The organism is Streptomyces blastmyceticus (assembly GCF_039521185.1).
GTDB lineage: Bacteria > Actinomycetota > Actinomycetes > Streptomycetales > Streptomycetaceae > Streptomyces > Streptomyces blastmyceticus.
Genome location: NZ_BAAABW010000023.1, coordinates 57,672 through 113,595, shown reverse-complemented (window position 1 = coordinate 113,595; position 55,924 = coordinate 57,672). Strand labels below are relative to the sequence as shown.

The following is a 55,924-nucleotide window of genomic DNA, read 5'->3' as shown; positions in this document are numbered from 1 at the left end:
ACCCACCGGGATGACCGTGCCGAAGTACTCCTGGAAAATCTCCGGGTGCTCCTTCAGCGCCGTGTCCGTGTCCAGGAACAGCACACCCTGCTCCTCCAGGTCCTCGCGGATCTGGTGGTAGACGACCTCCGACTCATACTGCGCCGCCACACCGGCGACCAGGCGCTGCTTCTCCGCCTCCGGGATGCCCAGCTTGTCGTAGGTGTTCTTGATGTCCGCGGGCAGGTCCTCCCACGAAGCAGCCTGCTTCTCGGTCGAACGCACGAAGTACTTGATGTTGTCGAAGTCGATACCCGAGAGGTCGGAACCCCACGTCGGCATCGGCTTCTTCCCGAACAGCTTCAGGCCCTTCAGCCGCAGCTTGAGCATCCACTCCGGCTCGGACTTCTTCGCCGAGATGTCGCGGACGACCTCCTCCGACAAACCGCGCTTGGCCGTGGCACCGGCCACGTCGGAGTCGGCCCAGCCGTACTCGTACGTGCCCAGGCCTTCAAGCTCAGGGTGGGCAGTCTCCGTGGGGAGAGTCATGCGGGGTTCCTCCCGGCCATCGGATTCCTGGTGAGGAAGGGCATCGTCCCGGCGCCGTGGTCCGTGACGTCGACGACCTTGTGGATCTCGGGCATGGTCTCCACGATGAAGCGCTCGATCCCGTCCTGCAGGGTCAACGCGGCGCCGCTGCAACCCTGGCAGCCGCCGAGGAGACTGACATAGAGGACTCCGTCTTCTATGCGCTCCAGCTTGATGGCGCCGCTGTGCGAGGCCAGTGCGGGGTTGACGGTTTCGGCGAAGAGGCGGTCGATACGGGTGCGGAGTTCCTCCGCTTGAGCGGAATCGGCGGGAGCGTCCGCGAGGCCGTCCGGTTTCCGGGGGGTGTTCGGGTTGGTGATCACCATGCCGAACTGCGGGTCCGCGTCCACCGTCGCCCCGGTGAGCCGGGGCGCGTCCGCTGCCGGCACGACCACGACGAACTCCTCGCAGTCCGCGACGAGATCGCTGTCGGCGACTTCCGCGCTCCCCCGCCATTCGAAACCGTACTGGTACTCCCCGCCGTCCTCGCCCGTCACCGTGACGAACAGTGCGGGGCGCTCCGCGCCCGTATCGGGCTGAGCGAGTCCGAGGAGGGCCTCGCGTGCCGCTTCGGTCACGACGACCGGGCGGCTCATCCGTGTGTCCGCTGTTGTACGGCTCATTGCCGACCTCCGGGCTTCAGGCATGCAGAATTACGGAATGTCGTTCAGTTGAAGCTGTTCCCGCAGCCGCAGGAACTCGACGCGTTCGGGTTGTCGAAGGTGAACCCCGACTCCATCAGCCCGTCCTGGTAGTCGAGGGTCGTTCCCTTCAGGTAGGGAAGGGAGTGCTGGTCGACGGCGATGCGGATGCCGTCGCGCTCGATGGTGGTGTCCGTCTTCGTGACCTCGTCGTCGATGTACATCGCGTACGAGAGGCCGGAGCAGCCACCGGGCTTGACGCCGATGCGCAGGACCTTGTCCTGCCCTTCGGGAACAAGGAATTGGGCTATCTTGCGCAGCGCCGCGTCCGTGACCCGCAGGCCGTCCTCACCGGTCCGTGAGGGTATCCGGACCGGTACCCGACTCACCGTTTCTGTCATGGGATGAACCTCTCCTCACTGGATTTCGGCTGGTTCAGCGCAAATACACGCGCGGGTCCGTGATACGTCCTTCGACAGCCGACGCGGCGACGGTGGCCGGGGAGCCGAGATAGATCTCCGCCTTCGCGCTTCCCATCCGGCCGATGTAGTTGCGGTTGTTGCTGCTGATGACGCGTTCTCCCGCGTCGAGCAGCCCGCCGCTCCGGCCGCAGCACAGGCTGCAGCCAGGTTGGTTGACCACGGCGCCCGCCTCGATCAGTGTCTCCACATAACCGGCGGCCACAGCGGCCTGGAAGATCTCCCGGCTCGCCGGGACCACGTAGAAGCGCAGCCGCGGATGCACCTTGCGTCCGGACAGCACCCGCGCGGCGATCTCGAAGTCCTCGAGCCGTCCGTTGGTGCAGGAGCCGAGGAACGCCTGCTGCACCTCGATCCCCTCGCAGTCGCCGATGGGCTTGACGTTCTCCACGGTGTGCGGGCAGGCGATCACGGGCTCCAGCTCCGCGGCGTCGTAATGCAGCACCCGCTCGTACTCGGCGTCCGGATCCGGTGCGAGAGTGTGCAGTCCGCGGCTGTCGCCGTGGCGCGCCACGTAGGACAGCACCGCGTCGTCCGCGGCGATCAGCCCGGTCTTCGCACCGGCCTCCACGCTCATGTTGGACAGGGTCAGCCGGCTGTCGACGCTCATCGCGTCGATGGTGCCGCCGCCGAACTCGAGCGCCTTGTACGTCGCTCCGTCCCCTCCGATGTCCGCGATGACGCGCAGGATGATGTCCTTGGAGAAGACGCCAGGGCCCAGCCGGCCGTCGACGGAGACCCTGATCGACGGGACGACCTTGAGCCAGGTGCGGCCCGTTCCCAGCACCGCGGCCATCTCGGTGTATCCCACGCCGGTGGCGATGGCTCCCAGGCCGCCGTACATGACGGTGTGCGAATCGGTCCCCACGGAGATGTCGCCGGGGCGGATATAGCCCTGCTCGCACATGATCTGGTGGCTGATGCCATCGGTTCGGTGCACATTGCGCAGGCCGTGTTCCTGGATGAACTCCTCGGTGACGCGGTGGTACTTGGAGTCCTCGGGGAAGCTCGTCGGCACGAGGTGGTCGTAGATGATGACCACGGACTCGGGGTTGCGCGGCCGGGTGAACCCCATTTCCCGGAACTTGCGGATCACGAAGGGGGTGAAGAAGTCGTGGATCATCGCCCGGTCGACATCCACCTCGACGATCTCGCCGACGTCCACGGGCCGGCCCAGTTTCCGGGCCAGTATCTTCTCGTACAGCGTCCCAGGCAATGTGCCTCTCACTTTCTGCCGCGTACGGGCGCCTCAGCGACGCGCGCTCCGTCGTCTTTCTCCATGAGCGCCTTCACGCACTGGCCCAGCCGGCCGATGCCTTCTTCGATTTCACGGGGTTCGAGGCGCGCGAAGGTCAGCCGGAGCTCCGGGAGCTCTGCTCCGCCGCCGCGCCTGAACCGGGAGCCGGAGAGGAAGACGACCCCTTCCCGTACGGCTGATTGCAGGAGCCGTTCCGGGTCCGTCGGTGTGCCGAGGGTGACCCAGGTGAAGAAGCCGCCGCTCGCCTCGGTCCAGTGGGCTCTGCCCTCCAGATGTCTTGTCAGGGCGTCGAGCATCGCGTCCCGGCGTTCCAGATAGGCGGCGCACAGCGGTGGCAGCAGCCGGTGGAACACACCGCTGCCGAGCAGCTCCCCGACCACTGACTGGGTGAGCGTGTTCGGGCAGACGTCGACGTTCTCCCGCAGGCTCGCCGCCTTCTGCAGGACGTCCTTCGGTGCCACCAGCACGCCCGCCCGCATTCCGGGAGAGAGTGCCTTGGAAAAGCTCGTCACATAGGAGACGCGCTCGGGTGCGAAGGGCTGGATGGGTGCGGCCGGGCGCACGAAGCGGATGTCCGCGAAGACGTCGTCCTCGATCAGATGGCAGGCGTGGCGTCGCAGCATTTCCGCGATGAGCGGCCGTTGCCCGGACGGTATGTTCACGCCCATGGGGTTCTGGTGGTCGGTGACGAGATAGAGCAGCTTGGCCCGCGGCTGACGCAGCGCCCTGTCCAGCTCCTCCGGATCGATGCCCCGCTCGTCGAGACGGACCGTGCTCACGCGGGCGCCGGCCGCCTCGAAGAGCTCCAGTGCGGCGAAGTAGGTGGGCGAGGTGGTGACCACGGTGTCGCCGGGGTCCACGTACAGCCGCGTCACGAGGTCGATGGCCTGCTGGCCGCCGCTGGTCAGCAGGATCGACCCGGCGTCCGTGGTGACGCCGCGCCGTAGAAGGTGTTCGGTCACCGCCTCCCTCACCCAGGGCTCCCCGGCGGCGCTGCCGTACTGGAGCACCTTGTTCCCGTGGCGCGTGAGGACGGTGTCCGTCGCGGTGCGGACCGCCTCCACCGGGAAGAGGCGTTCGTCCGGGAATCCGCCGGCGAAGTTGATGGCGTCGCCCGCGCCCCAGCGCAGGACGTCGCCCATGGTGGACCCGGTCAGGCGTCCGGCCACCGCGGACCAGGCGGCGAGGCCGGCCGGGTCGGTCGGCACCGGTGCGGCTGCAGGCTTCAAGGGATCCTCCGCGAAAGGAGTGGGCACCCGGGGGGCAAGGACCGGAGCGAGGGCGTGCGGTGCGGTGTACGGGCACCGGTCGCCCGGTACCCGCGACACGTCAGCTGGTGCAGATCACTTCCTCGGCCTGCGGCTTCTGCTGCATCTTCTGCGTCAGCTGCACATAGAGCCGGTCCTTGATCGGGCAGGGGTTGTCCCAGTCGGTTCCCTTGGCCTTGTCGAGCAGGAGCTGGGACAGGGACTTCTCTCGGACGGTGCCGAACTTCGCGTCCGTCGAGGTGTAGCACTCGACGTAGTAGCCCTCTTCGGTGATGACCGGCCCGAGGTGCCAGGCCAGACAGGTCATGCACTTGTCGCCGTCCAGCACGATGGGGGTGAGCGTCTCGCGCTTGTCGGTGTAGTGGTCGATGAGGCTGCGCACCTGCTCGACCTCGGCAGGCGGGAAGAGCTTGGTCTCCGCCTGGTCCAGCGCGCCGCCGATCGGCGACGGCACCTTGCAGATGAACTGCGCGTTGCGGTCCCGCGCCCACTGCTTCATCGCCGGGACGCTCTCGACGTTCTCCTTGGTCGCGATGCCGGTGAACGACAGCCTGGTGTAGGTGCCGTCCTCCTGCTCCCAGGTCCGGCTGAACCCGGCGTCGATCATCCGCTCCACGCCGGCCTCGAACTTCTGCCACGCGCCGCGGACGTTGACGATGCTCTCGTAGAGTGCGGGGTCCAGGGTCTCCAGTTTGACGAGCAGGGAGGCGCCGACGTCGCTGAGGTACTGCGTCAGGTCGCGTCCGTCCAGGCCGTGGAGGTGCTTCGAGACCCGGTCGTTGCCCATGATCGTGCCGTTGGTGACGATGACCGGCATGAGCTCCCGGGAGACCGCGTGCTTGACGATGTCGAGGAGGGCCGGGTCGTACGTGGGCTCCCCGTCACCGCAGACGATCATTGTGCGGGCACCGAGGTCGACGGCCTGGTCGATCAGGTCGCGGTACTCCTCGACGGTGAGCTGCTGCGGGTTGCGCTTCTTGTTCCCGAGCGCGTAGCAGTACCAGCAACGTATGTTGCACGCCGAGGTGGTGCTGACGCATATCGAGAGGATGGCGTCGGGTTTGCCGTTCTCCCGGACCTCTTTGAGGATGTCCAGGTCTTCCCGGTTGTAGTTGTCGATTCCCTGGAGCAGCAGCACGTCCCTCTTCGAGAACGTGTGGTCGTTGAAAAGCTTTGCGGTCTGCACGGCTTGCTCCTCTCTGGTTCCAGCGGATTTCACGAGGCTGTGCCGGATGCCTCGGCATTCACCCGGCTCCAGTAGGCGACCAGCCCGCCCTCGGCCACCATCTCCATGAGCTGTTCCGGGATCTTGCCGAAGGGGATCTCGCCGGCGTCGGCACCGGCGTCCGTGATCCCGAACACGCATCTGTCGAGGTCGATGCCGATCACCGAGCCGGTCTCGACGCGCGGGGGCAGCTCGGCCGACTCGATCACCAGCAGCCCGTTGTTCAGGGCGTTGCGGTAGAAGAGCCTGGAGAAACTCACGGCGATCACGCACCGGATGCCCAGCTCTTTGATGATCTCCGGTGCCTGTTCGCGGGAGGAACCGCTGCCGAAGTTGCGGCCCGCCACGATCACGTCTCCCGGGCGCACGAATTCGGCGAAGTCGGGCCAGATCGGGGAGAAGGCGTATCGCGACATGTCCCGGACGCTGGGGAGCGTCATGTACTGGGTGGGGATCACGATGTCCGTGTCGATGTTGTCCCCGAGGCGGATGACACGGGAACGTTCCGCCCCCGTGTCCGCTCGTATGCCCGCCGGCATCAGACGAATTCCCTGGGATCGGTGATGTAGCCCCCCACGCAGGTCGCGGCGACGGTCGCCGGCGAAGCGAGGAAGATCTCGCCCTTGGGGCTGCCGGAGCGGCCGGGGAAGTTACGGGTCCCGGTGGAGATCAGTACGTCCCCTTCGCCGATGGCTCCCTGGTTGCCGAAGCAGACGGAGCAGTTCGCGTTGACGACCATGGCGCCGCTCTCGAGGAACACGTCCATCAGACCTTCCTTGAGGGCCTGGACGTAGACGCTCTTCGAGGCCGGAGCGATGATCAGCTTCACCTCGGGCAGCACCTTCCTGCCGCGCAGGACCTCCGCCGCGATGCGCAGGTCCTCGATGCGGCCGCTGTTGCAGGAGCCGACGAAGCCCACGGTGACCGCGGTGCCCTCGTAGGCCGTGACCGGGGCGAAGTTGTCCACGTTGTGCGGGTAGGCCACCGCGGGTTCCATGGTCGACAGGTCGTAGTGCATCCGGCGCTCGTAGACGCAGTCCTCGTCGCCGGCCAGCAGCACCCCGGTGTCGGTGTCCGCACCGCGCTTCTCGCGCAGATACCGCAGGGTCTCCTCGTCCGGCTCGACGACGGAGGATTTGGCGCCCGCCTCGACACCCATGTTGACGAGCGTGGCCCGCTGCTCCGTGTTGAGTGCCCGTACACCGGGGCCGCCCCACTCGATGGCCTTGTAGGTCGCGCCGTCCGCGCCGAGGTCGCCGATCATCCGCAGCACGACGTCCTTGGCGTAGACGCCGTCGGGCAGCGCGCCCTCCACGTCGATGCGGATGGTGGGCGGGACCATGACCCAGGTCTGTCCGGTGACCATCGCGGCGACGAAGTCGGTGGAGCCGACCCCGGCGGCGAAGGCGCCGACGGCCCCCGCGGTCAGGGTGTGCGAGTCCGCGCCGAAGACCACGTCGCCGGGCTTGGCGTAGTCCTCCAGGATCAGCTGGTGGCAGACGCCCTCGCCGTCGTGCAGCGGGATTCCGTGCTCGCGGGCGAAGGCCCGCATCTTGTTCTGGGTCGCGGTCGTGGTCGGGCTCTCCGACGGCACATTGTGGTCGATCACGAACACGGTGCGCTCGGGGGCGTGGATGCCGCGCTCCTTCAGACGCGCGTTGAACATGTCGATGCTGATGTGTGTGGTGGCGTCGTTCGTCATGCACCACGTGACATCGACGGTGAGGATTTCCCCGGGACTCGCGTGTTCGACGCCTGCCGCACGGGCCAGCAGCTTCTCAGTGATGGTCATGCCCAAGGTGATCGGACCTCTCACATTTCTCAGGTGGTGGCGAGCAGATGCTCGATGAGGCCGCCGTGCCGCACGATGTCGAGCACATGGTCCGGATAGCGGGGGAAGGAGAAGCGGGAGGACCCGGTGGTGATCTCCCCGCGCTCGACGTCCACCTGGATCCCGTCGCCCTCGACCGCGGCCTCGGCCGCCTCGGGGCACATCACCACGGGCAGACCGATGTTGATCGAGTTCCGGTAGAAGATCCTGGCGAAGGTCGGAGCGACCACGGCCCCGGCTCCCAGGGCCTTGAAGACCCGCGGCGCCTGTTCGCGGGAGGATCCGCAGCCGAAGTTCTTGCCCGCGACGATCACGTCACCGGGCTCGAACTCCTCCGCGAATCCCGGCCGCAGCGCTTCGAAGGTGTGCCCCTTCATGGCGTCGATTCCGGGCAGGAGCAGATATTGCGTGGCAATGATCTGGTCCGTGTCCACGTCCTCGCCGAACTTCCACACTTTGCCCACGGTGCTGTGTTCCTTTCCCGGCCTGCTGCCGCAGGCCTACTGCTCGGGCTGTTCGCGTACGGGTCCGGTACGGAGTGCGGTGGTCTCGCGGAAGATCCGCGCGACCTCCTCGTCCTTCACACCGAGACCCGCCAGGTGTTCGTAGTAGCTCCGCACCGGCCCGCCGAAGTCGTCGGCCGCCGCGCGGCTCTCCCGCCGCTCCTTCACCTGGGTCAGGACCTCTTCCACCACCTTGCCCAGGTCGTCCTCGGCCAGGTCGCCGGCGACCCCGAGGTCGGTCAGGAGACGGATCACGCCCGCCGCCCCGCTGTGCTTGCCGAAGACGAACCGGTGCTCGCCGCCCACGACTTCGTGGTCGATGGTCTGGTAGATGGCCGGGTGGATCTCTATGCCCGCCGTGTGCATCCCCGACTCGTGCGCGAAGACGTTGTGGCCGATGATCGGCTCGTGCGGCTGGATGGGAATTCCCGAGAACACCTCGATGGCCCGGCGCAGCTCCCAGAGCCGGTCGTAGCGGAAGGCGGGCAGCTGCACTCCGTACAGGTCGCGCAGGACCATGACGACCTGGTGTATCGAGGTGTTCCCGGCTCGTTCCCCGATGCCGCACGCCGATATGCTGGCGTGCGTCGCGCCGTGCCCGAGCGCCCGTACGGTATTGATCGCGCCGAGGCCGAAGTCGTTGTGGAAGTGCGCGGTGACGGGGAATCCGGGCAGGGCCTGCACCAGCGGCGGGATGTACGCGTCCACCGCTTCGGGTGTGAACACCCCGCAGGTGTCGGAGAAGCACAGGCGGGTGCCCCCGGCCTGCCGGCACGCCCGGGCCCATTCGAGCAGGTAGGGCATGGTGGCGCGGCTCGCGTCCTCGCTGGCGAATTCCACGACGCCGAAGCCGAGTTCGGCGGCGTACGCGATGTGGTCGGTGATCAGGTCCAGGTTCGCCTTCCGGTACCACTCGACCGGACGGCTGAGCCACTGGTCCTCCGCGACCCCCTTGTACTTCAGCAGCGTCCTGCCCAGCTTGTATTTGAGATGCAGGTCCGAAGCGGTGGAGAGCACGAGGATGCCGGCCGACCCCGGATCCTCACCGGCCTCCCGCACCGCCTCGGCCGCGGCCCGGATGTCGTGGCGCGTGGCCCGCGCGATCGTCATGATCTCCAGGTCGGCGCGGAGTCTGCCCGACCGGCGCGCGAGGAGGATCCGGCGCAGCGCCTCGCGGTCGGATGCCGAGGATGCCGGGAACGCGGCCATCAGCACGTCGACGCCCATGTCGTTGAGGAGACCGGCGAGTTCGAGCTTCTGTTCCGGGCTGAAGGCCACCCCGGGCATCTGCTCGCCGTCGCGCAGCGTCTCGTCGTAGATGTGGATGCGGTCGGGGAAGTTCTTGCCCGTGGTGAACTCGACCGGCTGCCGTACCAGGTTCTCGAGCGGTTCCCGCAACTCGATCACTGTCGCGCTCCATTCTGCGCCTCGGCGCTGCTGCCGTTCATGCCGATGTGGGGGATTTCCTGAGGAGCCACGCCGTTCTGGGAAAGGAGTCGTTGTTGTCCACGACGCCCGGCGGAAAGTCGGATCTGTGCTGGGTCTCCAGTCCCGCGTGGCGGAACCACCGCTCCCACAGCTCGTGCGGGACGATGCTGCTCTTGTACGGCGTGGAGTCCAGCTCACGGATGGCCGCCAGGCTGCGCCGGTCACCGGTCTCGACGCCCGGCTCCATCACCAGGACACTCCCGCCCGGCCGCACGGTCCGGGCGGACGCCACCAGCATCCACTGCGGTTGGCGCACGTGGTGGAGCACGTCCTTGAGCACCAGCAGGTCGGCATCGGCGTAGTGGGGCCGATAGGCCTCCAGAGGCGTGATCAGGCGCTGGGACAGCCCCTCGGGGCGCCTGCGCGGCACGGTCCCGGTGTCCACGCACACGACACGGGCCCCGGCCTCCCGGACGAGGATTCCCTCGAACTCCCCCAGCCCGGCGCCGATGCTGAAGATCCTCGGGCGCTTGGGCAGGAGCGCCCGCAGGTTGCCCTCCAGCCGCGACCAGCAGGCCAGGGCCGTCTCCCGGGCACGCAGGAGGGCAAGTTCCTCGACGACGCGACGGACCACGTCGGCAGGCGGCCCCACGAAGCGGGCCATGGCGTCGAGCTCCTGGGTGAGCACATCCTCCTGGACCGTGGAGAACCCGCCGTCCACGGCCCGGAGCAGGGACGTACCGGCGCAGGGCGACCGGTTGAGGCGGTCGATCTCTTCCAGGAGTGGCGTGAAATCAGGCGGTGCTGATGAGGCGTCAGGTATCAACTCGGCCAGGCCATGGCGCCTGCTGTGTCCTATCACGTCCCTCAGCAGGCCGGTCATCCGGTCCGCGAAGGCCTTTTCCCCGCGCGTGGCCAGTCCGTATTCCCAGGGCCTCACGCGGTGGGACCTCAGCGACACGCGGATCTGCGCGAGGTCGCAGAGGAGTTGCCATCGCGCGGCGGGCTCCCCCAGCGTCACGGCGAGGCGCGAGGCGAGAAAGGCGTAGTTCACCTTCAGCGTGGCCACCGGTATGTCGTCCACGTCGTCCTGGAGGGATTTCCGGCGGACGCGCCGGCAGTTCCCGGCGCCCGCCTCATCGCTTGCTGTGGTGCCACGCGCTGACAAATCGCCTCCCTGCAGCTGCTTTCGTCCCGCTGCGTTCTTCCCCAAGCCACTGGGTTCCGCATGTGGCCGGATCGAGGGCGCACCGGTCGCACGGCGACAACCGGTGGCGGCGGCTACCGGCCACGGCGAAGAGACTAGGTGCACCGCCCACCGATGCCTATATAGCGATACACGCCATCTCAGCATGCGGGATACGGTCACCCATCCCACGTCCGTGCGTGAGGCCTTGAAATGCGTCAACCAGCCTGTACTCAGGACAATCTGACGGCCTGTGAGCAATGCTCGCCCGCGCGTGGCCCCGCATCCTGCCATCCGCATCGCGAACAACGAAGGTATCCGCCGTCGGCCGTTGGCTTGTTCTCGGCCTTTCCGCCAGGAGGCACCCGCGACCGGCGCGATCTCCATGGCGCGGGCCGACTACCATCACTGCGCGTCGCCCCAAGCCACGACGGTTCCCCTTGCCCATGCGTCCCGGAACGACGGCGCTCCCCACGCCGTCCCGGGACTCCCGCACCCACCCTTGCGAGGCTCCCGTCATGCACAACCCGACCGTCCAATCGCCCGAGGCGACAGGGCACCCACGACGCAAGGCCGTCCTCGCGACCATGTGCGCCGCGGTCATCCTCGTGGTGTCCATGGTCTCGGCGGTCAATCTCGCCGTCCCCAAGCTCGCCAAGAGCGATCTGCAGCCCAGCACCACCCAGTTGCTGTGGTTCGTCGACTCCTACGTCATCGTCTTCGCGTGTCTGCTGATCCCCGCCGGGGCCGTCGGCGACCGGTACGGCCGGCGGCGGTCGCTGACCTGGGGGCTGGGCGTCTTCGCCCTGGGCTGCCTGGTGTGCGCCGTCGCACCCGGCATCACCGTCCTCCTTGCGGGCCGGGTCATCACCGGCGTGGGCGCGGCCTTCGTCATGCCGGCGACCCTGTCCCTGGCGCTGTACGCCTTCCCGCCCGCGGAGCGCCCCCAGGCCATCGCCACCTGGACGGGCGCCTCGGGCATCGGCGGGGTCGTGGGCTATCTCTTCGGCGGGGGCATTCTCCAATTCCTCCCGTGGCAGGGGCTGTTCATCGCGATGGTGCCGGTGACCGGGATCGTGATGTTCGCCACCCGCCTCGCACCCGCCCCTCCGCGCCACGCGTCCCCGATCGACCCCCTCGGCACGGTGCTGCTGGTCCTCGGATTCGTCGCGCTGCTGTACGGCGTGATCGAGGGCCCCTCGCTCGGCTGGTCGTCCACGCGCATCATCTGCGCGTTCGCCGTGGGGGTCGTGCTCCTGTGCGCCTTCGCCCTCCAGCAGAGCCGCAGCGAGCGGCCCATGCTGGAGCCCCGGCTGTTCAGGTCCCACGGCCTGCGGGCGGGCACGCTCGGCGTCACCGCCGCGTTCTTCGCGATGTTCGCGCTGTTCTTCACCAACGCCCAATACCTGCAGTACGTCAAGGGGTTGAGGCCCTTCACCGCCGGGGTCGCCTTCCTCCCGCTGGCCGTCTGCATGATGCTGGTCTCCAGGCGCAGCGCCCGGCTGTCCGCCCGCTTCGGCGCGCGCGGCGTCATGGTCACCGGCGCGGTGCTCATCGCCCTGGCCCTGCTCTGCATCTCGTACGCGGACGCCTCGACGCCGTACGCGCTGTACGCCGTCTATCTGCTGGCCGCGGGCGGCGGCATGGGGCTGTGCCTGCCGCCGCTGTCCACCAGCATCATGACCTCCCTGCCTCCGCAGCGCGCCGGACTCGGCTCGGGGCTCAACAGTGCCGCGCGGGAGGTGGGCAGCGCGCTGGGGGTCGCGGTGATCGGCACGATCACCACCAGCAGGTTCTCGAAGGCCCTGGGCGACCCCTCGGTGCACGCCCACCGCCGTTCGGCGTCGGAGGTTTTCGCCGCGGCCACCCGGATCGGCCCCGCCGAGCACGCACGGGCGGTCGACGCGTTCAGCAGCGCGGCGGGTACCGGATACCGGGTCGTGGCCGCCGTGCTGCTCGTCGCGGCGCTCCTCGCGGTGTTCTGGCACCGGGCCGCCGACCGCCCGGCCACGGCGGTCCCGAAGGAGAGTTGACGCCGCGCCCTTCCCGGACGGTCAGCCTTCCCCGGTGGGCTTCCGCCCCGACGCGTTCCCCTCCAGCGCGCTGTGCAGCTCGGCCTCGATCAGGTCCGCCGCCTTCCTCAACTCGGCGCGCAGGTCTGCGGCCTGCTCCCTGACCCGCCCCGGTCCCGACAGGCTCAGGGCGGCGGCGACCCGCCCCGAGGGGACCCGGATCGGCACCGAGAGCACGGACACCGATTCCGAGTGCGTCAGGGCCCAGCCCTGCCGGCGCACGCGCCGCAGGGTCCCCTCTTCGAGCCCCTCTTGGGGTGGCCGCTCGTCCCAGGCGGTCAGGACGTGGCTCGACGCGTCGTCCCCCAGCGGGAAGGTCGCTCCGCTCGTCACCACGTCGCGGAGCCCGCTGAAGGGATTGGCCGCCGCCAGGCATTCGAAGCACATCCCGCGCCGCCGGTAGAGCTGTGCGCTCAGGCAGGTGGTCCCGCAGAGGAGCTCGGTGATGTCCGGGGCGACCCTGACGAGCACGCCGCCGTCGAACACCGCGCCGAGCTGGTGCACTCGCGGGCCGACGACGAAGCCGTGGTCGCCGTCGACATCGACGAATCCGTGATGGCGTAACGCGGCGAGCAGACGGTGGGCCGTCGACCTGGGCAGACCGGCGGCGGTCGCCGCCTCCTCCAGCCCGGCCGTGCCGCTCGCCACCGCCGACAGCAGCGCGACGGCCCTGTTCAGAACCTTCATGACCCCCTCCAACTGGCCCTGGGGAAACGGCGGATCTTCGTTCCGCCCCGCCCCTTGGCACGAGTGATGATGCACAGTACATTCACCGTCCGACCAGACTGCAAGACACGTCATCTCATGATTCGGTCCCGTGGCGTCGGCACCCGGGGGGTGTGTCGGCGGCCCGGACGGTCCTCACATCGCGAGGGAGCGTTCCATGCGGGAGGAAGCGACCCTCCAGGCGGGCCCCGCCCAGGTGGCGGCCCGCCTGGACCGGCTGCCCATCACACGCAGACACCGGGCTGGCGTCGTCACCGTGGGCCTCGGCCTGTTCTTCGACATGTACGAGATCTTCATGTCGGGCGTCCTGGGCGCCGTGCTGGCGGACGAGTTCCGCCTCGGCCGCACGGCCACCTCGACCGTCCTCGCCTCCGCGTTCATCGGGATGTTCCTCGGAGTCGTCGTCATGGGCCAGCTGGCCGACCGCTTCGGCCGTCGCGTCTGCCTGCTCGCGTCCATCGGCATCTACGCCACGTTCTCCCTCGTGGGAGCGGCGAGCGTCAACGCCCCCATGCTCATCGCCGCCCGCTTCCTGGCCGGAATCGGGATCGGGCCGGAACTCCCCTTGGCCGACGCCTACTTGAGCGACCTCCTGCCGGCCCGTTTCCGCGGCCGGTACACCGCCTGGGCCTACACCGTCTCGTTCCTGGGAGTTCCCACGGTCGGCCTGATGGCCCACTGGCTGGTTCCGGTGAGCCCGCTCGGACTGGCCGGGTGGCGCTGGCTGTTCCTCATCGGTGCCGCGGGCGGATTCTGCGTGCTGTTGCTGCGGCGGCATCTCATCGAGTCCCCTCGCTGGCTGGCCTCGGTGGGCCGTACGGAAGAGGCGGAGCGCGTCCTCCGCGACCTGGAAGACGGTGCGGGGCTGCCCCGCTCCCCCGCCCTCTCCGTTCCCCACGCGCCCGTCACCCGGCACACACCCGGTGCCAGGCCTTCCCTCACCCCCGCGCACCGGCGCCGCGCGGCGATGATGGCGGTCTTCCATCTCCTGCAGGGGATCGGCTTCTACGGCTTCGGGACCATGGCCCCGCTCGTCCTGGCCGCCAAGGGATTCTCCATCGTCCATTCGCTGCTCTTCAGCGCGGTCACGTTCTTCGGCTATCCGCTCGGGTCGCTCGCCTCCATTCCGTTGATCGAGAGAATGGAGCGCAAATACCTGATCGTGGGCACCGCGCTGGCGATGGCGGGCGCCGGACTGGCTTTCGGCCACGCGCAGGACAAGGTCACCATCATGGTCGCAGGCCTGTGCTACACGGCCGTCAGCAACGTGTTCTCCAACGCCTACCACGTCTATCAGGCCGAGATCTTCCCCACGGCGCTGCGCGCCACCGCGATCGGCTGGACCTATTCGCTCTCGCGCGTGACCAGCGCCGTCATGCCGTTCGCCATGGTGCCCTTCCTCAACAGGTTCGGCTCCGGAACGCTCTTCGCGGTGGTGGCCGCCGCCATGACCGTCATCGCGGTCGACATCGGGGTGCTGGGCCCCACGGCGAACGGGCGCTCGCTGGAAGAGGTGAACGAGCCGGCCGGCGCGATCCGTCGCAGCACGCCCGGCCACGAGCACCGGGCGGACGGGTCCCGCCCCCGCATCCGGCCCTGAGGGAGCTGCCCGACGTCACCCGGCTACCGGCCGCGGCAGCGCCCACGTCGCTCATGGGTTCATGGTCTACAGTGCCCTACGCACTGGCCGGGTCGGCCGAAATCGCTTCGTTCGCGCCGGGGCGGCTCAAGCATGCCCGGGCGGCGGGACAACCTGCAGTTGGCGGCGCGCGGCGCCGTCAGGAGCGAGCGGAGCGACGATGGCAGAGCCAGGCGGCAGAGCGGTGACCGAGCGGCCATGGGGAGTGCCGGGCCGAGTCCTCCCGCCCCATGAGCGGTCCGAACCGCTCTGGAGCAAAGTGCCGGAGGTCACCGCTCTCTTCTGGGGCGTGAAGGTACTCACCACCGGCATGGGCGAGACGGCTTCGGACTACCTGGGCCGGACGCTCGGCCCGATACCGGCCGGGAGTCTCGGGCTCCTCGGGCTGGCCGCCCTGCTGACGCTGCAGTTCCGGTCGAGCCGCTACCGGCCCTGGATCTACTGGTCCGCGATCGTCATGGTCAGCGTCTTCGGCACCATGGCCGCCGATGTCGTGCACGTCGTGGCCGGAATCCCCTACGCCGTCTCGACCGTCGCCTTCTCCCTCGCGCTGGCCGCCGTTCTGGTGGCCTGGTACGCGTCCGAGAAGACACTGTCCATCCACAGCGTCCGCACGCGCCGCCGTGAGACCTTCTACTGGGCGACGGTGCTCGCCACCTTCGCGCTCGGCACCGCGATCGGCGATCTCACCGCAGGCACCCTGAAGCTGGGCTACCTGCCGTCCGGCATCCTCTTCGCCGCCCTCATCGCCGTGCCGGCGCTGGCGGGCCGCTTCGCGGGCCTCGACCCGGTCACCGCCTTCTGGGTCGCCTACATCCTCACCCGCCCGCTCGGAGCCTCGTTCGCCGACTGGATGGGCGTCTCCACCGGCCGCGGCGGCCTCGGCTGGGGTACGGGTCCGGTCAGCCTCGCGCTGCTGCTGCCGATCGCCGCCCTCGTCGGCTACCTGGCGGTCAGCCGCAAGGACACACCGCTGGAGCAGCGGATCGCCGGCGCTGTCGCCTGACGACGGACGGCACGGAAGACCGGCAGGAGAGCTCCGCTTCTCCTGCCGGTCTTCCGCTTTTGCCTCTCGCGTTCAGCACTGTGGCCGACGGCCGTGGTTGGCCGCCTTGCGGCTACGCGCCTTCTTCTTACGGCGTCGCTTCGAGGACATGCCGCCTCCTCTCCCCGTAGCACTTTCGCCCAATTTACACCCTTTGCCGATATGCCGCCCGATGATCAAGTACCCGGCCGCCGACGACAGTCGAAGGCCATATCAGCGGGTGCGCCCCTGTTCACCGAGCCAGTCGGTGATGTGGGCGGCGGTGGTGGGGGCGTGCTGGTTGATGAGGGTGAAGTGGTTGCCCGGTGTGGTGAGGGTGGTGGTGATGTGGGGAAGGGCGGTCTGCCAGGCGCGCGGCCCCGGGTCCGTCCCCGGCGCGACCGGGAGGGGCTCCGAGGCCCGGAGGAGCAGCGTCGGGAAGGGGGCGGGTCCGGGGGCCCAGGTGCGCAGGAGCTGTTCGGTCCAGGCGTAGGCGGAAAGGGCGGTGGCGGTGTAGCCGTCGGTGAGGTGCTCGCGCTCGTACAGGCCATGCCACAGGTGGGGAAGGAGCGCGCGGGCGGTGGAGGTTCTCAGGTCGTAGGTGTCGAGGAGGACGACGGCCCGTACGGGGGTGCCGTGATCGGCGAGGTGGCGGGCGGTCGCGTGGGCGAGGATGCCGCCGGACGAGGTGCCCAGGAGGGTCACCGGCCCGGCGGCCTCGCCGTCGGCCTCGGCGGTCACGGCCTGTGCCAGCCCTGCCACGAGCGCTTCGAGGGTGGCGGGCAGGTCCTCGTCCGTGCCGAAGCCGGGGGGCGTCAGGCAGGAGATGTCCCAGTGTTCGGGGAGGGCCCGGGCGAGTGCGAAGTAGGTGTCCGGTCCGGTCAGGGGCACGATCGGGGCCACGCAGATCAGGCGGGGGTCCGAGGTGCCGGCGGTGAGCCGGTCCATGGCGGGCGGGCGGGGCTCGGTGCTCTTGGGCCTCAGGGCGGCGAGTTGGGACAGCAGGGTGCCGGCGTCGTCCGGGCGGCCGGTCCGTACGGCCTCGCGGTGGAGTCGGGCGACCAGGTCCGTCGGGGAGCCGCCGACGGTGCCGTGCCCGGGTGCCGGCGGGGCGGCAAGGTGGTCGAGGAGGTGGTCGGCCAGGTCGGCCGGGGTGGGGTGGGTGAGGACGACGGTGCTGGGCAGGGCGGTGCCGGTCGCCGTGGCGAGCCGGTTGCGCAGGTCGACCGCCGCGAGGGAATCCATGCCGTTGTCGCGGAACACCGCGTGCTCGGCGACCGCTTCGCCGGATGCGTGGCCGAGCGCCGCCGCGGCCTCGCCGCGTATCAGGTCCAGGACCAGTCGCCGCTGCTCGGTGGCCGAAAGGCTCCGCAGCCGCGTCGTGAACTCGCCGTCGCCGGTGGTGGGTACGGGCCGGTCGAGGTCTCGCGCCTCGGGCAGTTCACCGAAGAAGGGGTTGGGGCCTGCTGTGGTGACGACGGGGAGGTAGCGCTTCCAGTCGATGTCGGCGACCGTCAGCGCGCTCTCCTCCTCGTGGAGTGCCTGGGCGAGGCCGGCCAGGGCCAGGTCGCCGTCGAGGAAGGACACCCCGGTGCGCAGCAGTTGCTCGGCGGCGGGCTCGCCGAGTTGCTCGCGGGCCTCTTCCCAGGGGCCGAAGAAGACCGACGTCGCGCGGGCGCCGCGGGCGCGGCGCTGTGCCGCCAGCGCCTCCAGGTACGCGCCGGCCGCCGCCTGTGCGGCGTGGTCGCCCACTCCCCAGGCTCCAGCCATCGAGGAGGGCAGGACGAAGGCGTCCAGTCCGGTGTCGTCGAGGAGTTCGTCGAGGTGCGCGGCACCGGTTACCTTGGCGTGCACCGCGTCGGCGACATGGCCGGGACCGGCCGTGGCGAGCGGGCCGAGGGTGCGGGTGCCTGCCAGGTGGACGACCGAGCGCACCGGGGTGCCGTTCGCCGAGAGCTCGTCGAGCACGGCGGCCAGGGCTTCCTTGTCGGTCAGGTCGCAGGGCACCGCCTCGGCGTTCGCGCCCTGGGCGTTCAGCTCCGCCAACAGCTCGGTGGCGCCGGGTGCGGCGGGGCCGCGGCGGCTGAGCAGCACCAGGTGTTCGGCGCCCTGCCGGGCGAGCCGGCGGGCGGTGCTGCCGCCCAGGGCCCCGGTGCCGCCGGTGATCAACGTCGTGCCGCGGGGTGTCCAGGTGACGGGCGAGTCGGCTCGTGCGGGTGCCTTCACCAGGCGCCGGACAAGGACGCCCGAGGAACGCACCGCCGCCTGCTCCTCCCCCGGGCCCTGCGCGAGCAGCGCGGCGAAACGGCCGGCCGCCTGGGCATCGAGCCGCTCGGGGAGATCGGCCGATCCGCCGCGCAGCGAGGGTGCTTCCAGGGTGGCGGTACGTGCGATGCCGAGGGTCATGGCCTGGCGCGGGTCGCGTACCGGGTCGGCCGGGCCGGTGGAGACCGCGCCGCGGGTCACCGTCCACAGCGGCACCCGGGTGCCGGAGCTCATGAGGGCCTGGGTCAGGGAGACGGTCAGGGCCAGACCGGCGGGCGGTGCGGACCGGTCGGCGTCGGATTCCTCTCCCGTGGCGAGGAGCGAGAGCACTCCGGCCGTGCGGTCGAGGTCGCCGAGTCGTGCCGTGAGCATCCCGGGGTCGGTGCAGGTCCCGTCGAGGACCACGCGGCGGACCCGGGCGCCGTGTGCCGTCAGGGCGTCCGTTACGTCCGCGTCGTCGGTACCGCCGGCGGTGACGACGAGCCAGGTGCCGGTCAGGGACGGGGCGGCGGGGACGCGCAGGGGTCTCCAGGCCGTCCGGTAGCGGCAGTTGTCGACCAGGGCGTGCCGGTCCTGCCGCTTGCGCCAGGCCGACAGCGCGGGGAGCACCGCGTCGAGGGCGCCCTTGTGCTCGGCTTCGAGACCGATGAGTGTGGCGAGGACAGCGGCGTCCTGCTGCTCCACCGCCTCCCACAGCGGCCCGTCGGCGGAGACGGGCGTGCTGGGTGCCGGGGTGGGCGGGGCGGTCCAGTAGGACTCGTGCTGGAAGGCGTAGGTCGGCAGGTCCACCGCGCGGCCGCCGGTCAGCGCCGTGGGCCAGTCGACGGGCACACCGTGGGCATGGGCCTCCCCCAGCGAGCGCAGGACGCGGTCCCATCCGCCGTCGTCCCGGCGCAGGGTGCCCAGGGTGACCGCGGGGCTGCCCTCGTTCTCGATGATCTCGCTGGTGCCGACCGCGAGCACCGGATGCGGGCCGACCTCGATCATGACGCCGTGTCCCTCGCGCACCAGGCCTGTCATCGTCTCGGCGAAGGAGACGGTTTGGCGCAGGTTGCGGCACCAGTAGCGGGCGTCCAACTCCTTCGTGTCCAGGCGGCCTCCGGTCACCGTGGAGTGGAACGGCACCTCCGACGCTCGGGGCCGTATGCCGGCCAGCAGCTCCAGCAGTTCGGGCTCGATCCGGTCGATGTGCGCGGAGTGGGCGGCGAAGTCCACCCCGGGCAGCCGCCAGCGCATGAGCCCGGCGGCGGACAGGGCGCGCTCGACCTCGTTCAGAGCAGCCGGGTCGCCGGAGACCGTCACGATCCTCGGGCCGTTGACCGCCGCGATCGACACGGCGCCGGATACCTGGTCCAGCACCGCCTGGACCTGCTCGCGCGGGGCCATCACCGACATCATCGCGCCGGTCCCGGACAGCCGTTCCCGGATCAGGCGGCTGCGCAGCGCCACCACACGGGCACCGTCCTCCAGGGACAGACCTCCGCTGACGCAGGCGGCGGCGACCTCGCCCTGGGAATGACCGACCACCGCGGCCGGCTCGACCCCCAGCGAACGCCACACGGCGGCGAGGGAGACCATGACCGCCCACAGCAAGGGCTGTTGCACATCGGGCCGCCCATCGAGCGGAGGCGTGCCGGGCTCACCGCGCATCACGCCGGTGAGCGACCAGTCGATGTACGGGGCCAGGGCCGCCCGGCATTCGTCGACGCGGGCGGCGAAGACGGGCGAGGTGTCCAGGAGTTCGGCCGCCATTCCCGGCCAGGCCCCGTCCTGGCCGGGGAAGACGAAGACCACCGGGCCGCGTTCGGGCGCGGTCCCCCGCAGCACACCGGGGTGCGCGGTGCCCTGGGCCAGGGCGGTCAGGCTCTCGTGCAGCGCCGCGCGGCCGTCACCGACCAGCACCGCCCGGTGCTCGAACGCGGCACGGGTCGTCGCCAGCGAGTAGCCGACGTCGAGGGGCCGCAGCTCGGGGCGGTTCTCCACGTGGGTGAGGAGCTTCCGGGCCTGGGCGCGCAGCGCGGCGGCTGACTTGCCCGACAGCGGCCAGGCCACCGAGGCGGCGGTCAGCGCTCGACCGGTGGGCGCCGGGGCCGGTGTGTCGGCCCCGCTCACGGGCTCGACGACGGGCGTGGGGGCCTGTTCCAGGACGGCGTGCGCGTTGGTGCCGCTCATGCCGAACGCCGAGACCGCGCACCGCCGCGGTCGGCCGAGAACGGGCCACGGCGTGGTCTCGGTCAGCAGGCGGAGCGCTCCCGCGTTCCAGTCGATGCGCGAGGACGGCTCGGTGACATGCAGCGTCTTCGGCAGCCGACCGTGCCGCAGCGCCATCACCATCTTGATGACACCCGCGACACCGGCGGCGGTCTGGGTGTGCCCGATGTTGGATTTGACCGAGCCGACCAGCAGCGGCGGGTTGCCGCCCCGGTCCTGGCCGTAGGTGGCCAGCAGCGCGTGTGCCTCGATCGGATCGCCCAGCGCGGTGCCGGTCCCGTGTGCCTCGACGGCGTCGACGTCGGACGCGGCAAGTCCGCTGTTGGCCAGGGCCTGCCGGATGACGCGCTGCTGCGCCGGACCGCTGGGCGCGGTCAGCCCGTTGGAGGCACCGTCGGAGTTCACCGCCGACCCTCGGACGACGGCCAGCACCCGGTGACCGTGCCGCACGGCGTCCGAGAGCCGCTCCAGCACCAGCAGGCCGGCGCCTTCGGCGATGCCCATGCCGTCCGCGGACTCGGCGAACGCCTTGCACCGCCCGTCCGGCGCCATGACCCGGTGCCGGCTCAACGAGACCAGCACGTCCGGGCCTGCCAGCACCGTCGCACCGCCGGCCAGAGCAAGACCGCTCTCCCCCGAGCGCAGCGACTGGCACGCCAAGTGGAGCGCGACCAGGGAGGAGGAACACGCCGTGTCCACCGTCACCGACGGCCCGGCCAGGTCGAACAGATAGGCAAGACGGCCCGACAGCACGCTGGGGAGCGTCCCGGTGAGCTGGTATCCGTCGGCGTCCGCCGATGCTCCCGCGCCGTAGGTCTGAGAGAGCGCGGAGACGAACGTGCCGGTCGCGCTTCCCCGCAGGGAGGCCGGGTCGAGCCCCGCGCGTTCGAACGCCTCCCAGGCGAGCTCCAGCAGCATCCGCTGCTGCGGGTCCATCGCGGCCGCCTCACGCGGGGAGATCCCGAAGAATCCCGCGTCGAACTCGGCGGCCCCGTCGAGGAAGCCCCCCGCCCTCGCGGAGGTCCTGCCCGCCCGCTCCGGGTCGGGGTCGTAGACGTCCGGGTCCCAGCCGCGGTCGGCGGGCAGCGGGGAGACGGCGTCCTCGCCCGCGGCCAGCAGCTCCCACAACTCCTCGGGCGAACGCACCCCGCCGGGGAACCGGCAGCTCATTCCGATGATCGCGATCGGCTCGGCGTTGGGCACCCCGGCCGTCGGGACGACGCCCCGGCCCTGCTCGCCCGTCCCACCGTCCAGCTCGGCCCACAGGTGGGCGGCCAGTGCCTCGGGGGTCGGGTGGTCGTAGACCAGGGTCGAGGGCAACCGCAGACCCGTGCGTTTGCGCAGGGCGTTGCGCAACTGGTTGGCGGTCAGGGAGTCGAAGCCCAGGTCCTTGAACGACCGCCCGGACCCGACCGCCGCCGGACCTGCCAGCCCCAGCACCGCGACCACTTGCTCCCGCAGCAACTCCAGTAGCTGAGAACGAGCTTGATCACCTGTCAGTCCGGCCAATGGGTCGGAGTTCCGAGTAGCGGTGGCGGCGGTCCGGCGGACGGGTACGGCGGGGACCAGGCCCCGGAAGACGGCGGGGACCGTGTCGCGCGCCCGCAGAGCGGCCCGGTCGACCCGGGCCGCCACCACCGACGCCCCGCGCGCCGCGCTCGCGGCGTCGAACCAGGCCAGTCCCTGCTCCACGGAGAAGACCGGCAACCCGGCCCGGGCGATCCTGCCCAGCTCGGCTGCGCTCAGCCCGGCGGACATACCGGCGTCCTGCGGCCACGGCCCCCATCCGATGGACAGGCCCGCGAGACCTTCCGCGGCACGCCACTGCGCCAGCGCGTCGAGGAACGCGTTCGCCGCGGTGTAGGCGGCCTGTCCCGCGTTGCCCAGGACGCCGAAGACCGAGGAGAACACCACGAACGCCGTCAGGTCGCGATCGCGGGTCAGTTCGTGCAGGTGCCAGGCGCCGTCCAGCTTCGGACGGAAGACCGTCTCCAGCCGGTCCGGGGTCAGCGTCTGGACGAGTCCGTCGTCGAGCACACCGGCGGCGTGGACGACGCCGGTCAGCGGGTGTTCGGCCGGGATGTCCGCCAGCAGCGCGGCCAGGGCCGCGCGGTCGGAGACGTCGCAGGCGGCGACGGTCACCCGAGCGCCCCGCGCGATCAGCCCGGCCACCAGCTCGTCGGCGCCCTCGGTATCGGCGCCCCGGCGTCCGGCCAGCAGCAGGTGCCGGACCCCGTGCTCGGCGACCAGGTGCCGGGCGACCAGCGCGCCCAGGCCGCCCAGACCACCGGTGACCAGCACGGTGCCCTCACCGCCCCACACCGGGTCCGACGAGCCCGGAACGTCGGCGGTGACCAGGCGCGGCACCAGCAATTTACGGTCACGCAGCGCCAGTTGGGGCTCGCCGCAGCCCAGCACGGCGCTTCGCACCCCCGCGGCGGCCGATGCGAGATCCCCGTCGTCCGCGGGGTCCACATCGAGCAGTACGAAGCTGTCGGGGCTCTCCTGCTGGGCCGAACGCACCAGCCCCCACACCGAGGCCGCCACGACATCCGGTGTCGCCCCGGGCGCGGTGGCCACCGCGCCGCGGGTCACGAAGACCAGCCGGGAAGGCCGCTCGACACCACTTCCGCCCTCGTCCGCCAGGTGCTGCCGCAGCAGGTCGAGGACGGCGGCGGTGACGGTACGGACCGCCTCCGGCACCGGCACACCGACTGGCGCGGCGACCGGGATCAGCACCGCTTCCCCGGCCGCACCGAGGTCGCGCCCGCCGGATTCCGGCACCGGGGCGGGCAGCCAGTCCAGGCGCAGCAGAGGCTGACCGGCCACGGGCCGCGGGGTGTCGACGGCTGCCGGGCGCAGTGCCAACGAGCGTACGGAGAGCACTGGTTCGCCTGCGGCGTCCGCCGCGGTCAGCGTGACCGTGTCCTCGCCCGTCCTGCGCAGCCGCACCCGCAGCACCGACGCACCCACGGCGTGCAGGCTCACTCCGGACCAGGCCACCGGCGACAGCCGGTCGGGCGAGCCGTCGAGACCGGTCAGCGACGCCAGGGACAGCGCCGCGTCCAGCAGGGCGGGGTGCAGGCCGAAGTCGTCGGCATCGTCGGCGAGTTGCTCAGGGAGCGCGACCTCGGCCAGCACCTCCTCACCAACCCTCCAAGCCGTCCGAACAGCCCCGCGCCCGGCGTCGGGCCGGGGCTCGTGGAGGTCGTTCAGGTCGACCGGTACGGCGCCCTCCGGCGGCCACACCTGCTCGTCTCCCATCCCGGCCGCGGGCGCGCCGGGTGCGAGGACGCCGGTGGCGTGCAGCGTCCAGGGTGCGTCAGGGGTGTCGGCAGGCCGCGCGTGAATGCTCAGCGTGCGACGGCCACCGTCGCCGGGTCCACCGATCGCCACCTGGATCCGTACACCGCTCCCGGCCTCCCCGGCGAGCACCAGCGGGGCGGCCGTGGTGAGTTCCTCGACCGCGCCGCAGCCGACCTCGTCGCCCGCCCGTATCGCGAGCTCCAAGAACCCGGCCCCGGGGAAGGCCGCCTCATCGGCCAGCCACGGCTGCTCCGTGACCGGCAGCCGCCCGGTGCACAACAGACCACCGCTGCCGGGAAGTTCCACGACCCCATCGAGCAGCGGGTGATCCATACGGTCCAGCCCTGCCGCCCGGTCCGTGCCGGTGGTGGCGATCCAGTACCGGTCGCGCTGGAAGGCGTAGGTCGGCAGCGCGATGCGGCGCGCGCCGGTGCCGGCGAACAGCTCGGCCCACCGCACCGGGACACCGCGGACGTACAGCCGAGCGGCCGCCGTCACCGCCGTGGCTTCCTCGCCACTGTTCCGGCCCAGCAGCGGCACCGCCTCGACGCCCACCACGTCGATCAGGGCGTCCTGGGCCAGCGTGGACAGTGTCGCGTCCGGGCCCAGTTCCAGGAAGGTACGGGCTCCGGCGGCGGCCGCCGCGGCGACCGCGTCGGCGAACCGCACGGTCAGCCCGACGTGTTCCACCCAGTAGCCGGGGGTGCGGATCAGCTCCGCGTCGATCTCCTGCCCGGTGACGGTCGAGACGATCGGGATGCGGGGCTCGCCCAGGGCCAGCCCCTCGACGACCGTGCGGAAGCCGTCCAGCATCGGCGTCATCAGCGGGGAGTGGAACGCGTGGCTGACCTGCAACCGCGTCGCCTTGCGCCCGTCGGCCGCGAAGCGTTCCGCGATCGCCTCGACCGAGGCCGTCTCCCCTGAGATCACCACCGCCTGCGGGCCGTTGACCGCGGCCAGCCCCGCCCGGCCCCCGGAAGCGGCGAGCAGCGGCGCCACCTCGTCCTCGGTGGCCCGCAGCGCGACCATGGCGCCGCCTTCCGGCAGCGCCTGCATCAGCCGTCCGCGGGCGGTGACGAGCGCGCACGCATCCGGCAGGGACAGCACCCCGGCCACGTGTGCCGCCGCGATCTCCCCGACGGAGTGCCCGATCAGCACATCGGGCACCGCCCCCCAGGACTCCACGAGCCGGAAGAGGGCCACCTCCAGGGCGAACAGCGCGGGCTGGGCGTACTCGGTACGGTTCAGCAGCTCCGCGTCGTCGCCGTACACCACCTCGCGCAGCGACCGCTCCAACTGCCCGTCCAGCAACGTGCAGACCTCGTCCCACGCGGCCGCGAACACCGGGAACCGGGCGTACAGTTCGCGGCTCATGCCCAGCCGCTGCGCGCCCTGGCCCGCGAACAGCAGCGCCACGGGGCCGGGGTCGCCGACCACGGTGCCCTCGGCCACCCGCACGGCCTGGCCAACACTGTCCTCCGTGCCGTCCGCGCCGCCCGTCGTGGCCACCAGGACCGCTCGGCACTCCAGCTCGGAGCGTGTCGTCGCCAGCGAGTAGCCGACGTCCTGCGCCGTCGCGCCGGTCGCGGCTACGAAAGCGGCCAGCCGGTCCAGCCCGGCCTCCAGCGCCGCCTCGGTACGGGCCGACACCGGCCACGGCACCACCGCGGGCCCGGCCTGCGCCGGGAGCGCGGCCGGTGCGGGCTCGGCGGGACGGCCGGGCGGGTCCTGCGGCGGCTGCTCGACGATCACGTGCGCGTTCGTGCCGCTGATCCCGAACGACGACACGCCCGCACGGCGCGGCCGTTCGACCCTCGGCCACGGAACGGACCCGGTGAGCAGCTCCACCGCGCCGGCAGACCAGTCCACCTGCGACGACGGCGCGTCCACGTGCAGCGTCCTGGGCAGCACACCGTGGCGCATCGCCAGGATCATCTTGATGACGCCCGCGACACCGGAGGCGGCCTGGGTGTGCCCGATGTTGGACTTCAGCGACCCCAGCAGCAGCGGACGGTCCCGGTCCTGCCCATAGGTGGCCAGCAGCGCCTGGGCCTCGATCGGGTCGCCCAGCCGGGTGCCGGTGCCGTGCCCCTCCACCGCGTCCACGTCCGAGGGCACCAGACCCGCACCGCCCAGGGCCTGGCCGATCACCTGCCGCTGCGCGATCCCGCTCGGTGCGGTCAGGCCGTTCGACGCGCCGTCGGAGTTGACCGCGGAACCGCGCAGGACCGCCAGCACGTGGTGACCGTCCCGGATCGCGTCCGAGAGCCGTTGCAGCACCAGGATGCCCACGCCCTCGGACCATCCGGTGCCGTCCGCGGCCTCCGCGTACGCCTTGCAGCGGCCGTCGGGCGACAGGCCGCCCTGCCGGGCGAACTCCACGAAGATGCCCGGCTCGGACATCACGGTGACACCGCCGGCCAGTGCCAGGGAGCACTCGCCGGCCCGCAGCGCCCGCGCCGCGAGATGCAACGCCACCAGCGACGAGGAGCAGGCCGTGTCCACGGTCAGCACCGGGCCCCGCAGCCCCAGGGCGTAGGCGATCCGGCCGGAGAGGACACTCGGCGAGGTGCCGGTCAGCAGATACCCCTCCGTGTCACCCGAGCCGTCCTTCAGCCGCGGGCCGTAGTCCTGGGCCATCGCCCCCACGAACACCCCGGTCCGGCTGCCGTGCAGGGACGACGGAGCGATCTCGGCCCGCTCCACCGCCTCCCAGCTCACCTCCAGCGCCAGCCGCTGCTGCGGGTCCATCGCCCGCGCCTCACGCGGCGATATCCCGAACAGCGCCGCGTCGAAACGGTCCGCGTCGTACAGGAACCCGCCCGGCCTGCCGGTCGCCGTCATCTCCGATGCCCACCCGCGGTCGGTGGGCATCTCCGAGATGGCGTCCGTCCCGTCCGAGAGCAGCTCCCACAGCTCCTCCGGCGAGGTCACCCCGCCCGGGAAGCGGCAGGCCATGCCCACGATCGCGACCGGTTCGTCCGCCTCGACGGCGCCGGGCGCCGGCGACGCGCCGCCGGTCGCCGGGCCGGCGAATTCGGCGACCAGATGGTCCGCGAACCGGTCGGGCGTGGGGTGGTCGAACAGCGCGGTGTTGGCCAGCCGCAGTCCGGTCGCGGCCCTCAGGCGGGTCACCAGCTCCACCGCCATGGCCGAGTCGAAGCCCAGCTCCCGGAAGGAGTGCGCCGGGTTCATCCGGTCCGCGGAGGAGTGGCCGAGCACCACCGCCGTCTCCGTACGCACCAGCCGCGCCAGACCGGCGCGCGTCCACGCGGCCTCGGATCCCACGCGAGCCGACTCCGGACCGGCGGCGGGCCCGTCCGCGACGACGGCCTGTCCGGCCCCGGCCGCCTGAGCGGGCGCGCCGGACGGCTCCGGGAGCCAGTACCGCTCCCGCTGGAACGCGTACGTCGGCAGGGCCACCCGCCGGGCGCCGGTCCCGGCGTACGCCCGCGGCCAGTCGACCGGCAGACCACGGACGTACAACTCCGCCAGGCATGTCAGGAACCGGTCCTTCCCGCCGAGGTCCCGGCGCAGCGTGCCGACGGCCACCGCCCGGGCGTCGGCGGCGTCGGCGGTCTCCTGGATTCCGCCGGTCAGCACGGGGTGGGAACTGACCTCGACGAAGAACCGGTGGTCCTGCTCCAGCAACGTCCGCACCGCCGGTTCGAAACCGACGGTCTGCCGCAGGTTGCGGTACCAGTACCCGGCGTCCATGCCGGTGGTGTCCAGCCACGCGCCGGTCACCGTGGAGAAGAACGGCACCCGCGTACGGCGCGGGGCGATGCCCTCCAGCGCGGCCGTCAGCTCCTCGCGCACCCGCTCGACCTGTGCCGAGTGCGAGGCGTAGTCCACCGCGATGCGGCGTACCCGTACGTCGGCGTCCGTGAGTTCCTCGAACAGTGTGTCCAGCGCTGCCGGTTCACCGGAGACCACGACCGAGCCGGGTCCGTTGACGGCCGCGACCGAGATCCGGCCGTCCCAGCGGTCCAGCCGTGTCTCGACCTCGGCCCGGGGCAACGGCACCGACAGCATGCCGCCCTCCCCCGCCAGCCGGCGGGCGATGATCCGGCTCCGCAGCGCCACGACCCGTGCCGCGTCCTGGAGCGACAGCGCGCCGGACACGCACGCCGCGGCGATCTCCCCCTGTGAATGGCCCACCACCGCGTCCGGGACCACCCCGTGCGCCTGCCACAGTGCCGCGAGGGACACCATCACCGCCCAGGAGACGGGCTGGACCACGTCCACCCGCTCCAGCGACGGCGCCCTCTCGGCCTGTCGCAGCACCTCCGGCAGCGACCAGTCCACGTGGGGTGCCAGTGCGGCGGTGCACTCGGCCAGCCGCTCGGCGAACACCGGGGATTCGGCCATGAGTTGGAAGCCCATGCCCGCCCACTGCGAACCCTGGCCGGGGAAGACGAACACCGTCCCGCCCTCGACGTCGGCGGCTCCCCGTACCACGCCGGGCGCGGACTCACCGTCGGCCAGTGCCGCGAGCGCGTCCGGTCCGTCCTTCCGGTCGGGCGCGAGGACGACGGCACGCTGCTCGAAAGCGGTGCGGGTGGTCGCCAGGGAGAAACCCACGTCCATCGGATCGAGGTGCTGGTTGTCCTCCATGTGGCGGGCCAGGCCGACGGCCTGTGCGCGGAGGGCGTCCCGGGTCCGCCCCGACAGCGGCCATGGCAGGGTGCCGCTGACGGCATCGGCGCGCGCGGGCGCGTTCCCGGACGCAGGCTCGGCGGCGGACACGATCAGGTGACAGTTGGTGCCGCCCATGCCGAACGAGGACACCCCGGCCAGGGCCCGGCCGTCGCGGTAGGGCCAGGGGCGGGTCGTCGTCACCACGTCCAGGCGCCACTCGTCGAAGCGGATCCGGGAGTTGGGCCGTTCGAAGTTCAGGCTCGCCGGCAGCTCGCCGTTCCGCAGCGACAGCACGAGCTTCACCAGGCCGGTGATGCCCGCGGCGCCCTCCAGATGCCCCACGTTCGTCTTCACCGAACCGACCAGCAGCGGGCTGTCCTCGCGGCGGCCCGCCCCGTGGACGGCGCCGAGCGCCGCCGCCTCCACCGGGTCGCCCACTCGGGTACCGGTCCCGTGCAGCTCCACGTACTGCACCTCGGCCGGGTCCACGCCCGCACGACGGCACGCCGCGTCGAGCACCGCCCGCTGCCCACGTGGGTCGGGCGTCGTCAGGCTCTCGGCCGGGCCGTCGTTGTTGACCGCGCTCCCCTCGATGACGCAGTAGATCTCATCGCCGTCGGCGAGCGCCCTGGCCAGTGGCTTGAGCAGCACCATCCCCGCGCCCTCGCCGCGGACGTAGCCGTTGGCGCGTTCGTCGAAGGTGAAGCAGCGGCCGTCCGCGGACAGGGCGCCGAGCCGGTCCGCCGCTATCGCGCTGTCCTGCACCAGGTTGAGCTGTACGCCGCCGACCAGTGCCGTCGCCGACTCCCCGCGCCGCAGGCTCTCGCACGCCAGGTGCACCGCCACGAGCGAGGACGACTGCCCGGTGTCCACCACCAGGCTCGGCCCTCGCAATCCCAGGAAGTGGGAGATCCTGTTCGCGATCACGCTGCGGTTCAGGCCGGTGAGGGTGTGGTGCCCGACGGCTTCCGGTCCCCTGCGCCGGTCCAGCGCGCCGTAGTCGTCCGCGGTCACGCCGACGAACACCCCGGTGTCGCCGCCCCGCACCGCGGCCGGCAGGACGCCCGCGTCCTCCAGGACCTCCCAGCCCAGCTCCAGCGCGAGACGCTGCTGCGGGTCCATCGACCGCGCCTCGCGCGGAGAGATCCCGAAGAACTCGGCGTCGAAGCGGTCGACTTCATCCAGGAAGGCGCCCCGGCCGGTCGTGCCGAATGCTTCGGCCTCATCGCCCCACCGGCCCGGAGGCACCTGCGTCACCGCGCTCACCCCGCCCGTCAGCAGCCGCCAGAACCGCTCGGGATCCCCCGCGGACGGGAGTCGGCAGGCCACCCCCACCACCGCGATGGCATTGCCCCTCGCACGGATGCGCTCAGCAGGCATGGACTCGGATCGGCTCACGGCACCGCTCCCCCAACTCTTCGTCTCAGCAGGTTCGGCAGGGAGAGAGCACGTACCGCCACACGCCCGTTCTCCAGGAATCAGGCGGCACAGGACTGCCGTTCGCGTCGTGCATCAATAAAGCGCGATACTACAGGGGCACTTGTGCAGAGCCAATCACTTTCGTTTTCCGTTGCATTATCGTTGAGACATCGTCAAACTCGAGGGGGAGGAAATGCGGCCCAGAATCGACCCGCAGGACGTGGATGAATTCGCCGTCACACCTGCCGGCCATGCCTATGCCCGGACGGCGAAGGAGTCGCTGAACGGGCTGCTCGCGGACAGGCCCCCGCCGAACGTCACGCGGACCATCGCCAACCACCCGGCGCTGCTGGCCGCGATGCAGCCGCTGATGGCACATGTGGCCGGCGAGGTCCTCCCGGCGCGCGAGCGCGAACTCGTCATCCTGCGTACCGCTTGGCGTTCCCAGACCCCGTACGTCTGGGCCCACCACCACGCCGCGGGGCTCTTCGTCGGGCTGAGTGAGACGGAGATCGCCCGGGTCGCCTCGGAGGACACCTCCGAGTGGACGCTCTTCGAGGCCGCTCTCCTCGCGGCCGTCGACGAGCTCCACACCAGGTCCGTGATCTCGGACGACACCTGGAAGCGACTCGCCGACCGCTACACCGAGGAGCAGCTCCTCGAACTGCCGGCCCTCATCGGGACGTACAAGACGCTGGCCTTCATCCTGAATTCCTGCGCCACCCCGATCGAATCGTGGCTGGAACGCCCGGCGGTGCTACCCGCGGACCCAGCGCAATCTTGCTGACGGAAAGGGGTTGCTCGATCGCCGAGAGCTCGTTTCCGCAGTCGCTTTCCGCCGGAATGCAACCGGGTCATCGAATTCCTCGGCCGACAGCTACGGCGTGGAACTGTGCCGCTGCTCCGGCTTCTTGCGGATCAGCGTCATGCCGTCCGCCATCGGGATCAGGGACATCTCCACCCGCGGGTCGTCACGGACCAGCGTGTTGAACGCGCGGATCGCGGTGGTGTCCGGGTCCTGGGCGTCGGGGTCCACGACCTTGCCGAAGAACAGGGTGTTGTCGACCACGATCAGGCCGTGGTCGCCGACGAGGGTCAGCGCCGACTCGTAGTAGTCCGGGTAGCGCTGTTTGTCGGCGTCGATGAAGACGAAGTCGAACGTCCCGGGGCCCTCGTCCGTGACGAGGGCCCCGAGGGTGTCCACCGCGTCGCCGATGCGCAGGTCGATCTTCCCGTCGACGCCCGCCTCGGTCCAGTACTCGGCCCCGATCCGCGGCCAGCGGTCGGTGATGTCGCAGGTGACCAGCCGTCCGCCGGGTGCGAGCGCGCGGGCCAGGCACAGGGTGCTGTACCCGGTGTACGTGCCGATCTCGAGGATCCTGCGGGCCGGGGTGAGACCGGCCAGCAGGGTCAGCAACTGCCCCTCCTCGGGCATGACCTGCAACGCGCTGCCCGCGGGAAGTTCCGACGTCGTCTCGCGCAGCCGCCGCAGGACCCCGTCCTCGCGCAGGGAGGACTCCCGGATGTACTCCGAGAGCCCGGCCGGGAGGCCTAGCTGGTTCGCCATGCGTGATCCATCTCCTCTGACATCTTTTGTCGGGCCGGTCGCGCTCAGGCGTCCTGAAGGCTGACGGTGTGCAGCTTCATCGTGGGCGGCGGGGCGCAGGGCGCCGGGAGCAGATGCAGCCGCTGAACGTCTTCCTGGGCGGGCGCGGGCAGCCCAGCCCGGCAGTCGCAGGGCTCGCCCGTGAAGCCGGCGAGGCGGTAGGCGATCTCCATCATCCGGTTGCGCTCGGTGCGCCGGAAGTCGGCGACCAGGTGGACGCCCGCGTGTGCGGCCTGGTCGACGAGCCAGCCGAGGAGCACCGAACCGGCGCCGAACGACACCACGCGGCACGACGTGGCCAGCAGCTTCAGATTCCAGACGCCGGCGTGCTTCTCCAACAGTTGGAGGCCGACCGCGCCGTGCGGCCCGAACCGGTCGGTGAGTGTGGTCACCAGGACCTCGTGGCGCGGATCGGCCAGCAGCGCGCGCAGGTCGGAGATGGAGTAGTGCACTCCCGTGGCGTTCATCTGGCTGGTGCGCAGCGTCAGTTCCTCCACGCGGGACAGCTCGTCCTCGGTGGCGCGTCCGACGCGCATCTCCAGTTCCAGGGAACGCAGGAAGTCGTCGCTCGGCCCCTGGAACTCCGCCTCGGCCGACTTCCGCCGGAATCCGGCCTGGTACATCTGCCGGCGGCGGCGCGAGTCCACCGTCACCGTCGCCGGGCTGAACTCCGGCAGGGCGGCGAGCTCGGGCAGCCGCCCGGCGTCGTAGCAGCGGACCTCCGGCAGATGGAACCGCACCTCTGCCCGCTCCGCCGGCTGGTCGTCGACGAAGGCGATGGTGCCGAGCGCGAAGTCGAGCTCGTCGGCGATCTCCCGCACCGATTCCGACTTCGGGCCCCAGCCGATGCGCGGCAGGACGAAGTACTCGGCGACGCCCAGCGCCTCCAGTTGCTTCCACGCCTGGTCGTGGTCGTTCTTGCTGGCGACCGACTGGAGGATGCCGCGGCTGTCGAGCTCGGTGATGAGCTCGCGGACGGAGTCGGGGAGCTGCACCTCGCCGTCCTCCAACAGGGTGCCCTGCCAGAGGGTGTTGTCGAGGTCCCACACCAGGCACTTCACGATCGAGGTCTGTTCGGCCACTGCTTCTCCTTGACTCATGTCGCCGTCCCGTCGCGCTGTCTCATCGCGCCGGCATGGACATCGCGTGGTCGGAGAGGATCAGCTGGCAGATCTCCGTACTGCCCTCGATGAGCTCCATGAGTTTCGCGTCGCGGTACGCGCGCTCGACCACGTGGCCCTCGTGCGCGGCCGCCGATCCCAGAATCTGTACGGCCGCGGCGGCGCCCTGCGCTGCCTGGACGGCGCTCACCTGCTTGGCGAGGACGGAGGCGACGACCATGTCGGGAGAGCCGCTGTCCCAGCACCGGCTGGCGTGTTCGCACATCCGGGTGGCGATCTGCTCACCGGTCAGCAGGTTCGCCAGGTGTCGGCCGACGAGCTGGTGCTGGGCGAGCGGTTTGCCGAACTGCCGCCGGGTACGGGCGTGTTGACGGGCGGCGTCGAGGCAGGCGCGGAGGATGCCCACGCAGCCCCAGGCGACCGACATCCGCCCGTACGCCAGCGCGGTCGTCACCAGGAGCATCAGCGGCTGTCCGCCGCCGAGTACCGCACCGGCCGGCAGTCGCACGCCGTCGAGCCGTACGTCCGCGTGGCCCGCCGCCCGGCAGCCGGACGGCCGCGGGACCCTGGTCACGGTGACGCCCGGAGCCGACGCCGGCACCACGACGGCGGCCGCCCCGGAACCGTAGCGCCCGACGACGACGATCATGTCGGCGTAGTGGGCCGCGGTCGTCCACACCTTCTGTCCGCGGACGACGACGGTGTCACCGTCGGGTTCGATGGTGGTGCTCATCGCCGACAGATCGCTGCCCGCCTCCGGCTCGCTGAACGCGACGGCGGCGAGCCGTCCGGCGGCCAATTCCGGCAGGTATTCCGCGTGTTGCCGCGGATTGCCCAGGCGCTGGATCGTCCACGCGGCCATGCCCTGCGAGGTCATCACGCTCCGCAGAGAGCTGCACCGGCTGCCGACGTACGCGGTGAACTCGCCGTTCGCCGCGCTGCTCGCCCCGAGGCCGCCGGAGGCCTCCGGCACCTCCGCGCACAGCAGGCCGCGGGCCGCCAGCGCGCGCAGGACGTCGCCGGGGATCAGACCGGACCGGTCCCACTCGGCGGCCCGGTCGCCGACCAGGTCGTCGACGATCTCACGGGCGCCCGCGAGCGGTTCAGGCACCGGCGGCATGCCCGGCGCCGTTCAACCGCAGCACGAGGGCGGTCATCGCCTGGACGGAGCGGAAGTTGTCCCGCTTGAGGTCGTCCCCCAGGATCTGCACGGAGAACGCCTGCTCCAGGTGGACGACGAGCTCCATGGCGAACAGCGAGGACACCAGCCCGGACTCGAAGAGATCCTGGTCGGCGGGGACGTCCGCCCCGACCCGCTTCGAGACGAACGCCGTGATCGCCTGCGCGATCCCCTCAGCCGTGGTTGCCAGGTCCTGGTTCACGAAAGCACCTCTCCGTAATCATAGAAACCGCGCCCCGTCTTGCGCCCCAGGTCACCGCGGCGCACCTTTTCCATGAGGAGTTCGCAGGGCTCGAAGGTGGAATTGCCGGTCCGCTCGGCGAGAAGCCGGAGGGCGTCCGCAAGGTTGTCGAGTCCGATCAGATCGGCGGTGCGCAGCGGGCCGGTCGGATGACCGAGGCATCCGTGCATCAGGCGGTCCACGGACTCGACGCTCGCGGTGCCCTCGGCCACGATTCTCGCCGCTTCGTTGATCATGGGATGCAGCAGCCTGCTGGTGACGAATCCCGGCGCGTCGCGGACGACGACCGTTTTCTTCCCCAGTCGTTCAAGGAAGGAGAGGACGGCGGCCATGGCGTCGTCGCCGGTCTGCGGGCCGCGGACCACTTCGACCATCTCGATGAGATAGGCCGGATTCATGAAGTGCACCCCGGCCAGTTCCGCGGGCCGGCGCACCGACTTCGCCAGTTCGGCGATGGGGATGCCGGATGTGTTGGTGATCAGCGGGACGCCGGCGGGGATCGTACGGGAGATCTCCGCCATGAGCCGCGCCTTGAGCGAGGCGTCCTCGGTGATCGCCTCGATCACCACGCCGGCGTCCGTGGCGTCCTCGCCCGACAGCGTCGTCGTCAGCGTTCCGGGGGTCCGGCCGGCCGGGAAGGCGCCCATGAGTTGCCCGTGCCGCATTTGCTGCGTGATTTCCGCTCGGGCGTCCCGCAGTACGTCGTCCGAGACGTCGACCAGTACGACGTCGACCCCGCGGCCCAGCGCCAGTGCGGTGATGCTGCGGCCCATGACCCCGGCACCGAACACGGCAATCGAATCCGATTGCAATTTGGCTAACACCTGCTATCAATCCTCATTCGATTGAGCACGCGGGTAACCGCCGACCGAATTGACCGACTCCTCCGGAGGAGACTATGAGCGGTCAACCTTCGGGCCAACCCCTAGCTGCCCCTAGGCAATTGGGGTGACAGCAGCCATACCCCTGCGGGTGCCGATAAATCACCCGGCCGGGCCGGGGCCCGATCACCGGGTCCCGGCCGGCGGGCCGGGCCTGACGGCGCGACCGTATGCCGGTCGCGCGGCACCTCAGTAGGCGGGGCTGCCCGACGGTACGGGCGCGATCGCGCGGTCGCCGAACGCGGTCCACGGGCGCCAGTCGCCACCGGGCCGGTCCTGTACGCGGGTATGTATCCGGCCTTCGGTGGTGACGGCGAAGACGTGGATCCGTCCGGTGGCGTCGACCGCTGCCGTGGGCACGGCGGCGGGCCGGACGCCGGGCACGTCGAAGCCGTCATCGGGAGCCCAGTTGCCGCCGGGTGTGACTTGTCGGCGGTGGCCGAGCCGGGCCCCGCCGGGGGACAGGGCGAAGGCTTCGAGCCTGCCGTCGGCGTCGAGGGCGAGCGCCGGGGCCGTGGCCGTCCAGCCGAACAGCACCTGCCAGCCGTCCCAGCCGCCGCTCGGCACGGTCTGACGCCGGAAGTACGTCGCCAGGCCGGACGGGGCCGTCGCGACGACCGTGAGCCTGCCGCTGCCGTCGCGTGCCACGCGGGGCGCGGTGCCGGCCGCGGTGCCGAAGGTGCTCCATTGCGCCCAGGCTCCGTCGGGTGTCTCCTGCCACCGGTGGTAGATGCCGGAGCCGCCGGGCGAGAGGGCGAAGACCTCCAGCCGTCCGTCGGCGTTGGCGGCGACGGCGGGCGGTGCACCCGCGGGCCCGCCGAAGCCGCCGTCCCACGCGTCCCAGGCCGGCGATCCGGGCGAGCGCTGCCGTCGCCGGGCGATGGCGGTGCCGCCCGGGCCCAGCGCGAAGACCTCCAGCCTGCCGTCGGCGTTGCGGGCGACGGCCGGGGCGGCGCCTGCCGCACCGCCGAACTCCTCCCAGTCCTCCCAACTGCCGTCCGGACGCTGCACCCGGTGGTGCAGGCCGGCACCGCCCGGGGCGAGGGAGAACACCTCCAGCCTGCCGTCGGTGTCGCGGCCGAGCGTGGGAACCGCCCCGGCCGGTCCGCCGAACGGCTCCCATGGCGACCATGTGTCCGGCTCCTGGTCGAGTTGGACGCGGCGCAGCAACGAACGGTCGCTCGCGTCCAGCGCGAACACGGTCAGCCGCCCGTCGACATCCAGCCCGGCCACCGGGTTGTCGGGGCTCTGCCAGGGCGGTGGCACGTTCCGCCAGTACAAGGGGGCCAGGTACAGCCCCTGCTGGAACCACCCCGCGGCACTCGCATGCCACTGCTGTCCGTCGGTGACCACCTCGACGGCGTGTCCGGGCACATGGCCCGCGTAACCGTCGAGGCCGAAGGAGAACGGATTCCGGGACGCGAACACATCGGTGCCGTCGTAGCCGTTGCGCGGCCCGATGAACAGGTGGTACCAGCCGTCCCGTTCGACGACGAAGGGCGACTCGGTGACCGACAGCGTCGCGGCGGTGGTCGCGTCGGTGAACGCGATGCCCGGTTCGCTCCAGTGCAACAGATCGTCGGAGCGCCGGAAGGCCACCACGTGCCGGCCGTCCTGGCCGGAGAGTTCGGTGTAGTACATCACCCACTGGCCGGCGATCCGCAGCACCATCGGGTCGCGCGCCGCGCGCCCCCGGAAGAGCGGGCCGGTCGGAACCCGCGTCCAGGTGAACAGGTCGGTCGAGGTGGCGAGGTTGATCGCGGCACCGCTCCGGCCACCGGCGGCGTAGAACATCCAGTACGTGCCGCCCGCCTCGATGACGTGCGGCGCCCACAGGTGCTCCTCCCCGAAGTAGGCCGGGTCGACGGTCAGCGCGTCGGTGTGCGTGGTCCACGGTCCGTACGGATCCGGGGCGGAGGCGTGGGCGAAGGTGACCTCGGCCGCGCTGTCGGGGGCCTGACCGGGAGGCGCGCCGGCACCGACGATGCCGAACAGGTGCCACCGGTCGGCCGCCTTGATCAGTGTGTGGTCGTTGAGGTAGCGCTGCCCGCCGGGGGTGGACGGGTCGTAGGCGTGCGCGAAGGGCCCCGCGCCGATCCACTGGTGGGGCGGGGGCGGCGCGGCGGTGGCCGAGCCGCCGACTCCCGGCAGTGCGAGTGCGCCCGCCGCGGCGGAGCCCTGGAGCAGGCGACGTCTGCTGATCGGATGCATGAATCCTCCGGGAGGGATGCCGCGGCCGGCCGGGGCTTGTCGCCCCGGCCGGCCGCGGGTGCCGGGTCAGGTGATGGGGGGACCGGAGCCGTTGACCCAGTCCCATTCGGACCAGGTGCTGAAGCCGGTCTGCCACCTGTGGTGGACCCCGTCCTTACCGCTCCCGAAGACCTCGATACGGCCATCGGCATTCGTCGCGGCAGCGATCTCGGTGCCACCGGTGCCGAATTTGTCCCAGTCGCTGTACGGGGCGTTCAGATCCTTCTGCCAGATATGCATGGCGACATCACCGTTGATGGCGAAGACCTCCACGCGCCCATCGGGACTATGGCTGCTGGTGAGCTGGGAATTCGCGGGACCGCCCATCTTCTCCCAGCCCGACCAACTCGTCGGACTCGTCTGATACCGGTGGAACACCCCCACCGGACCGGAAGCGAACACCTCCAAGCGCCCGTCCGCATTGTGATCGACGGTCACGTCATGACCACCGCCACCGAAGTCCGTCTCCCACTGCGACCAGCCACCGTTGACAGCCGTCTGGTACAGATGCTGGAACGTGTTCCCATTGAGCGCGAACACCTCCAGACGCCCGTCGACGGACTTCTCCACCTTCACCCGGCTGCCCGCGGGACCACCGCCCGATTGCTCCCAGCCCGACCAACCGCTGTTGGGAGCGGTCTGATACCGGTGGAACACCTCCTTCGGACCCGAGGCGAACACCTCGATACGACCATCGGCATTCACACCCGCAGCCACACTGCTCCCGCCCGAACCGAAATCCTCCCAGTCCGACCAGGCACCCGACGGAGACATCTGATAACGGTGCTGGGCAACCTGACCATTGACCGCGAACACCTCCAGACGCCCATCGGCATTCGGCGCGATCGCCAACTGAGCGTTACCGGGACCACCCAGCCGCTCCCACGCCGACCAACCACCGTTCACCTGCGACTGCCAAGCGTGATGCACCCCGTCCGCACCGGCCGCGAACACCTCCAGACGGCCATCGGACGACTTCGCGGACACCACCCGACCCGACTTCGCCGGGTACACCAACGGCGCGGGTCCTGTGCCGGGATTCCCGAGACGCGCCACCGCGGCGCGTGCCTCGCCCATGTGCCGCAGGTGAGCGCCCTGCACGTACGTGGACCACGGGCCCCAGTTCCGCCCCCCGTTGGATATGCGGTATGCGGCGTTCGCATTGCACTGGGGGTCGTAGGCGCAGGCGTCGTCGACCTCCTTGTGCCAGTAGTTGTTTATCTGCCACAGCCCGCGGTCGGTCGACGGAGGGGTGTTGTTCGTCGTGTTGGACGCGGACGGATTGCAACTGGACTCGGCCAGTGCGACGGCGACGGCGAGTTCCAGGGCCTCGCCGCGCCAGCCGGCGTTGTAGCCGACCTGGGCGCATAAGTCGCTCGCGTCGGCCTGCGCCGGTGAGGCGCCGACGACCATGCCCGCCGCGAGGAGCAGTGAAGCGAGTACCGACAGAACGATACGGTGGAAAGCGCGTCGTGTCGGCGAAGTCGTTCTCCCTCGCCGGACGCGCTGAATTCTTGTCAACTGCTGTCCCTTCGAAGGGTGATTCAGGTGATGGGGGGACCGGAACCGTTGACCCAGTCCCATTCGGACCAGGTGCTGAAGCCGGTCTGCCACCTGTGGTGGACCCCGTCCTTACCGCTCCCGAAGACCTCGATACGGCCATCGGCGTTGGAGGCGGCGTTGATCTCGGTCCCGCCGGTGCCGAATTTGTCCCAGTCGCTGTAGGCGGCGTTCAGGTCCTTCTGCCAGGTGTGCATGGCGACTTCACCGTTGATGGCGAAGACCTCCACACGACCGTCGGCAGTGCGGTTGCCGGCGAGCTGGGAATTCGCGGGGCCGCCCGTCTTCTCCCAGCCCGACCAGCTCGTCGGACTCGTCTGATACCGGTGGAACACCCCCACAGGACCGGAAGCGAACACCTCCAAGCGGCCATCGGCGTTGTGGTTGACAGTCACGTCATGACCGCCGGAGCCGAAGTCCTCCCACTGCGACCAGCCACCATTGACAGCGGTCTGGTACTGATGCTGGAAGACACTGCCGTTGAGAGCGAACACCTCGAGACGGCCGTCGGGAGCCTTCTCCACCTTCACCCGGCTGCCCGCGGGACCGCCGCCGGACTGCTCCCAGCCCGACCAACCGCTGTTGGGAGCGGTCTGATACCGGTGGAACACCTCCTTCGGACCCGAAGCGAACACCTCGATACGGCCATCGGCATTCACACCCGCAGCCACACTGCTCCCGCCCGAACCGAAATCCTCCCAGTCCGACCAGGCACCCGACGGAGACACCTGATAACGGTGCTGGGCAACCTGACCATTGACCGCGAACACCTCCAGACGCCCATCGGCATTCGGCGCGATCGCCAACTGAGCGTTACCGGGACCACCCAGCCGCTCCCACGCCGACCAACCACCGTTCACCTGCGACTGCCAGGCATGATGCACCCCGTCAGCACCGGCCGCGAACACCTCCAGACGGCCATCGGACGAGCGCGCCGACACCACCCGGCCCGACCCCACCGGATACACCAGCGGCGCGGGCCCGGGGCGTTGGCCAGGCGTGCACGGTATGGTCACGCCGCGTTCCGCGAGGTAGGGAATGGGGTCGATGCCGTGGCTCATGCTGGTGTCCCGCCGCACCCGCAGGTGGAGGTGGGGACCGTCGGCCTGGCCCTCGGCACCCATGAGCGCGATGCGCTGACCGGCCGTCACCCGGTCACCGACGGCGACGTCCCGCTGGTACATGTGCCCGTACTCGGTCACCGTTCCGTCGGGGTGCAGGATGCGGATCCACTGGCCGTAGCCCTGGGCAGGGCCGGAGTTGATGACCTCGCCGTCGCCCACGGCGTAGATCGGCGTGCCGTAGTTGTTGGCTATGTCGATGCCGTCGTGATCGCGGGATCCGCCGTAGGGATCGGAGATGAAGCCGGCCGTCGGGCACGAGCCGGCGAAGCCGGCGACCTGGACAGCGGAGGCCGGGGACGTGACGATCAGCGACGGCAGTACGGCGACTGCTGCCGCGAGAACGAGGCGCAGCGCGCATCGGGAAAGACCGTGAAGCACGTGGCGTTCCTCCCCTCTTGGGGGCGTATCAGGGTGGACGGGTGGCTGCGGTTCGCTGGGCGACGGGCTCATGCGAACGGGCAGCTGGAAAGTAGCCACGGCTGCCCGGCAAGGGCATCCGGAACGCTACGGGCTGACAGCGGCCACCGGGCTCGGGTATCGGGGGCCGAGGGAGCCGAGGTCATGGAGTCGCGAGACTCCCGGGGGAATCTCGCGGCTCATCGGCAAAGTCGACGCCGCCCACGAACGCCGGTCCACGACCGGCAAGACGTTCCTCGAAAGCCTCCGGATGGGCGGCCAGTGCCCGGACGGGGAGGTCTGCCGGGCCTGTTCTTCGGCTACAGCATGGCCTTCTGGGGCCGGGTGGACACCACGATGACGGTCGTGGTGCCGGCGTTCAGGGCCGCGGTGAACTCCTTCTCGAGGTCTTCGGCGGTCTCGACCTCCGCCGCGCGGCATCCGTATCCGCGGGCCAGGGAGGCGATGTCGAGACCGGGCAGGTCGAGACCCGGAACGCCCGGCGTCTCCTCCAGCTCGGCGAAGGACTTGAGGATCGAGTATTCGTGGTTGCGCATGACCACGTAGACGATCGGCAGCCGGTGCTGGGCCGCCGTCCAGATGCCCTGGACGGAGTACTGGAACGAGCCGTCGCCGATCAGGCCGATCACCGGGCGGGTGACGCCGCCCTCGCGGTCGCCCAGGGCGACCCCGACGGCCGCGGGGGTGCCCCAGCCGATGCCGCCGCTCGCCGTGGCGAAGAAGGATCCGGACCGGACGGTGGGGATCCACTCGACCTGCTGGGCCATCGTGGAGGTCGACTCGTTCACGATGACCGCGTCGGGGGGCCTGACCCTGCTGAGCGCGGCGTAGACCTCGGGCGGGGTGAGCGGGTTGTTCGGTGCCGGGGGGAGCAGGCGGGGGCGCGGCATCGGCTGCGGGGCGGTACGCGCGGCCCCGTCCGCGACCAGGTCCACGAGCAGTTCGACGGCCGTCCTGGTGTCACCGAGGATGCTGTCGCCCATGCGCGCGTACGCGGCGACGGAGGGGTCGTTGGTGATGTGCAGCAGCTCCGTGCCGGCCAGGAGATAGTCGCCGGGGACGTAGGGGTAGTAGCGGAAGACCTCCGCGCCGATCACGATCACCAGGTCGTGTCCGGTCAGCCTGTCGCTGACGGTCTTCACGGACATCCCGAGCGGGCCGCGGAAGAGCGGGTGGTCCTCGGGAGTTGCCCAGTCCTGCCGAGGAGTGCAGGTTGACCAGCGCCGGGCGGCGGGTGACCTGCGCGAAGGCGTCGGCCATCGCGATGGCCGACGCCTCCTGCAATGCCAGGACGTACGTGAAGTCGTCGGGGAATTCCTGGAGGAAGGTCTGCTCGGTCGACCCGGGATTCCCGAAGACTGTGGTGAGCCGGAGAGAGCGCAGCAGGTCGTAGGTCACGCTGCGGACGGTGGAGTTCTCAGTCATCGAACGCTGCCCACTTTCGTACCGGACACGAGCGCCAGTTTGTCCGGAGGCTACCCCTGGAGCCCGCGAATCGGCTCGGGTCCGGTGACCGACCCGTCCGAGTCGAGCCATTGGAGTGGCGAGGGCCGTCCGCGGGCGGAGGTCAGAGCCCCGTCGCGGCCTCGAGGAACGCTTCGAGCTCGGCGGGGATGTCGGGTCCGCTGGGCTGGTAGATCAGCTCGGTCACGCCTGCTCCGGCGACCTCGGCAAGGCGCTGCCGAACCTCTTCGCGGGTTCCCGTGAACGTCATGCGCGGAATCGCCTGCCAGCTTCCGGCCTGCCAGGCGGCGCGGTCGGCCTCGTTCAGCCCGACCAAGTGCTGTTCGTGGACGGCCAAGTGACTGTCCCGCGGATCGGTGCGCCCGATCGACTTCAACCACTGCTCGCCGCCTGGCAGGTTGCGCACGTCCTGGCCGGCTTCGTGAAGGAAGTGGTAGGCCAGCGCGTTCCCCGGGCCCGCCGCGGCCATGACGTGCGGCGAGTTCAGCGCTTCGCCCTGGGCCAGTACCGTGCCGTGAACGGTCAGCGCCGCCCAGGAGAAGTCCCGGGCGCCCGACGTCTCCTCGTTGACGGAGAAGAGCCCGTCGCCCAGCTCACGGGCGACGGCGAGCCCCTTGGGCCCCGTGGCCGAGATGGCGACCGGGACGTCGATCGGGCGCTCGGGGGCATGACCGGACGGATGCATCATGCGGAGGCGGGCGCCTTGCCATTCCACGGTCTCTCCCGCGAGCAGGCCTCGGAACGCGGCGATGTATTCACGGAGATACGCCCACGTGGCGGGCTTGGCCCCCATGGCGCGTGCGCTGGTGAAGCCGGTTCCGAAGGCGACAGCGGCCCTTCCCGGGGCGAGGGCGGCCAGACCGGCGGCCCCGGCCGCGTTGACCATGGGGTGGCGGAGAGTCGGTACCAGCACTCCCGGCCCGAGGCCGATGCGCTCGGTGCGTTCCGCCGCGAGAGCCAGCAGCATCCACACGTCGGGACTCTGGTGGGGAGTGTCGTAGAGCCACGCACGCTCGTAGCCGAGCCGCTCGGCGGCAGCGATGTGAGCGGGTGCCTCCAAGGAGGAGGCGAACGCACTGGAAATCTTCACGGTACTCCTCTGATCATGTGCGGCTTGGCCGATCCCCGTCCGGTCATGGCTACCGGGCGAGCATGTCCTTGACCACGGTGTCGAACCCCAGTGGGGGGCGACCGAGAAGTTCGGCGACGTCGTTCGTCGCCCGGTCGTACCGGTTCTCGCCATGCAGCCTGGCCATCGTGGCGATGTGCTCGAACACGTGGTCCGGCAGATCCTGGTTCTTGAGGTCGTGCTCCAGCCACTCCTGGTAAGGCACATCGACGTAGGTCACCTCGCGGCCCAGGGCAGCGGAGAACTCGGCCGCGATGGCTGTCATGTCGCGGGATCGGGCCCCGGTCAGCTCGTAGACGCGGTGGGTCCGGGGGTCAGGGTCGAGCAGGAGTGTCGTGACGACCTCGGCCACGTCGGCGGCGGCGACCGGTGAGGTCCGGGCCGAGCCGAAGGGGAGACGGATCGTGCCGTCCCGCCGGATCGAAGCGGCCGCCACCCTGGCGAAGAGCGGATTCTCCATGAACACCGTGGGCCGGACGTGGAGGACCGGCGCCCCGGACCAGTCGAGGATGTGTTCGGCAAGGTAGTGCAGTCGCTGCTGCCGGGACTCGGCGTCGCCGGCGAGGTCCATCTGCGAGACGGTCATCTGCGAGATGCTCACCAGCAGTTCCAGGCCGACGCTCTCCCGGGCGGCGGCTGCCACCGTCGCCGCGGCCTCCAGGAAGACGGGCGACACGCTCATCCCGAAGTAGGCCCGGGGGCAGCCGGCCAGTGCCTTGACCACGTCCGCACCACGGGTGAGGTCACCGACCATCACCTCCACCCCGCCCATCGCCCGCAGCTCCGAGGCGCGTTCATCGTCGTGGTGTACGAGAGCCCTGACGGGCACGTTCCGTGCCCGCAACCGCTCCAGGATCCTTCGTCCGACTCCGCCGACGCCACCACCGGCGCCGGTGACAAGGACAGGTTCAACGGGCATGGCGATTACCTCCTGCCTACATGACCGGGACATCCGGTCCACTGCAAACGCCCCCCGCCGGGGAAGGTTCCGCGGGTCCTCGACGCCGGGAGGACGGCCGTTCAGACCGACGCCGCACAGAGGTACGGCGCGCCTTCTGCCCCCTCCCTTACCCCGGCTAGCCTGTTCACCACCACCGGCCTGCGGAAACGCAGGTCACGGGCCTGACCTCCCATAACCCCAGGAGCCCCCGTGAAGATGCTCATCAACACCCCCGAAACCGTCGTCGCCGACGCCCTTCGCGGCATGGCGCTCGCGCATCCCGAGTTGGCCGTCGACGTCGAGGGGCGGGTCGTCGTGCGGCGGGACGCGCCCGTCGCGGGGAAGGTGGGGCTGGTTTCGGGGGGTGGGTCCGGGCATGAGCCGTTGCACGGGGGGTTCGTGGGGCACGGGATGCTGGATGCCGCGTGCGCCGGCGAGGTATTCACCTCGCCCGTTCCGGACCAGATGGTGCGCGCGGCGGCCGCCGTGGACAGTGGCCGGGGCGTGCTGTTCATCGTGAAGAACTACACCGGCGACGTCCTCAACTTCAACATGGCCGCCGAACTGGCCGAGGACGAGGGCATCCAGGTCGCCAGCGTGCTCGTCAACGACGACGTCGCGGTGACGGACAGCCTCTTCACGGCCGGGCGCCGGGGCACCGGCGCCACTCTTTTCGTGGAGAAGATCGCGGGCGCGGCGGCCGAGGAGGGGGCGCCGCTGGAGCGGGTGGAGGCACTCGCCCGGCGGGTGAACGAGTCATCGCGCAGCTTCGGCGTGGCCCTCGGTGCCTGTACGACCCCGGCCAAGGGCAGCCCCACCTTCGACCTCCCGGCCGGGGAGCTGGAGCTGGGGGTCGGCATCCACGGTGAGCCCGGCCGGGAGCGGCGGGCGATGATGACGTCCGGCGAGATCGCGGACTTCGCCGTGGACGCGGTGCTGACGGATCTGCCGCCGACCGGCCCGGTACTGCTGCTGGTCAACGGGGCGGGGGCGACCCCGTTGCTGGAGCTGTACGGCTTCACCGCGGAGGTCCACCGGGTGCTGGCCGCGCGGGGCGTGGCGGTCGCCCGCACGCTGGTGGGCGACTACGTCACGTCCCTCGACATGGCGGGCGCGTCGGTGACGCTGTGTCAGGTGGACGAGGAGCTGTTGCGGCTGTGGGACGCGCCGGTGCAGACCCCGGGCCTCCGCTGGGGACGCTGAACCCTCCCGTACGCCCGCCCCTCACTCCTGCAGGACGATCCCCCCGAGCAGCGTCGTGGCCAGGGCGAAGTGGTCGGCGTGGACGAGCCGGTGGCCGACCGGCAGCGCGGTGCCGCCCGCGGTGACCGTGCCGGTGGCCGTGGTCCGGTCGGTCAGGTAGGTCTCGTACTCCTCGATCCTTAGCCGGAACGAGGAGAGCTGCGGGAGCTGAGGGGCAGGCGGGGTGAGGTCGCCGGTCCAGGCGAAGCCGGTGCCGCGGGCGACGCAGGTGAGTTCGAGTACGGCGCCGGTGTCGGTCCAGTCGAGGTCGCCGCCGGTCAGTGGGCGCTGCTGGACGGAGGCGACGACGCGGCGGCTCGCGGCCATGCCCGGCTGCCCGGGACCGGCCCGCTTGCCGACGGCGTTCACGGTGGCGGGCCCGCTCAGCTCGATCCGGAACCGGCCGCTCGCCGTCATGGCCGCGCCGGCCGTGCGGTCTGGCACCAGCTGGCCGAACTCGCCGAGGACCACCTTGGACAGGTGGAGCGGGGCGACGGAGTACGGCTGGTAGCGGGCGAGCGCGGGCCGCAGGTAGGGGAAGTAGGCGGTGTCGTCGGCGGATTGGCCCAGGTCGACATCGATGTCGCAATACCACAGCCGCTGCCGCTGGTCGAAGACCGGGGTGAAGGCGACGACCGTGACGGAGGCCGGGGCCCCGGCGACGAGCTCGGCCGTCGGCACACCGGTGGCGCTGAGGGCCGCGTTCGGGAAGTGGGCCGGGGTGAGGTGGGGCAGGACGGTCGCGTCCGCTCCCACGGGGTCGGCGGCGCACCGGGTGACGAGCTCGTCGGGCAGGTCGGTGCCGGGGTCGAGCACGAGGGCGAGGAGTTCGTCGTCACCCGAGGAGAACCAGGGGCGTTCGAGGTAGACGCGGACTCCGGCGCGCCGCCGGATCCGGGTCACCCGGTGCTGTGCGTGGTCGACGGAGCTCTCCCAGCGGAAGGTGGGGACGAGGTGGCTGACCACGGGCGGTTCTGGCCGGCGCGAGCTGGGGACGGGCCAGCCCTGTCCGGTCGGCCCTGCGCCGGCGGGCCCGGTCCTGGTGATGAGCTCGGGCCGGTCGGTGATCGCCGGATGGAAGTACTCGCGGAAGCGGGTGGTGGCGGTGGGGGTGTAGGTGATGTTGCGGTGCCGGGTGTCCCGGAATTCATGGCGGATCCCGGCCAGGGAGTGCTGGTCCTGCCAGGGCTGGAGGGTGAGGTCACCGGCGTGGGCGTGGCCGGTGACCTGTTCGGGCGCGTCCTGGGTGATGTCGTCGGACCACTCGGTCCAGGTGGCGTCGACGTCGATCCGGCCGGTGCTCTTCGCGTGCGACGTCACGCTGCCGACGAGGCCGGTGAAGGTCTCCTCGGCGGCGCGGAGGAAGGTCAGGTCGCTCAGCACCGGTCGTTCCAGGGGCTTTTCGACGGCGTGGACGAGGGTGAGCTCCACCCAGGGGGTGATCATCCAGTTCTCGCCGGCGGCGGAGGCGGCGGTCAGCTCGTCCTTCTTCTGCTGCGGCAGCCCGGTGACGGGGTCGTTCCACAGCGGGGAGCCGGTGAGGAGCTGCCAGGCGCGGAAGACGTCGAGGTCGGCGGCGTCGATCCGGCAGCTCATCCGGACGGTGGCGACCTCGGCCTTGGGCAGGTACACGGTCAACTGGCGGCCGAGCAGCGGCCAGTCGGGCCGCCCGGTGCCCTCCTCGATCCGCAGGCGCAGGGGCTGCGCCTGCGGCCAGGGGCCGGGGAAGTCGTAGGTCTCGTTGGGGTCCGCGCCGGGCAGCCCGCGGAACGAGACGCCGCGGGCCGGGACGTCGGGCAGATAGGGCAGGAGCAGCTGGGCCGCGTCGTGGACGACGTACTCGCCCTGCTTGAGCCCGTCGCCGCGTGGCACGGGGAGTTCGGTGAGCGGTTCGGTGTCGTGCGGGTCGTGCTTGGCGACGTGGATCTCGCCGAAGAACTTGAGGTCGCGGGTCAGACTCGGGTTCTCCGGGAAGCTGACGAGGGTGTCGAGGTAGGTGCCGGCCTCGCGGGACGCCGACGCGAAGTACTGGTGGCGCGCTCCGGCCGAGGCACCGGGGCCGAAGGCGGCGTCGTACATCCCGTGCTGCTCGGCCATCTGCAGGGCGGTCTTCGGGGGGCTGATGTGGCGTTCGTCGAAGGGGCGGTAGCGCCGGTCGAGCCCGTCGGCGGGTGAGTGCTGCTCGTGGTCGGGGACCTCGGCGTTCCTGCGCAGCGCCCACAGGACCGGCGATACGGGGGTGCCGTCGTCCTCGACGGTGGAGCGGACGACGAGCCGTGGCTCCGACTCGCCTTCCAGGAAGGGCCAGCGGGGCACGACGACGGGGGGTGGTACGGGCTCCCACCGGCTGTAGGTGAGGGGTGCCGTCATGGTGCCCTCGGCGCCGGCGGGGTCGGTGTCGGGGCCGAGGCTGTTCCCGGCGAGGTCGGTGAGGCGGGCGCGCAGCCGGTAGGTGCGGCGGTAGCGCAGCGCGGGCAGGGTGCCGGCGGTGGGCCGGAACCGGGCGTCGAGGGGGAAGTCCGCGGAGACCTCGGGGTCGGAGATCTGCGGCCGGTCGTCGAGGCCGATGGTCCGGCCGGGCGGCGGGGCCGCGAGGGACCAGCCGTGCCAGCCGAACAGCGCCTGGTGGACGTAGAGCTGGTCGGTGTGGACCTTGTCCTGGGTGACCGCGCTGGCTTTGACGTGTCCTTCGTCGGGTGCCACGGTCAGCGGGACGGGTGCCTGTCCGGGCCGTCGGAGGGCGTAGCTGCCGGTCCGTGCGCACAGCGGGTGCCAGGCGGTGATGTGGCCGGTGATGTCGTCGACGACGCCGACGTCGACGCGGTAGCCGCGGACGAGGTGCGAGGCGTCGAGCAGGGCGGCGGGGACCGCGGTGCCGGGCCCGGGTCCGGGGCCGACGCCCGCGGTGTGCCGGGCGTCGTCCTCCATCTGCTGGGCGAGCGAGGCGTCGCGGCCTTCGTACAGAACGGTGATCCCGGCGCCGTGCAGCGCGGGCAGGGCGGTGACGTCGGGGGCGACGGAGCCGGGCCCGGTGGGATCGGCCGGGCCGATCTGTGTCTGTCCGACGATCCGGGCGAACTCGACGAACTTCATCGCCGCGCCGTCCACGTCGAGGTCGGTGACGTGCACGGCGTCGGTGCCGAGCCCGAGCATCCGGCGGCCGTACGGGCCGGTGTCCTCCGCGTACGCCTCGCAGCGCGCGCCCGCGACGTAGCGCAGCCTGGTCCAGGGCCGCAGGCTCTCGTCCGTGTCGAGCCGTCCTTGCGGGGCGGTGAAGGTCACGCGTGCCTGCCACTGGTCGGCGAGGCCCGGTGGCGGGGTGACGAGCAGGTCGAGGGCGAGGCCGAAGCGGCGCAGCAGTTCGGGGTGGTCCGCGAGGAGGGCGCAGGCGGCGTGGAAGTCGAGGTCGGGGCGCTGTGGCGGGTCGGGGGTGGGGGCGGCCTCGGCGGGGGCCGCGGGGGCGGGCCGCCGGTCGTAGAAGCGGTACAGCTCGGCGAAGTTGAGCATGGCGCTGTCGCCCTGGTAGCCGGGGGCGGAGCGGTCCATACAGCGGGGCCGGTAGGGGTCGGTGCTGATGCCGGCCGTGCCCTGGATGAGGTGGTCGAGCTGCCCGTAGGTCGATTCGACGGCTCTGGCGAGGGTCCTGATGCGCTCATTGAGGGGGACGAGGAGGTCGAAGAGGTCGGGAAGGTCCCAGGTGGGCGGTGGGGCGGGTGTGCCTTCGGCACGGTCCTCGCCGCCGCTGCCGGGGAAGGCCCTGCTGCGGGCGGTGGTCGTCACGGCGACCTGGTAGAGGTTGCCGATCTGTCCGTGGACGGCCTTGCTGGGGAAGGAGCGGAGCGTCGGGGGGACACCCTGGGCGAGGGCGGTGGGCCGGGTGGGGTCGGTCACCTTGGTGTCGGGGCGGAAGAGCTGCTGCCACAGGGTGCTGTCGGGCGGCGGGTAGCGGTCCGTGCGCGGCTCGGTGGGCACGGCGGTGCCGGTGCCGCCGCCGGGCGGGGCGAACTCCACCTGGAGCGCCCTGGCGTAGGCGGCGAGGGTCGTCGGCCAGTCGAGGAAGCCCGCGAAGTCGTTCAGCGTGCCTCCACCGGTCAGGCGCGGGCTGACCAGGACGGTCAGCCGGAGCTTGCCCTGGGCGCTCACCCCGTCGGGCAGTACGGTCCACCGGATCGTCTCGGGCATGGCTCAGCTCACCTCCGCGAAAGCGGTGCAGTATTCGTCGACGGGAACGCGCGTGTCGCCGGTCACCGGGTCGGTGTAGGGCGCCATCATCTCGGCGAAGGCGGGCGGCCGTACGGGGTCCGCCGCGCCGGGGAGGGCGGTGAGGGTGGTGGGTCCGGAGCCCACGAACCGCTTCTCGCACTCGATGGTCACCGACTGCGACCAGAAGCCGATGTGGACGCTGATGGTGATCCGCGCCCGGCCGAAGACGGTGTGGGTGCCCATGTCCCAGGTGAGTTCGAGGTAGAGCTCCACGGAGGCGGAGACGATGCCGAGGACGTCGACCTCGCCGCGGGCCCGGAAGTATCCGGTGAGCCGGGACTCCCCGGTGTCGATCTCCAGCCGGTAGTAGATGCCCGCCATCACCGACAGGCTGCCGCTCGCGACGCCGAAGTCCATGGACAGGGCGGCGCCGAACTCCAGCGCCGCTTCGAGCACCGCGATGCGCTGCGGGGTGAGGACGATCCCGAAGAATCCGCCGCCGCCGAGCAGGGAGACGGTGAGCCGGAAGGGCGCCTGCCGGGTGCAGAAGGAGAAGCCGGCCTCCATCGCCCGTCCGACGAAGGGCAGGTCGAGGGAGGCGTCGAGGCGGATGTTCTCCAGGCTGAACACGCCGATCGCGAGGTTGGGCAGCGGCAGTCCGTACGAGGCGACGATGCCGGAGGGGGTGACCTGGAGGCCGGGCGGGTCGCTGAACCCGTCGAGGGGAATGAGCCGCCGCAGGGTCTCCACGAAGGACAGCGGGCCGATGAAGTGGACGCCCTTGAAGGCGACGTCGACGTCGAGCTTCTTGCCGGCCCGCGCGGTGAAGCGGATGTGCTCGAAGTCGAGTTCGAGGGCGTTGAAGCCGGGCACGAGGAGAAGTTTGAACTTCTCCAGGGAGCAGGTGACGTCGGCGCCGGAGGACAGGTCGGGGCGCAGCGACCCGCGGAGGTCGACGACGACGGAGAACCGTCCGTCGGGGTCGGGGACGAAGACGGGTCCGCCGGCGCCGGGCGGTGTCCAGGGCTGGATCTGCGGGTTCCACTCCAGCCGGGCGTTGACGGTCTCGGGGAGTTTCGCGGCGTCCGCGGCCTTCTCCACTGCCTGGCGCAGGGAGAGTACTTGTCCGGCGGCGTTGTTCCAGGTGGCGACCTGTTGCCGGACGCGGGCGAGCAGGGCGCGGACGCCGGGGTCGGCGCCCTGGGGAAGGGTGTTGAGGAGGTCGGTGAGGGCCGTGGAGAAGGCGTCGAAGGCGCGGTCGACGTCCTGCATCGTGAGCGGGCCCTGGGCTCCGGCGAGGCGTTGGGCGAGGAAGTCGCCGACCGTGGTGACCAGGGCCTGGGCGGTGTCGGCGACCTGCCGCGCGGCGGGCGGGTAGCGGTCGGCCTCGTTGAGGACCAGGGCGCGGATCCGGCTCAGGTCGGACAGGAAGCCGGTGACGGCGTTGACGGTCTCGGTGAAGAAGTTGGGTACTTTCAGGGGCTGGTCGAGTCCGGCGGGCTTGATGATCTCGGCGAGGGGGACGACGCCCAGCAGATTGGCGCCCAGCAGCCCGAGGACGTCGGAGACGTGGAAGTAGTCGGTGGGTTCGAAGGTGCCGTCGGCGATCTTCGCGAGGGCGTCGGCGCCGGCGGCCGCGACGCCGGAGACCGGTCCGGTCCTGCGGGAGAGCCCGGCCACGTCGAAGCTGGGTGCCACCAGTCCGCCGGAGCGGTCGCTTTGGCCGTTGAAGTTCATGGTGAGCGGGTTGTGCGGGTCGGTGAGCAGGCTGAGGAAGACCTCGCCCTTGTTGGCCGTGCGCGCGCCCTGGGTGATCTGCTGGAAGGCGGACAGGGCGTAGCGCTCGGCGTAGCGGACGGGCACGGTGGTGTTCGCGCCGGTGAGGTGGCCGACGGCGGGCACCGTGACGTTCGCCCAGCGGAGTTGAGGGATGAAGGCGGCCTCGCCCGGGTGCGCCGGGTCCTGCTGGGCCAGGGCCGGTGGCGCGACCATGCCCCACACCAGGTCGGCGACGTCGAGGCGGGTGTCGTCGGGTTTGGCGCTGGGCGCGAGCGCCACGGACTGGCCGAGCAGGGCGGCGCTGGTCCGCGGGGGCGGGTCGACCTGGAGGGTGGGGGCCAGGGGGTGGCGGGGGTCCTCGTTGTTGTAGTCGGCGACGACCGTGGTGAGCGCGGTGCCGGTGGCGAGGGTGTCGGGGACGAACTTCAGCGGTGTGCGGAATTCCACGGTCCGCCCGTCGTGGTCCACCGCGGTGGCCTTGAACCGGAACGGGCTCTCGGCGCGGGTGGCGGGGAAGAACGCCTCGATGCCGGGTGGCACGTCGGTGAGGTCGGGCGTGACGAGGGTGTCGAGGTGGACCTGGGTGAACGGGAAGAGGACGTTGGTCAGTTCACCGGTGTCGCCGGGTCCGGCCGGGAGGGGACGGCCGGGGTCGTAGATGCGCAGCGGCCGGCGGACGACGATGAAGAACCGCTGGGAGAGATAGGCGGCGCGCGGGTCGCCGAAGGTGCGCTCGGTGACCTTGACGAGGTCGGCCCGGTGGCCGAAGGGGCAGAGGAAGCCCGCGTACATCACCCTGACGTAGTGGTCCCTGCCGAGTGCGGCGCGGTGCCGCCACTCGCTGAGCGGAATCCCGGTGGGCCGCTCGGGCCACTCCCCCAGGCTGTCGAGCCAGCCGCCCATGGCCGACAGCATCAGCTTGTCGACGGCGATCGGCAGCGGCACATAGGGCTTCGCCCCGGGGGTGGTGAGCCCGGCGCCGGAGGTGAGGTCGACGATCCAGCCGCGGTCCTGTGCGGTCAGCGGCTGCCGGAAGTCTGCGGGGGCGCCGGGGTCGGCGCCACGGTCGCGGTTCCACACGGCGCGGGCGGTGGCGCCGGTCGACCGGGTGTGCCAGAGCTCGACCCGCTCGCCGGGCGCGGGGTCGGCGACGGTTCCCCGGTGGCTCCACCGCGCCTTCTGGGTGGGTGAAAGGCAGAGCCGGTAGGGAAGTTCGACGCCGGTGAAGGGATGGGCGGGGTCGGACAGCGGGTCCTGGGGGCCCGCGGTGGCGGCTCTCTCGACGACCGCTCCGGCCGCCGCGAGGGTGGCCTCGGCCCCGTAGCGCGCGCTCAGTTCGGCGGTGGTGCGCAGGAGGCGCACGAGGGAGACGGCCCGGGCGGTGGGGTCGCCGGTGCCGTCGGGTGCGGGCCCCGGGAGCCGCAGGACAGCGACGGGGGCGGTGTCCGGTTCGCGGGCGGCATCGACGACCCTGAGCGGCAGGCGTCCCATCGCGTCGAGCAGCCCGCCTTCGTCGTAGTCGACGGCGTCCTGCGCGCCGACTTCGAAGACGAGCACGCTTTTGCCGCTGATGAGTGATTCGACGGGCAAGTCTTTCGGTTCGGTGGGCAGTTCCGCGTCGAATGCCTGCTCCACCACGTGCTGCGGTCCGAAGGTGACGACGAGGAGGGCGTCCGCTTGGGGATCCGCCCGGACCAGCCGCCGGGGCCCCGGGCCGCCCTGGAATGTCAGGCCGGGGAAAGTGAAGGTGAGGTCCAGCAAATCGGTGCCGCGCAGGATCCGAATCGGAGCCGGTGTGCTCATGACGCCCCCGCATGCGCTCGCGTTCGCGGTGCTCGGAAGGGAATTCCCGGTCCTGACGGAACGCCGGACCGGGCCCGGTGACCACTCTCCCCCTACCCCGGACGGCCCACAGTCAATTGGGCCGAACGGGTGGGAGAGCCGGTTTCGCATTGCGTTCGCGGCCGGGCATTCCAACGCCCTGCGGGAGCGGCCGGGTGCCTGCCAGACTGGGCGCACCGCGACGGAGCCACGGTGAAGCAGGAGTTGGTGGACAGTGAGCGACAGGCGGAAGCGCCCCTACACGAAGGACGAAGTGCTCCACGGCGTGGCACTGATCCAGGCGCATCTCGCGGAGGACATGGACGCCATCGCCGCTCTCCAGGGTCTGGACGAGGACGAGCGGTCGGCGCGGGAGACGGCGCGGGCCATGTTCGCGCTGGCCCACATCATTGTTTATGGGGCCGTCATCCCGCAGATGTGGGTCGTCAAGAAGGACTTCACATACGGCAACACCGGCAATGTGCCGGAACTCGCCCTGGCGCTGCTCTTCGTCGAGCGGATCGAGCAGCGGGTGGAGCTCGCCCATGTGCATCCGGTGGTGGGCGCGCTCTCGGCGGGCGATGTCATGGGGCTGATCGTGGAGTGTCTGGGGACGAAAATGGAGGACGTCCCGGCTTTCCTCGACGCCGTACGGGAACAGACGCTGCGCACGATGGCGCCCTGAGCGCCCGCGAGGTCAGCCGAAGCGGCAGATGCCGCCGGTGCCCTGCGACGGGGCGCCGGGGGTGTCCGGCTCCAGGATGCGTACGTCGGCGCCGGTGAGCAGCGCGGAGCGGACGGCGACGTCGGCCAGGCGGCCGCTGACGAGCGGGCCGCTGCCGTTGGGCACGAAGTCCTCGTGGCGTTCGTAGACATCGGTGGGCGAGGTCCCGAACCAGGCCGTGCGGGCGTCCCGGGGGTCGTCGGTGACGGCCAGGGTGCCGACCCTGCCCGCGGCCAGTGCCTCCAGGGTCTCGTGGACGCCTTCCACGGCGTGGCCGCCCGGTGCGCGCTCCTCGTCGAGGCGGCGCAGCAGTTCGGCGGTCTCCTCCCGGGCGGCCGCGGACGCCTCGGCCGCCACCTGGGCCGCACGCCCGCCGCCGGAGCCGTCCTCGCTGCGGCCGCCGCTGACCTGGCCGATGGACACGTCGCGCAGGACCCGGGACGGGAGGTGTTTGGTCAGGTACTGCCGGGCCCGTACATCGCCGGCGACCAGGAGGAGGCGCGCGGAGACCTCTCCGAGGGCCTCGGCCACGGCGTCGGCGACCGCGGTGGCGTTGTGCTCCCAGGAGTCCTCGGCCCGGTGCTGGAAGCGCATCTGGGGCAGCCCGGAGCTGCGCCCGATCTCGTCGTCGGGGCCGGTGACCGTGCGGCGTACGGGCTCGGTGGAGCCCTCCGCGTACAGCAGCAGGTCGGCTCCGGAGCGGTCCACGACGACGACCACGTGGGCCGGGTGGTCCTGGCGCCACTCCATCAGGGGCAGCAGGTGCGGGAGGGGCCCCGACATCGCGAGGTCGCCGTGTCCGCCGCCGGGCAGCTCGACGACGTGCCGCACCTTGCCCTCCGCCGCGAAGGCGGCCAGCACCCCGGTGCCGGGCAGCCGGTCCATGACCTCGGAGGTGAGGGCGTCCAGGGTGGCCGGGGCGGCTCCCTCCTCGGCCAGCCGACCGGTCAGGCCGCGCCACCGGGACTGGGCCGCCTGTGCCAGCTGGGGCCGCGCCTCACGGTCGAAGTACACCGACAGGAAGGGGCCCGGCGCCTGCAGCAGGTCGCGCAGCGTGCCGGTGTCGGTGGCTGTGGCAGTGGTCATGGGGTTCTCCTTCGACGGAACAGTGCCGTCCACCCGGGGGCCGGAACCCCCGGGGCCCGTGGATCCGGCTACCCCTTCCAGGTGACCAGATGCGGCGGCATCGTGCCATCGGTGGAGCGGCCGCGCCCGGGAAGGCCGGGAGGGACGGCCTTCCCGGAGGCGGTGGGGACGGGGGCTCAGGCCTCCGGGTCCGCCCCGTGCCACACGGTGGTGATGTTGCAGAACTCGCGGATCCCGTGCCCCGACAGCTCCCGGCCGTAGCCGGAGCGCTTGACCCCGCCGAACGGCAGCGCGGGGTGCGAGGCGGTCATGCCGTTGAAGAAGACACCACCGGCCTCGATGTCCCGCGCGAAGCGCTCCTGCTCCCCCGGGTCGCGGGTCCAGACATTGGAGCTCAGCCCGAAGGGGGTGTCGTTGGCGAGCTCCACCGCCTCGTCGAGCCCGCCCACCCGGTAGAGCGTCGCCACCGGGCCGAACGCCTCCTCGTGGTGGATCCGCATATCGGGGGTGATCCCGGCGAGGACCGTCGGTTCGTAGAACCAGCCCGCGTCCAGCCCCTTCGGCCGCCCGCCGCCGCACAGCGCCGCGGCGCCACGGCGCACTGCGTCGTCGACCAGTTCCTCCAGGTCGGCCCGCCCCTGCTCGCTGGCGAGGGGGCCGACGTCGGTGGTGTCGGCCATGGGGTCACCGACGGTCAGCGCCGCCATGCGGGCCGTGAAGCCCTCGGCGAAGTGGTCGTAGACGTCGGTGTGGACGATGAAGCGCTTGGCGGCGATGCAGGACTGCCCGTTGTTCTGCACGCGGGCGGTCACCGCGGTGCGTACGGCGCGGTCGAGGTCGGCCGACGGCATCACGACGTACGGGTCGCTGCCGCCGAGTTCGAGGACGGTCTTCTTGATCTCGTCGCCGGCGATCGCGGCCACGGACCGGCCCGCCGGTTCGCTCCCGGTGAGCGTCGCGGCAGCGACCCTGGGGTCGCGGAGGATGCCCTCGACGGCGCGGGAGCCCACGAGCAGCGTCTGGAAGCACCCCTCGGGGTATCCGGCGCGGCGGAAGAGGTCCTCCAGATAGAGCGCGGTCTGCGGCACGTTGGAGGCGTGCTTGAGCAGGCCGACGTTGCCCGCCATCAGGGCGGGGGCCGCGAAGCGCACGACCTGCCACAGCGGGAAGTTCCACGGCATGACCGCGAGGACCGCGCCCAGGGGGCGGTAGTGGACCCGGGCGCGGGCCGCGCCGGAGTCCTTCACCTCGGTGTCGGAGGGGTATTCGTCGGCCAGCAGGATCTCGGCGTGCCCGGCGTACCAGCGCATCGCCTTCACGCACTTGGCCGCCTCGGCCCGGGCGGCGGCCAGGGGCTTGCCCATCTCGGTGGTCATGGTGCGGGCGATGGTCTCCTGGTCCTCCTCCAGGAGGTCCGCGGCGCGGCTCATCAGCCGCGCCCGCTCGGGGAGGTCGGTGGTGCGGTAG

35 protein-coding genes and 1 pseudogene (1 of these 36 running past the window's edge) are annotated in these 55,924 nt (G+C 71.1%); 6 read left to right on the top strand and 30 right to left on the bottom strand.

Annotated elements, in window-relative coordinates; translation table 11 throughout:
• From ABD269_RS20685 to ABD269_RS20635, 11 genes are all read right to left on the bottom strand, one after another.
• The coding region (locus tag ABD269_RS20685; RefSeq protein WP_486387814.1) for a Fe-S cluster assembly protein SufB at positions 1-528 on the bottom strand (528 nt) is incomplete at its 3' end.
• Positions 525-1,190 (bottom strand): NifU family protein, encoded by a 666-nt coding sequence (locus ABD269_RS20680; RefSeq protein ID WP_344119839.1) that lies wholly within the window; start codon positions 1,188-1,190, stop codon positions 525-527. The genes ABD269_RS20685 and ABD269_RS20680, both read right to left, overlap by 4 nt.
• A gap of 44 nt (positions 1,191-1,234) precedes the next feature.
• Positions 1,235-1,609 (bottom strand): HesB/IscA family protein, encoded by a 375-nt coding sequence (locus tag ABD269_RS20675; protein WP_344119837.1) that lies wholly within the window; start codon positions 1,607-1,609, stop codon positions 1,235-1,237.
• Positions 1,610-1,643: 34 nt separating this feature from the next.
• Positions 1,644-2,903 (bottom strand): 3-isopropylmalate dehydratase large subunit, encoded by a 1,260-nt coding sequence (locus tag ABD269_RS20670; protein ID WP_344119835.1) that lies wholly within the window; start codon positions 2,901-2,903, stop codon positions 1,644-1,646.
• Positions 2,904-2,911: 8 nt separating this feature from the next.
• On the bottom strand, positions 2,912-4,174 hold the full coding sequence (locus ABD269_RS20665) for an aminotransferase-like domain-containing protein (protein WP_344119833.1): 1,263 nt from the start codon (positions 4,172-4,174) through the stop codon (positions 2,912-2,914).
• A 100-nt stretch (positions 4,175-4,274) separates the two neighbouring features.
• Positions 4,275-5,399 (bottom strand): radical SAM protein, encoded by a 1,125-nt coding sequence (locus ABD269_RS20660; RefSeq protein ID WP_344119831.1) that lies wholly within the window; start codon positions 5,397-5,399, stop codon positions 4,275-4,277.
• 29 nt (positions 5,400-5,428) lie between these two features.
• Entirely contained in the window at positions 5,429-5,977 is a 549-nt protein-coding gene (locus ABD269_RS20655) for a LeuD/DmdB family oxidoreductase small subunit (RefSeq protein WP_344119829.1), read from the bottom strand.
• Positions 5,977-7,230: a 3-isopropylmalate dehydratase large subunit gene (locus ABD269_RS20650; protein ID WP_344119827.1), complete on the bottom strand. Its 1,254-nt coding sequence runs from the start codon at positions 7,228-7,230 to the stop codon at positions 5,977-5,979. The genes ABD269_RS20655 and ABD269_RS20650 overlap by 1 nt, the downstream gene beginning before the upstream one ends.
• A 29-nt stretch (positions 7,231-7,259) precedes the next feature.
• Positions 7,260-7,733, bottom strand: coding sequence for a LeuD/DmdB family oxidoreductase small subunit (locus ABD269_RS20645; RefSeq protein WP_301889956.1), 474 nt, complete (start codon positions 7,731-7,733; stop codon positions 7,260-7,262).
• A 36-nt stretch (positions 7,734-7,769) separates the two neighbouring features.
• A complete protein-coding gene (locus ABD269_RS20640; protein WP_301889955.1) occupies positions 7,770-9,179 on the bottom strand; it encodes a LeuA family protein in 1,410 nt (469 codons plus the stop codon).
• 37 nt (positions 9,180-9,216) lie between these two features.
• Positions 9,217-10,284, bottom strand: a complete 1,068-nt coding sequence (locus tag ABD269_RS20635) for a class I SAM-dependent methyltransferase (RefSeq protein ID WP_344119822.1) — start codon at positions 10,282-10,284, stop codon at positions 9,217-9,219.
• A gap of 620 nt (positions 10,285-10,904) precedes the next feature.
• On the opposite strand from ABD269_RS20635, the gene ABD269_RS20630 reads away from it, so the two are divergent.
• Positions 10,905-12,419, top strand: a complete 1,515-nt coding sequence (locus ABD269_RS20630) for an MFS transporter (RefSeq protein ID WP_344119820.1) — start codon at positions 10,905-10,907, stop codon at positions 12,417-12,419.
• A gap of 21 nt (positions 12,420-12,440) precedes the next feature.
• On the opposite strand, the gene ABD269_RS20625 is transcribed toward ABD269_RS20630, so the two are convergent.
• Entirely contained in the window at positions 12,441-13,145 is a 705-nt protein-coding gene (locus tag ABD269_RS20625) for an IclR family transcriptional regulator (RefSeq protein WP_344119818.1), read from the bottom strand.
• A gap of 196 nt (positions 13,146-13,341) precedes the next feature.
• On the opposite strand from ABD269_RS20625, the gene ABD269_RS20620 reads away from it, so the two are divergent.
• On the top strand, positions 13,342-14,784 hold the full coding sequence (locus ABD269_RS20620) for an MFS transporter (RefSeq protein ID WP_344119816.1): 1,443 nt from the start codon (positions 13,342-13,344) through the stop codon (positions 14,782-14,784).
• 199 nt (positions 14,785-14,983) lie between these two features.
• Entirely contained in the window at positions 14,984-15,829 is an 846-nt protein-coding gene (locus tag ABD269_RS20615; protein WP_425572940.1) for a COG4705 family protein, read from the top strand.
• 72 nt (positions 15,830-15,901) lie between these two features.
• Here the strand turns inward: ABD269_RS20615 and ABD269_RS35520 are convergent, their stop codons facing one another.
• Together ABD269_RS35520 and ABD269_RS20610 are read right to left on the bottom strand one after the other, a co-directional pair.
• Positions 15,902-15,979, bottom strand: a complete 78-nt coding sequence (locus ABD269_RS35520; protein WP_486387815.1) for a 50S ribosomal protein bL37 — start codon at positions 15,977-15,979, stop codon at positions 15,902-15,904.
• 102 nt (positions 15,980-16,081) lie between these two features.
• Positions 16,082-29,650: a type I polyketide synthase gene (locus ABD269_RS20610; protein WP_425572944.1), complete on the bottom strand. Its 13,569-nt coding sequence runs from the start codon at positions 29,648-29,650 to the stop codon at positions 16,082-16,084.
• Positions 29,651-29,882: 232 nt separating this feature from the next.
• Between ABD269_RS20610 and ABD269_RS20605 the strand changes: the two genes are divergently transcribed.
• Positions 29,883-30,476 (top strand): carboxymuconolactone decarboxylase family protein, encoded by a 594-nt coding sequence (locus ABD269_RS20605; protein ID WP_344119813.1) that lies wholly within the window; start codon positions 29,883-29,885, stop codon positions 30,474-30,476.
• A 90-nt stretch (positions 30,477-30,566) separates the two neighbouring features.
• On the opposite strand, the gene ABD269_RS20600 is transcribed toward ABD269_RS20605, so the two are convergent.
• From ABD269_RS20600 to ABD269_RS20550, 12 genes and pseudogenes are all read right to left on the bottom strand, one after another.
• Complete coding sequence (locus ABD269_RS20600; protein WP_344119812.1) at positions 30,567-31,256, bottom strand: O-methyltransferase; 690 nt, start codon at positions 31,254-31,256, stop codon at positions 30,567-30,569.
• Between the two features lie 44 nt (positions 31,257-31,300).
• Positions 31,301-32,377, bottom strand: a complete 1,077-nt coding sequence (locus ABD269_RS20595) for an HAD-IIIC family phosphatase (protein ID WP_344119811.1) — start codon at positions 32,375-32,377, stop codon at positions 31,301-31,303.
• Between the two features lie 40 nt (positions 32,378-32,417).
• Positions 32,418-33,527: an acyl-CoA dehydrogenase family protein gene (locus tag ABD269_RS20590; RefSeq protein ID WP_344119810.1), complete on the bottom strand. Its 1,110-nt coding sequence runs from the start codon at positions 33,525-33,527 to the stop codon at positions 32,418-32,420.
• Positions 33,520-33,798, bottom strand: a complete 279-nt coding sequence (locus ABD269_RS20585; RefSeq protein ID WP_301889942.1) for a phosphopantetheine-binding protein — start codon at positions 33,796-33,798, stop codon at positions 33,520-33,522. The genes ABD269_RS20590 and ABD269_RS20585 overlap by 8 nt, the downstream gene beginning before the upstream one ends.
• Positions 33,795-34,661 (bottom strand): 3-hydroxyacyl-CoA dehydrogenase family protein, encoded by an 867-nt coding sequence (locus ABD269_RS20580; protein WP_344119809.1) that lies wholly within the window; start codon positions 34,659-34,661, stop codon positions 33,795-33,797. Before ABD269_RS20580 ends, ABD269_RS20585 begins: the two co-directional genes overlap by 4 nt.
• A 246-nt stretch (positions 34,662-34,907) precedes the next feature.
• Positions 34,908-36,929 (bottom strand): DUF8189 domain-containing protein, encoded by a 2,022-nt coding sequence (locus ABD269_RS20575; protein ID WP_344119808.1) that lies wholly within the window; start codon positions 36,927-36,929, stop codon positions 34,908-34,910.
• A gap of 66 nt (positions 36,930-36,995) precedes the next feature.
• Positions 36,996-38,381 carry a DUF8189 domain-containing protein gene (locus tag ABD269_RS20570; protein WP_344119807.1) on the bottom strand — a complete coding sequence of 462 codons (1,386 nt, stop codon included), beginning with the start codon at positions 38,379-38,381 and terminating at the stop codon, positions 36,996-36,998.
• Between the two features lie 131 nt (positions 38,382-38,512).
• Positions 38,513-40,030 carry a DUF8189 domain-containing protein gene (locus tag ABD269_RS20565; RefSeq protein ID WP_344119806.1) on the bottom strand — a complete coding sequence of 506 codons (1,518 nt, stop codon included), beginning with the start codon at positions 40,028-40,030 and terminating at the stop codon, positions 38,513-38,515.
• A 338-nt stretch (positions 40,031-40,368) separates the two neighbouring features.
• A complete protein-coding gene (locus tag ABD269_RS20560) occupies positions 40,369-41,418 on the bottom strand; it encodes a thiamine pyrophosphate-dependent enzyme (RefSeq protein ID WP_344119841.1) in 1,050 nt (349 codons plus the stop codon).
• Positions 41,312-41,605, bottom strand: a pseudogene (locus ABD269_RS35400) (thiamine pyrophosphate-binding protein); the annotation flags it as partial. The gene ABD269_RS20560 and the pseudogene ABD269_RS35400, both read right to left, overlap by 107 nt.
• A gap of 31 nt (positions 41,606-41,636) precedes the next feature.
• Entirely contained in the window at positions 41,637-42,623 is a 987-nt protein-coding gene (locus ABD269_RS20555) for an LLM class flavin-dependent oxidoreductase (protein ID WP_344119804.1), read from the bottom strand.
• 49 nt (positions 42,624-42,672) lie between these two features.
• On the bottom strand, positions 42,673-43,581 hold the full coding sequence (locus ABD269_RS20550; RefSeq protein ID WP_344119802.1) for an NAD(P)H-binding protein: 909 nt from the start codon (positions 43,579-43,581) through the stop codon (positions 42,673-42,675).
• A 231-nt stretch (positions 43,582-43,812) separates the two neighbouring features.
• Here ABD269_RS20550 and dhaK point away from each other — a divergent pair, with 231 nt between their 5' ends.
• On the top strand, positions 43,813-44,805 hold the full coding sequence (gene dhaK, locus ABD269_RS20545; RefSeq protein WP_344119800.1) for a dihydroxyacetone kinase subunit DhaK: 993 nt from the start codon (positions 43,813-43,815) through the stop codon (positions 44,803-44,805).
• A gap of 21 nt (positions 44,806-44,826) precedes the next feature.
• On the opposite strand, the gene ABD269_RS20540 is transcribed toward dhaK, so the two are convergent.
• Together ABD269_RS20540 and ABD269_RS20535 are read right to left on the bottom strand one after the other, a co-directional pair.
• Positions 44,827-49,026, bottom strand: a complete 4,200-nt coding sequence (locus tag ABD269_RS20540; protein WP_344119798.1) for a hypothetical protein — start codon at positions 49,024-49,026, stop codon at positions 44,827-44,829.
• A 3-nt stretch (positions 49,027-49,029) separates the two neighbouring features.
• On the bottom strand, positions 49,030-52,629 hold the full coding sequence (locus ABD269_RS20535) for a hypothetical protein (protein ID WP_344119796.1): 3,600 nt from the start codon (positions 52,627-52,629) through the stop codon (positions 49,030-49,032).
• A 253-nt stretch (positions 52,630-52,882) separates the two neighbouring features.
• Here ABD269_RS20535 and ABD269_RS20530 point away from each other — a divergent pair, with 253 nt between their 5' ends.
• Positions 52,883-53,332 (top strand): DUF6224 family protein, encoded by a 450-nt coding sequence (locus tag ABD269_RS20530; protein WP_344119794.1) that lies wholly within the window; start codon positions 52,883-52,885, stop codon positions 53,330-53,332.
• A 12-nt stretch (positions 53,333-53,344) separates the two neighbouring features.
• On the opposite strand, the gene ABD269_RS20525 is transcribed toward ABD269_RS20530, so the two are convergent.
• Both ABD269_RS20525 and ABD269_RS20520 read right to left on the bottom strand, forming a co-directional pair.
• Complete coding sequence (locus ABD269_RS20525; RefSeq protein WP_301889925.1) at positions 53,345-54,457, bottom strand: baeRF2 domain-containing protein; 1,113 nt, start codon at positions 54,455-54,457, stop codon at positions 53,345-53,347.
• Positions 54,458-54,633: 176 nt separating this feature from the next.
• Positions 54,634-55,924, bottom strand: the 3' portion of a protein-coding gene (locus ABD269_RS20520; protein WP_344119791.1) for an NADP-dependent succinic semialdehyde dehydrogenase. Its footprint extends 113 nt past the window's final position; the window shows 1,291 of its 1,404 coding nt (coding positions 114-1,404); the start codon falls outside the window, past its right edge; it ends in the stop codon at positions 54,634-54,636.

What these genes read in the sequence shown, in the direction of transcription:
- ABD269_RS20680 (WP_344119839.1), bottom strand. Translation starts at nt 1,190, where the DNA reads ATGAGCCGTACAACAGCGGACACACGGATGAGCCGCCCGGTCGTCGTG.
- ABD269_RS20675 (WP_344119837.1), bottom strand. Translation starts at nt 1,609, where the DNA reads ATGACAGAAACGGTGAGTCGGGTACCGGTCCGGATACCCTCACGGACC.
- ABD269_RS20655 (WP_344119829.1), bottom strand. Translation starts at nt 5,977, where the DNA reads ATGCCGGCGGGCATACGAGCGGACACGGGGGCGGAACGTTCCCGTGTC.
- ABD269_RS20650 (WP_344119827.1), bottom strand. Translation starts at nt 7,230, where the DNA reads ATGACCATCACTGAGAAGCTGCTGGCCCGTGCGGCAGGCGTCGAACAC.
- ABD269_RS20630 (WP_344119820.1), top strand. Translation starts at nt 10,905, where the DNA reads ATGCACAACCCGACCGTCCAATCGCCCGAGGCGACAGGGCACCCACGA.
- ABD269_RS20625 (WP_344119818.1), bottom strand. Translation starts at nt 13,145, where the DNA reads ATGAAGGTTCTGAACAGGGCCGTCGCGCTGCTGTCGGCGGTGGCGAGC.
- ABD269_RS20620 (WP_344119816.1), top strand. Translation starts at nt 13,342, where the DNA reads ATGCGGGAGGAAGCGACCCTCCAGGCGGGCCCCGCCCAGGTGGCGGCC.
- ABD269_RS20615 (WP_425572940.1), top strand. Translation starts at nt 14,984, where the DNA reads ATGGCAGAGCCAGGCGGCAGAGCGGTGACCGAGCGGCCATGGGGAGTG.
- ABD269_RS35520 (WP_486387815.1), bottom strand. Translation starts at nt 15,979, where the DNA reads ATGTCCTCGAAGCGACGCCGTAAGAAGAAGGCGCGTAGCCGCAAGGCG.
- ABD269_RS20610 (WP_425572944.1), bottom strand. Translation starts at nt 29,650, where the DNA reads ATGCCTGCTGAGCGCATCCGTGCGAGGGGCAATGCCATCGCGGTGGTG.
- ABD269_RS20605 (WP_344119813.1), top strand. Translation starts at nt 29,883, where the DNA reads ATGCGGCCCAGAATCGACCCGCAGGACGTGGATGAATTCGCCGTCACA.
- ABD269_RS20600 (WP_344119812.1), bottom strand. Translation starts at nt 31,256, where the DNA reads ATGGCGAACCAGCTAGGCCTCCCGGCCGGGCTCTCGGAGTACATCCGG.
- ABD269_RS20575 (WP_344119808.1), bottom strand. Translation starts at nt 36,929, where the DNA reads ATGCATCCGATCAGCAGACGTCGCCTGCTCCAGGGCTCCGCCGCGGCG.
- ABD269_RS20570 (WP_344119807.1), bottom strand. Translation starts at nt 38,381, where the DNA reads ATGGTCGTCGGCGCCTCACCGGCGCAGGCCGACGCGAGCGACTTATGC.
- ABD269_RS20550 (WP_344119802.1), bottom strand. Translation starts at nt 43,581, where the DNA reads ATGCCCGTTGAACCTGTCCTTGTCACCGGCGCCGGTGGTGGCGTCGGC.
- ABD269_RS20540 (WP_344119798.1), bottom strand. Translation starts at nt 49,026, where the DNA reads ATGCCCGAGACGATCCGGTGGACCGTACTGCCCGACGGGGTGAGCGCC.
- ABD269_RS20535 (WP_344119796.1), bottom strand. Translation starts at nt 52,629, where the DNA reads ATGAGCACACCGGCTCCGATTCGGATCCTGCGCGGCACCGATTTGCTG.
- ABD269_RS20525 (WP_301889925.1), bottom strand. Translation starts at nt 54,457, where the DNA reads ATGACCACTGCCACAGCCACCGACACCGGCACGCTGCGCGACCTGCTG.